The organism is Candidatus Deferrimicrobiaceae bacterium (genome assembly GCA_036504035.1).
Lineage (GTDB): Bacteria > Desulfobacterota > Deferrimicrobia > Deferrimicrobiales > Deferrimicrobiaceae > JANXPS01.
This window is the reverse complement of record DASXVV010000002.1, coordinates 57290-114233: the sequence shown is the minus strand read 5'-3', so window position 1 is coordinate 114233 and position 56944 is coordinate 57290. Positions and strand designations below refer to the sequence as shown.

General features: G+C 66.5%; 58 protein-coding genes and 1 pseudogene (2 of these 59 cut by a window edge). 47 read left to right on the top strand and 12 right to left on the bottom strand.

What is annotated here, in order from left to right; all coding sequences use genetic code 11:
* Positions 1 to 108 carry the end of an ABC transporter ATP-binding protein gene (locus VGK27_00580; protein ID HEY3488596.1) on the top strand. The gene continues 624 nt to the left of window position 1, outside the view, so only the last 108 of its 732 coding nucleotides appear in the window; its start codon lies beyond the left edge, outside the window; its stop codon occupies positions 106 to 108.
* A gap of 25 nt (positions 109 to 133) precedes the next feature.
* Positions 134 to 574 (top strand): CBS domain-containing protein, encoded by a 441-nt coding sequence (locus tag VGK27_00575; GenBank protein ID HEY3488595.1) that lies wholly within the window; start codon positions 134 to 136, stop codon positions 572 to 574.
* A gap of 22 nt (positions 575 to 596) precedes the next feature.
* On the opposite strand, the gene VGK27_00570 is transcribed toward VGK27_00575, so the two are convergent.
* Positions 597 to 1631, bottom strand: a complete 1035-nt coding sequence (locus VGK27_00570; protein HEY3488594.1) for an energy-coupling factor ABC transporter permease — start codon at positions 1629 to 1631, stop codon at positions 597 to 599.
* An 84-nt stretch (positions 1632 to 1715) separates the two neighbouring features.
* Between VGK27_00570 and cbiQ the strand changes: the two genes are divergently transcribed.
* The gene (gene cbiQ / locus VGK27_00565) at positions 1716 to 2528 is read left to right on the top strand and encodes a cobalt ECF transporter T component CbiQ (GenBank protein HEY3488593.1); all 813 of its coding nucleotides are present in this window, start codon (positions 1716 to 1718) and stop codon (positions 2526 to 2528) included.
* The gene (locus tag VGK27_00560; GenBank protein ID HEY3488592.1) at positions 2525 to 3286 is read left to right on the top strand and encodes an ABC transporter ATP-binding protein; all 762 of its coding nucleotides are present in this window, start codon (positions 2525 to 2527) and stop codon (positions 3284 to 3286) included. Before cbiQ ends, VGK27_00560 begins: the two co-directional genes overlap by 4 nt.
* An 11-nt stretch (positions 3287 to 3297) precedes the next feature.
* Here VGK27_00560 and nikR read toward each other — a convergent pair whose 3' ends face one another.
* Positions 3298 to 3723, bottom strand: coding sequence for a nickel-responsive transcriptional regulator NikR (nikR, locus tag VGK27_00555; protein ID HEY3488591.1), 426 nt, complete (start codon positions 3721 to 3723; stop codon positions 3298 to 3300).
* Complete coding sequence (locus tag VGK27_00550; GenBank protein ID HEY3488590.1) at positions 3720 to 4598, bottom strand: methylenetetrahydrofolate reductase; 879 nt, start codon at positions 4596 to 4598, stop codon at positions 3720 to 3722. The genes nikR and VGK27_00550 overlap by 4 nt, the downstream gene beginning before the upstream one ends.
* 99 nt (positions 4599 to 4697) lie before the next feature.
* Between VGK27_00550 and VGK27_00545 the strand changes: the two genes are divergently transcribed.
* The 32 genes from VGK27_00545 (at position 4698) to VGK27_00390 (ending at position 30108) form a co-directional block, all read left to right on the top strand.
* Positions 4698 to 4946: a DUF6364 family protein gene (locus tag VGK27_00545; protein HEY3488589.1), complete on the top strand. Its 249-nt coding sequence runs from the start codon at positions 4698 to 4700 to the stop codon at positions 4944 to 4946.
* Positions 4943 to 5353: a PIN domain-containing protein gene (locus tag VGK27_00540; GenBank protein ID HEY3488588.1), complete on the top strand. Its 411-nt coding sequence runs from the start codon at positions 4943 to 4945 to the stop codon at positions 5351 to 5353. Before VGK27_00545 ends, VGK27_00540 begins: the two co-directional genes overlap by 4 nt.
* Before the next feature lie 5 nt (positions 5354 to 5358).
* Positions 5359 to 6684 carry a type IIL restriction-modification enzyme MmeI gene (locus tag VGK27_00535; GenBank protein ID HEY3488587.1) on the top strand — a complete coding sequence of 442 codons (1326 nt, stop codon included), beginning with the start codon at positions 5359 to 5361 and terminating at the stop codon, positions 6682 to 6684.
* Positions 6603 to 6863, top strand: coding sequence for a type IIL restriction-modification enzyme MmeI (locus VGK27_00530; GenBank protein HEY3488586.1), 261 nt, complete (start codon positions 6603 to 6605; stop codon positions 6861 to 6863). The genes VGK27_00535 and VGK27_00530 overlap by 82 nt, the downstream gene beginning before the upstream one ends.
* Positions 6864 to 6868: 5 nt before the next feature.
* Positions 6869 to 7261, top strand: coding sequence for a HEPN domain-containing protein (locus VGK27_00525; protein ID HEY3488585.1), 393 nt, complete (start codon positions 6869 to 6871; stop codon positions 7259 to 7261).
* Complete coding sequence (locus VGK27_00520) at positions 7231 to 7581, top strand: nucleotidyltransferase domain-containing protein (GenBank protein ID HEY3488584.1); 351 nt, start codon at positions 7231 to 7233, stop codon at positions 7579 to 7581. The genes VGK27_00525 and VGK27_00520 overlap by 31 nt, the downstream gene beginning before the upstream one ends.
* Before the next feature lie 162 nt (positions 7582 to 7743).
* Positions 7744 to 8745: a hypothetical protein gene (locus VGK27_00515; protein HEY3488583.1), complete on the top strand. Its 1002-nt coding sequence runs from the start codon at positions 7744 to 7746 to the stop codon at positions 8743 to 8745.
* 83 nt (positions 8746 to 8828) lie between these two features.
* Entirely contained in the window at positions 8829 to 9275 is a 447-nt protein-coding gene (gene rplM / locus VGK27_00510) for a 50S ribosomal protein L13 (protein ID HEY3488582.1), read from the top strand.
* A 19-nt stretch (positions 9276 to 9294) separates the two neighbouring features.
* Positions 9295 to 9687: a 30S ribosomal protein S9 gene (gene rpsI, locus VGK27_00505; protein ID HEY3488581.1), complete on the top strand. Its 393-nt coding sequence runs from the start codon at positions 9295 to 9297 to the stop codon at positions 9685 to 9687.
* Positions 9688 to 9777: 90 nt separating this feature from the next.
* Positions 9778 to 10821 (top strand): N-acetyl-gamma-glutamyl-phosphate reductase, encoded by a 1044-nt coding sequence (gene argC, locus VGK27_00500; GenBank protein HEY3488580.1) that lies wholly within the window; start codon positions 9778 to 9780, stop codon positions 10819 to 10821.
* Positions 10818 to 11573 carry a 3-deoxy-manno-octulosonate cytidylyltransferase gene (gene kdsB, locus VGK27_00495; protein HEY3488579.1) on the top strand — a complete coding sequence of 252 codons (756 nt, stop codon included), beginning with the start codon at positions 10818 to 10820 and terminating at the stop codon, positions 11571 to 11573. The genes argC and kdsB overlap by 4 nt, the downstream gene beginning before the upstream one ends.
* Complete coding sequence (locus VGK27_00490) at positions 11552 to 13198, top strand: CTP synthase (GenBank protein HEY3488578.1); 1647 nt, start codon at positions 11552 to 11554, stop codon at positions 13196 to 13198. The genes kdsB and VGK27_00490 overlap by 22 nt, the downstream gene beginning before the upstream one ends.
* Entirely contained in the window at positions 13195 to 14034 is an 840-nt protein-coding gene (kdsA, locus tag VGK27_00485) for a 3-deoxy-8-phosphooctulonate synthase (GenBank protein ID HEY3488577.1), read from the top strand. Before VGK27_00490 ends, kdsA begins: the two co-directional genes overlap by 4 nt.
* An 11-nt stretch (positions 14035 to 14045) precedes the next feature.
* Positions 14046 to 15020 carry a KpsF/GutQ family sugar-phosphate isomerase gene (locus VGK27_00480; GenBank protein HEY3488576.1) on the top strand — a complete coding sequence of 325 codons (975 nt, stop codon included), beginning with the start codon at positions 14046 to 14048 and terminating at the stop codon, positions 15018 to 15020.
* A 2-nt stretch (positions 15021 to 15022) separates the two neighbouring features.
* On the top strand, positions 15023 to 15577 hold the full coding sequence (locus VGK27_00475) for an HAD hydrolase family protein (protein HEY3488575.1): 555 nt from the start codon (positions 15023 to 15025) through the stop codon (positions 15575 to 15577).
* Positions 15577 to 16137, top strand: coding sequence for an LPS export ABC transporter periplasmic protein LptC (lptC, locus tag VGK27_00470; GenBank protein ID HEY3488574.1), 561 nt, complete (start codon positions 15577 to 15579; stop codon positions 16135 to 16137). Before VGK27_00475 ends, lptC begins: the two co-directional genes overlap by 1 nt.
* Before the next feature lie 6 nt (positions 16138 to 16143).
* Positions 16144 to 16677 (top strand): lipopolysaccharide transport periplasmic protein LptA, encoded by a 534-nt coding sequence (gene lptA / locus VGK27_00465; GenBank protein ID HEY3488573.1) that lies wholly within the window; start codon positions 16144 to 16146, stop codon positions 16675 to 16677.
* Positions 16674 to 17396: an LPS export ABC transporter ATP-binding protein gene (lptB, locus tag VGK27_00460; protein ID HEY3488572.1), complete on the top strand. Its 723-nt coding sequence runs from the start codon at positions 16674 to 16676 to the stop codon at positions 17394 to 17396. The genes lptA and lptB overlap by 4 nt, the downstream gene beginning before the upstream one ends.
* A gap of 15 nt (positions 17397 to 17411) precedes the next feature.
* On the top strand, positions 17412 to 18914 hold the full coding sequence (gene rpoN, locus VGK27_00455) for an RNA polymerase factor sigma-54 (GenBank protein ID HEY3488571.1): 1503 nt from the start codon (positions 17412 to 17414) through the stop codon (positions 18912 to 18914).
* Between the two features lie 37 nt (positions 18915 to 18951).
* Positions 18952 to 19482, top strand: a complete 531-nt coding sequence (raiA, locus tag VGK27_00450) for a ribosome-associated translation inhibitor RaiA (protein ID HEY3488570.1) — start codon at positions 18952 to 18954, stop codon at positions 19480 to 19482.
* Positions 19479 to 19940, top strand: coding sequence for a PTS sugar transporter subunit IIA (locus VGK27_00445; protein HEY3488569.1), 462 nt, complete (start codon positions 19479 to 19481; stop codon positions 19938 to 19940). The genes raiA and VGK27_00445 overlap by 4 nt, the downstream gene beginning before the upstream one ends.
* Before the next feature lie 13 nt (positions 19941 to 19953).
* The gene (gene hprK / locus VGK27_00440) at positions 19954 to 20892 is read left to right on the top strand and encodes an HPr(Ser) kinase/phosphatase (protein HEY3488568.1); all 939 of its coding nucleotides are present in this window, start codon (positions 19954 to 19956) and stop codon (positions 20890 to 20892) included.
* On the top strand, positions 20889 to 21788 hold the full coding sequence (gene rapZ / locus VGK27_00435; GenBank protein HEY3488567.1) for an RNase adapter RapZ: 900 nt from the start codon (positions 20889 to 20891) through the stop codon (positions 21786 to 21788). Before hprK ends, rapZ begins: the two co-directional genes overlap by 4 nt.
* Complete coding sequence (locus VGK27_00430) at positions 21785 to 22198, top strand: PTS sugar transporter subunit IIA (GenBank protein ID HEY3488566.1); 414 nt, start codon at positions 21785 to 21787, stop codon at positions 22196 to 22198. Before rapZ ends, VGK27_00430 begins: the two co-directional genes overlap by 4 nt.
* 2 nt (positions 22199 to 22200) lie before the next feature.
* Positions 22201 to 22686, top strand: coding sequence for a PTS sugar transporter subunit IIB (locus tag VGK27_00425; protein HEY3488565.1), 486 nt, complete (start codon positions 22201 to 22203; stop codon positions 22684 to 22686).
* Positions 22686 to 23393: a PTS sugar transporter subunit IIC gene (locus VGK27_00420; protein ID HEY3488564.1), complete on the top strand. Its 708-nt coding sequence runs from the start codon at positions 22686 to 22688 to the stop codon at positions 23391 to 23393. Before VGK27_00425 ends, VGK27_00420 begins: the two co-directional genes overlap by 1 nt.
* Complete coding sequence (locus tag VGK27_00415) at positions 23390 to 24154, top strand: PTS system mannose/fructose/sorbose family transporter subunit IID (GenBank protein HEY3488563.1); 765 nt, start codon at positions 23390 to 23392, stop codon at positions 24152 to 24154. The genes VGK27_00420 and VGK27_00415 overlap by 4 nt, the downstream gene beginning before the upstream one ends.
* A 37-nt stretch (positions 24155 to 24191) precedes the next feature.
* Positions 24192 to 24476 (top strand): HPr family phosphocarrier protein, encoded by a 285-nt coding sequence (locus VGK27_00410; GenBank protein HEY3488562.1) that lies wholly within the window; start codon positions 24192 to 24194, stop codon positions 24474 to 24476.
* Between the two features lie 5 nt (positions 24477 to 24481).
* Positions 24482 to 26245, top strand: coding sequence for a phosphoenolpyruvate--protein phosphotransferase (gene ptsP, locus VGK27_00405; GenBank protein ID HEY3488561.1), 1764 nt, complete (start codon positions 24482 to 24484; stop codon positions 26243 to 26245).
* Between the two features lie 49 nt (positions 26246 to 26294).
* Positions 26295 to 27452 (top strand): methionine adenosyltransferase, encoded by a 1158-nt coding sequence (metK, locus tag VGK27_00400; GenBank protein ID HEY3488560.1) that lies wholly within the window; start codon positions 26295 to 26297, stop codon positions 27450 to 27452.
* Positions 27453 to 27471: 19 nt separating this feature from the next.
* Positions 27472 to 28740: an adenosylhomocysteinase gene (gene ahcY, locus VGK27_00395; protein HEY3488559.1), complete on the top strand. Its 1269-nt coding sequence runs from the start codon at positions 27472 to 27474 to the stop codon at positions 28738 to 28740.
* 387 nt (positions 28741 to 29127) lie between these two features.
* Positions 29128 to 30108, top strand: a complete 981-nt coding sequence (locus tag VGK27_00390) for a DUF362 domain-containing protein (GenBank protein ID HEY3488558.1) — start codon at positions 29128 to 29130, stop codon at positions 30106 to 30108.
* Here the strand turns inward: VGK27_00390 and VGK27_00385 are convergent.
* Complete coding sequence (locus VGK27_00385) at positions 30105 to 31490, bottom strand: FAD-binding oxidoreductase (protein ID HEY3488557.1); 1386 nt, start codon at positions 31488 to 31490, stop codon at positions 30105 to 30107. The genes VGK27_00390 and VGK27_00385 overlap by 4 nt on opposite strands.
* 105 nt (positions 31491 to 31595) lie before the next feature.
* Positions 31596 to 32129 (bottom strand): DJ-1/PfpI family protein, encoded by a 534-nt coding sequence (locus VGK27_00380; GenBank protein HEY3488556.1) that lies wholly within the window; start codon positions 32127 to 32129, stop codon positions 31596 to 31598.
* 129 nt (positions 32130 to 32258) lie between these two features.
* Between VGK27_00380 and VGK27_00375 the strand changes: the two genes are divergently transcribed.
* Entirely contained in the window at positions 32259 to 33209 is a 951-nt protein-coding gene (locus VGK27_00375) for an aldo/keto reductase (protein ID HEY3488555.1), read from the top strand.
* Between the two features lie 2 nt (positions 33210 to 33211).
* Here VGK27_00375 and lptG read toward each other — a convergent pair whose 3' ends face one another.
* Positions 33212 to 34288 carry an LPS export ABC transporter permease LptG gene (gene lptG / locus VGK27_00370; protein HEY3488554.1) on the bottom strand — a complete coding sequence of 359 codons (1077 nt, stop codon included), beginning with the start codon at positions 34286 to 34288 and terminating at the stop codon, positions 33212 to 33214.
* Positions 34285 to 35415 carry an LptF/LptG family permease gene (locus VGK27_00365; protein ID HEY3488553.1) on the bottom strand — a complete coding sequence of 377 codons (1131 nt, stop codon included), beginning with the start codon at positions 35413 to 35415 and terminating at the stop codon, positions 34285 to 34287. The genes lptG and VGK27_00365 overlap by 4 nt, the downstream gene beginning before the upstream one ends.
* A 38-nt stretch (positions 35416 to 35453) precedes the next feature.
* Here VGK27_00365 and VGK27_00360 point away from each other — a divergent pair, with 38 nt between their 5' ends.
* The 4 genes from VGK27_00360 to VGK27_00345 are packed head-to-tail and all read left to right on the top strand — an operon-like array spanning position 35454 to position 39133.
* Positions 35454 to 36422, top strand: coding sequence for a bifunctional riboflavin kinase/FAD synthetase (locus tag VGK27_00360; protein ID HEY3488552.1), 969 nt, complete (start codon positions 35454 to 35456; stop codon positions 36420 to 36422).
* Entirely contained in the window at positions 36419 to 37855 is a 1437-nt protein-coding gene (locus VGK27_00355; protein ID HEY3488551.1) for a Do family serine endopeptidase, read from the top strand. Before VGK27_00360 ends, VGK27_00355 begins: the two co-directional genes overlap by 4 nt.
* A gap of 43 nt (positions 37856 to 37898) precedes the next feature.
* Positions 37899 to 38165, top strand: coding sequence for a hypothetical protein (locus VGK27_00350; protein HEY3488550.1), 267 nt, complete (start codon positions 37899 to 37901; stop codon positions 38163 to 38165).
* An 11-nt stretch (positions 38166 to 38176) separates the two neighbouring features.
* A complete protein-coding gene (locus tag VGK27_00345) occupies positions 38177 to 39133 on the top strand; it encodes an RluA family pseudouridine synthase (GenBank protein ID HEY3488549.1) in 957 nt (318 codons plus the stop codon).
* Between the two features lie 34 nt (positions 39134 to 39167).
* Here the strand turns inward: VGK27_00345 and VGK27_00340 are convergent, their stop codons facing one another.
* Genes VGK27_00340 through VGK27_00325 form a run of 4 tightly spaced genes read right to left on the bottom strand, consistent with a single transcriptional unit; the run spans position 39168 to position 42814 of the window.
* Positions 39168 to 39617: a nitrous oxide reductase accessory protein NosL gene (locus tag VGK27_00340; GenBank protein HEY3488548.1), complete on the bottom strand. Its 450-nt coding sequence runs from the start codon at positions 39615 to 39617 to the stop codon at positions 39168 to 39170.
* Positions 39618 to 39646: 29 nt separating this feature from the next.
* The gene (locus tag VGK27_00335; GenBank protein HEY3488547.1) at positions 39647 to 40192 is read right to left on the bottom strand and encodes a redoxin domain-containing protein; all 546 of its coding nucleotides are present in this window, start codon (positions 40190 to 40192) and stop codon (positions 39647 to 39649) included.
* A 10-nt stretch (positions 40193 to 40202) separates the two neighbouring features.
* Positions 40203 to 41192, bottom strand: a complete 990-nt coding sequence (locus tag VGK27_00330) for a hypothetical protein (GenBank protein ID HEY3488546.1) — start codon at positions 41190 to 41192, stop codon at positions 40203 to 40205.
* A gap of 8 nt (positions 41193 to 41200) precedes the next feature.
* Entirely contained in the window at positions 41201 to 42814 is a 1614-nt protein-coding gene (locus tag VGK27_00325; GenBank protein HEY3488545.1) for a hypothetical protein, read from the bottom strand.
* Between the two features lie 269 nt (positions 42815 to 43083).
* On the opposite strand from VGK27_00325, the gene gluQRS reads away from it, so the two are divergent.
* The 6 genes and pseudogenes from gluQRS (at position 43084) to VGK27_00295 (ending at position 56462) form a co-directional block, all read left to right on the top strand.
* Entirely contained in the window at positions 43084 to 44040 is a 957-nt protein-coding gene (gene gluQRS, locus VGK27_00320; GenBank protein HEY3488544.1) for a tRNA glutamyl-Q(34) synthetase GluQRS, read from the top strand.
* Positions 44037 to 44759, top strand: coding sequence for a polyphenol oxidase family protein (locus VGK27_00315; GenBank protein ID HEY3488543.1), 723 nt, complete (start codon positions 44037 to 44039; stop codon positions 44757 to 44759). The genes gluQRS and VGK27_00315 overlap by 4 nt, the downstream gene beginning before the upstream one ends.
* Positions 44760 to 44772: 13 nt before the next feature.
* Positions 44773 to 45714, top strand: coding sequence for a glycosyltransferase family 39 protein (locus tag VGK27_00310; GenBank protein ID HEY3488542.1), 942 nt, complete (start codon positions 44773 to 44775; stop codon positions 45712 to 45714).
* 21 nt (positions 45715 to 45735) lie between these two features.
* On the top strand, positions 45736 to 46368 hold the full coding sequence (locus tag VGK27_00305) for a tetratricopeptide repeat protein (GenBank protein HEY3488541.1): 633 nt from the start codon (positions 45736 to 45738) through the stop codon (positions 46366 to 46368).
* A 177-nt stretch (positions 46369 to 46545) separates the two neighbouring features.
* A complete protein-coding gene (locus VGK27_00300; protein HEY3488540.1) occupies positions 46546 to 55821 on the top strand; it encodes a putative Ig domain-containing protein in 9276 nt (3091 codons plus the stop codon).
* A 185-nt stretch (positions 55822 to 56006) separates the two neighbouring features.
* Positions 56007 to 56462: pseudogene (locus VGK27_00295) on the top strand (DUF3047 domain-containing protein).
* A gap of 67 nt (positions 56463 to 56529) precedes the next feature.
* Here the strand turns inward: VGK27_00295 and VGK27_00290 are convergent.
* Positions 56530 to 56944, bottom strand: partial view of an IS4 family transposase gene (locus VGK27_00290; GenBank protein HEY3488539.1) — the 3' end only. It continues 479 nt past the right edge of the window; only the last 415 of its 894 coding nucleotides appear in the window; the start codon falls outside the window, past its right edge — the gene reads right to left on this strand; the stop codon is at positions 56530 to 56532.

Sequence of the window (56944 nt, the reverse complement as noted above, 5' to 3'; positions counted from 1 at the left end):
ATCGCGCACCGCGCGTACGTGCTCGAAACCGGCCGTGTCGTCCTCTCGGGGACCGGCGCCGAGCTGCTCGACGACGCCCACGTCAAGAAGGCGTTCCTCGGAATGTAGGAATGAGAGCCGGAGGAGATTTCCCATGATCAAGGTCGAACGTTGGATGAAGCGCGACCCCGTCACGATCGACGAAAATGCCTCGATCGTCGATGCGATCCACCTGATGAAGGAAAAGGTTGTCCGGCGGCTCCCGGTGATGCGGAAGGAGCGCCTGGTCGGCCTCGTCACCGACCGGATGATCAAGGAGTACGCCCCGGGCAAGGCGTCGCTGTCCGATACGTGGGAGGTGCACTACCTGCTGTCGAAGACGAAGGTGAAGGACGTGATGAACAAGGAGCCGCACACCGTCACGCCCGACACCGAGATGGTCGATGCCGCGCAGATCATCCACGACAACAAGCTGCACGGGCTTTGCGTGGTCGACAGCGCGGGCGCGCTCGTCGGCATCCTCACGACCACCGACATCATGGAGGCGCTGATCGCCCTGTGCCGGAGCCAGAACGGCAACACGCCCGCGAAGTGACGCCCCCTTTGCGGCGGGCGTGTCAGCGGGGCTTTTTCTTCCGGAGCAGGAACCCGGCCGCGACGGCGACCGCCAGCGTGATCGCTCCCCCCACGATGCCCGCGAGGCTTCGGCCCGCATCGACGACGGGACGGGCAGGCGCGGGAGGCGTGTCGCCCTTTCCTTGTGCCGGCGTCGCCCCCTTGTTGAACCCGTAGCCCGGCAGGATCGCGCTTCGTCGCTGGATTCCCGCCGCCGTTCCGTGCAGGCCGCCCGCCTCCCCCGGCAGTCTTCCCTTTCCCGTGATCTTCGCGATCGACCATTCGAGGCCGTCCGGATGGACCGACGCGAACCAGGACAGCGCGCCGCCGATGATCAGGGCGGCGAGGCCGAGGCCGACGACCAGCTTCCTGGAGGAGCGTCCGCCGGCCGCCGGGCCCGGCCCGGCCTGGCCCACGATCCCGGGCTGCGCCTTCCACACGAAGGTGACGACGGCCGCGGTCACGAGCCCCTCGACGATCCCGATGCCCAGGTGGATCGGCTGCATCAGCGCGACGAACGTGCCGAACGGAAGGGCGGAGATGCCCGAGAGGACGGTCTCGACGACGACGGCGAAGGCGCCCAGCTGGAGCGAGACCACGGCGGAGAAAAGCGACGCCGCGGCGATCCGGCCCGGAGTCGGGTTCCTGCCCGCGATCCTCCGGTAGAGGAGAGGGTAGGCGACGAAGGCGGGGAACGCTCCCATGTTGAAGATGTTGCAGCCGAGCGCCAGAAGCCCGCCGTCCGCGAAGAAAAGCGCCTGCACCGTGATCACGGAGGCGATGACGATGAAGGCGGCGTAGGGGCCGAGCAGGATCGAGAGGATCATCCCCCCGCCGAGATGGCCGCTCGAGCCCGTGCCGGGGATCGTGAAGTTGATCATCTGGGCGGCGAAGATGAACGCGCCGAGCACGCCCATCAGCGGCACCTTCCGGTCGTCGAGCTCCTCGCGCACCTTCTTCGCGCACCAGCCGATGGTCAAGCCGGTTGCGGCCCACATCGCGCCCCCGACGGCGGGCGATACGAGTGCGTCGGCCATGTGCATGGGATCCTCCTGGCGCAGGGGCGCCGCGATTTCCGGCAAAAGAATAGCACGTAAATATATTTCATGCTACGGTGGGGCATGGGCGGCATCGATCAGGGACTATTCGATCTCGACCGGCTCGACCGGCTGGCGGGGCAGGACAGCGCGATCCACCGGCTGGACCCGCGCGCCAAGCTGCTGACGACTGCCGTGTTCCTGCTCTGCGTCGTCTCGCACGGGAAGTACGAGATCTCAGGCCTGCTGCCGTTCGCCCTGTTCCCGATCGCCGTTGCCGCTACCGCGGGCCTTCCCGCCGGATACCTCGTCCGAAAGCTGCTGGCGTTCGCTCCGTTCGCGCTGGTCGTCGGCGCCTTCAACCCGCTCTTCGACCGTGAGGTGCTTCTCCGCGTCGGGTCGCTGCCGGTCTCCGGCGGCTGGGTCTCCTTCGCCTCGATCCTCCTGCGCTTCTGCCTGACGATCGGCGCCGCGCTCGTCCTCATCGGCACCACGAGCTTCCGGGGCGTCTGCATGGCGCTCGAGCGGCTCGGCGTCCCGTCCGTTTTTGCCACGCAACTGCTCTTCCTCCACCGCTATATCTTCGTCCTCGGCGACGAGGCCGTCCGGATGGCGCGCGCCCGGGCGCTGCGGTCGTTCGACGGCCGGGGCATGGGGCTGCGCGTCTATGCCAGTCTCGTCGGCCACCTGCTGCTGCGGACGCTCGATCGAGGGCAGCGGATCCACCTGGCGATGCGCTGCCGCGGGTTCGACGGGCGGATCCTCTCCCTTCGGAAGCTGTCGGCCGGCATGCCCGACATCGTCTACACCCTGGGCTGGTCCGCCGCCTTCGTCGGGATGCGCGTCGTCAATGTCCCGCAGCTGCTGGGCCGGCTCGTCACGGAGGTCATCAGGTGAGTCACCATATCGTCGAGGTCGAGGATCTCGGGTATGCCTATCCCGACGGTACGCAGGCGCTGAAGGGGCTGTCGTTCCGGATCACGCATGGGGAGTCCGTGGCGATCGTCGGCGCCAACGGCGCGGGGAAGTCGACGCTGCTCCTGCACCTGAACGGCTACCTGGAACCGGGGGCCGGCAAGGTCCGGATCGGCGATTTCCCGCTGACGCGCGAGACGGTTTCCGACATCCGCAAGACCGTGGGCATGGTGTTCCAGGACCCCGACGACCAGCTCTTCATGCCGACCGTCTTCGAGGACGTCGCCTTCGGCCCGCTCAACCTGGGGCTTCCGCCGGACGAGGTCGAGCGGCGCGCCGTCGAGTCCCTGACGCGGGTCGATGCGCTGCACCTCCGGGACCGACCGCCGTACCGGCTGTCCGGCGGCGAGAAGCGCGCCGTCGCCATCGCGACCGTCCTGGCCATGTCGCCCAGCATCCTCGTGATGGACGAGCCGACGTCGAATCTCGATCCCGCCGCCCGGCGGCATTTCATCGCGTTGCTTGCGACGTTCGCCCACACCAAGATCATCGCGACGCACGACCTCGACATGGTGGTCGACCTGTGCGAAAGAACGATCGTGATGAAGGAGGGGCGGGTGGCGGCCGACGGCCCGACGCGGGACGTCTTCGCCGACGAGGCGTTTCTGAAAGATTGCAGATTGGAAAAGCCGCTCCGGATGCAGGGATGCCCCGTGTGCGGCGGGAAAGGGCGCTCGTAGACGGATTTGCGTCAGGCCAGCGCGTGCCCTTCGGTCGTGGCCGAGAAGGTGCCGTGCTTGACCCCGCGCGTGCCGATCAACTGGTCGGCGATGGCCTTGAGGTGGGTCGCCTTCCCGCGCAGCACCAGCACTTCGAGGCAGTGGTGCGCGTCGAGATGGACGTGGAGCGTCGAGACGATCTCCTTGTAGTGGCTGTGCTGGAGGTCGGTCAGCCGGTCGGCCAGGTCGTGGGTGTCGTGACCGTAGACGAGCGTGATGGTCCCGACGGCTTCCCCCTTGCCGTGTTCCCACTGTTCCCGCACGAGGTTGTCGCGGATCAGGTCCCGGATCGCCTCGGAACGGTTGGTGTAGCCCTTGCGCTCGTTGACCCCGTCGAACTGCGCAAGCAGCTTCTCGTCGAGCGAGACGCCGAAGCGGGTAAGCTTTCCTGCGGTCATGGCTGTTCTTTCGGCGGGCGGGCGGCACAGACGTCGGTGAACGCCTGCAAGACGGTTCGGGGAATTTCGGAGCGGTTCATCGTGTAGATGTGCAGGTGATGCACGCCGTGGGCGGCGAGGTCTCGCACCTGTTCGAGCGTGTGGTCGATGCCGATCTTCCGGATCGCGTCGGCGTCGCCCGCGTGGCGGTCGAGCGCGTCCCGCAACGCGGGGGGGATCGTCACCCGGTGCGTGGCCGAAAACTCCTTGATCCACGAGCCGTCGGTGATCGTGAAGATGCCCGGCAGGATCGGCAACGTGATCCCGTGGCTGGCGCAGGCGTCGAGGTAATCGTAGAAAATCCGGTTGTCGAAGAACAGCTGCGTGACGGCGAACGCCATCCCCGCCTCTTCCTTCTCCTTCATGTAATGGAAATCGCGCTCCCGGCCCAGCGATTCCGGGTGCGGCTCGATATAGGCCGATCCTCCGACGCAGAAACCATCGCCGAAGTGCCGGCTCACCAGCCGGATAAGTTCGAGCGCGTGGAAGCCGGCGCCGGGCGGGCCGGGTGGGGAATCGGGCTTGCGGTCGCCCCGCAGCGCGAGAATGTTGCGGACCCCGATCGCGTGGTAGCCGCGCAGGATGGCGAGCAGGTCGTCCCCGGTCCGGCCCATGCAGGTCAGGTGCGGCATCACGGGCAGCCCGGTCGCGCCCATCACCGACCGGACGACGGACGTCGTCTCCTCTTCCCGGCCGCTGCCGCCCGCGCCGCTCGTGATCGACACGAAGCGGGGGGAAAGCGACGCCAGGTCGCCCATCGCTGCGAGCAACTTTTCCATTCCCTGGGGCGTCTTGGGAGGGAACAGCTCGAACGACACCCCCGGCCCCGACAGCATCCTGCAGATCCTCGGCATTCCCCAATATTATCAGGATTTGGATAGACTGCACGATACGTAGGGTGCAATAATGTTCTTACGTATTGCCGGAGGGGTTTCATGCAGACGAAACTGACCTTGAGTCTCGACGAAGAGGTGATCGCGAAAGCCAAGCTCTTTTCCCGGCGGCGGCGGAAAAGTCTGTCGAAGCTGGTCGAGGGTTACCTGCGGGAGATCACCACGCAACCGTCCGGCTCTTCCGATATCGCGCCGCCGGTCGCCGCATTGATCGGCGTCATCTCGTCGAAAGGGGCAGCCTCCGGCCCCAAGGGCGGGTACGCGGAATTCCTGTCGGATAAATACCGGTGAAGCCGGCCGTTTTCGTCGATACCGATGTCGTTCTCGATCTGCTCGCTCGCCGCGAGCCCTTCCACCTGCATGCGGCGCGGCTTTTCACACTCGCCGACCGGGGCGTCCTCAAGGTTTGCGTCTCTTCGCTGTCGTTCTCCAATCTGCACTACATTCTCCGGAAGGAAACGTCCGGCAAACGTGCGGTCGAGATTCTCAAGGCGTTCCGGAAACTGGTGACGATCCTGCCCGTCGACGACGCGATCGTGGCCGCCGCGCTCGATTCCGGTTTCCCCGATTTCGAGGACGCGATCCAGTACCACGCGGCAATGTCGGCCAGACTGACCGTTCTGCTGACCCGAAACTGCAGGGATTACCGCAAACCGGCAATCACGGTCTGCACTCCCGAAGAATACCTGGCGCGATAAGACCCATGCCGCTTTCCTGGAACGAGATCAAGTCGCGCGCCGTGGCGTTTTCCCGCGAGTGGGCGAAGGAGACTTCCGAGGACGCCGAGGCGAAGAGCTTTTGGGACGCCTTCTTCGACGTCTTCGGCGTGACGCGCCGCCGGGTCGCCTCCTTCGAGGCGCCGGTGAAAAAGTCCGACGGCCAGGGCGGCTTCATCGACCTGCTCTGGAAAGGGGTGCTGGTCGTCGAGCACAAGTCGCGGGGGCGGGATCTCGACCGCGCCTTCCGGCAGGCGCTCGACTATTTCCCCGGGCTCGCCGAGCGCGACCTGCCCCGCCATGTCCTCGTCTCCGACTTCGCCCGCTTCCGGTTGCACGACCTCGATGCGGGCACCGTGCACGAATTCCCGCTCGCCGACCTGTACAAGAACGTCCGCCACTTCGGTTTCGTCGCCGGCTACCAGACCCGTTCCTTCGGACAGGAAGACCCGGTCAACGTCAAGGCGGCCGAAAAGCTCGGAAAGCTGCATGATCTCCTCAAGGCCTCCGGCTACTCGGGCCACCCGCTTGAGATCTTCCTCGTCCGTATCCTGTTCTGTCTTTTCGCCGAGGACACCTCCATCTTCTGGCCGCGCCAGTTCGCCGACTGGCTGGCGGCGCGCACCGCACCCGACGGAAGCGATGCCGGCTCGCAGCTCGCCATGCTGTTCGAGACGCTGAACACACCGGACGAAAAACGCCAGTCCTCGCTCGACGCAAGTCTCGCCGAATTCCGATACGTCAACGGCCGCCTGTTCGAGGAGCGGCTGCCGATGGCCGCATTCGACCGGCCGATGCGTGAGACGCTGCTCGACTGCGCCGCGCTCGACTGGAGCCGGATCAGCCCCGCAATCTTCGGTTCCCTCTTCCAGTCGATCATGGACGAAAGAGCGCGCCGCAACCTGGGGGCGCACTACACGACCGAGACCAACATCCTCAAGTGCCTGCGTCCGCTTTTCCTCGACGCGCTGCAAGCCGAGTTCGAGCGGATTCGCAACGACCGGAAGCGGTTGCCCGAATTCCAGAAGAAGCTCGCGTCGCTGCGCCTCCTCGACCCGGCATGCGGCTGCGGCAACTTCCTCGTCGTCGCCTACCGCGAGTTGCGGCTCCTCGAGCTCGCGGTCGCCTCGAAAGCAGGTATCGGTACTCGAATACCCTTTTCTACAACAACTTTCCCTGGCCTTCGCCCACCGACGCTCAGCGCGCCGCGATCGAGGCGGCTGCGCAGGGGGTGCTCGACGCCCGCGCCGCGCATCCGGGGGCGACGCTCGCCGACCTCTACGACCCGCTTGCGATGCCGCCCGACCTCGTGAAAGCGCACGCCGCCCTCGACCGCGCCGTCGATGCGGCCTATGGGAAACGGTCGTTTCCATCCGAGGCCGACCGGGTCGCCTTCCTGTTCGAACGCTACCGTGAACTCGTCGGCGCGCTTCCCGCGCCCGCCCCGAAAAAGCCCGCCCGCCGCCGAAAACCCGGGCCTGTGGTACCCTGAGATCCATGATCAACGTCGGAAAACATGTCGCCTACTGGCGCGAAAGCGCGGAAGAAGATTGGGCGTCTGTCGCCGTTTTGATGGAGAAGGGGCGATTCCGCCATGCGCTGTTCTTCATGCACCTGGCGATCGAGAAGGCGCTCAAGGCGCATGTCTGCGCACGTACCGGAGATATACCCCCGAGGATCCACAATCTTGTCCGGCTTTCGGAATTGACGCCGTTTCCGGATTGCCCGGAAGGGTATCTGGATTTCCTGGCAGAAGCGAATGTCTACAATATCGAAGGCCGGTATCCGGATACATCGACTCCTCCTCCTTCGACGGAAGAAGCGAGGGTTTTATCCGAATGCGCGGGGGAGGTATTCCGGTGGTTGATGAATCGGTCGCCTCAAAAGTAAGAATCTATCTGGAAACATTGCAGGCGGCGGGTATCCCGGTCCGTTTCGGTGTCGTATTCGGATCGCAAGCGACCGGAAGGGCCAATCGGTGGAGCGACATCGACCTGGTCGTCGTGTCTCCCCGGTTTGACCTTGGGGCAGGGCGCGCGGTTGTCGCCGAGTTGTGGCGGCTTGCCGCGCGTGTCGACAGCCGGATCGAGCCGATCCCGTGCGGCGAACGCCGGTGGTCGGAAGACGATTCGAGCCCTGTCCTCGAGATGGCGAGGCGAGAAGGCCAAACTCTTTTCCCGGCCGCGCAGCCTCCCGCCAAATCCGCCTGAGCGCGGCGGGATCCTGTCCACGGTCTACGGGACCGGATGATCCTCCTTGGCGAGGGGCTGAAGCCGCTGCTTGCCCGCAATGGCCCGAAATCACCGATCCTATATTCAAGCCGGGGAGCCGCGTCGACCTCCCGCTTTCCCGTCTGGAGGCACGGAATGTGGGTGTGCAAGACCTGCAATAAAGTCAACGAGGACGATCGCCAGGACGCTTGCGGCGCGTGCCATACCGACCGGAACGTTGTCGTTGACGTGAAGGACGGCTGGCAGTGCATGAAGTGCGGCAAGCGGCACAGCGTGCGCCTTTCGAAATGCCCGATCTGCCACACGCCCAGGTTCATGGAATATCCGTCCGGGGGCCGTCAGGGCGGCCGGCCTTCTTCCGGCTTTACCGAAACCGCGAGCGCCTTCGCATCGACCCTGTCCGGCCTGTCGAACGGCTGGAAGGCGGCCGGCAGCCTGCTGCTCCTCGGCCTTCTGGCGATCGCCGCGGCGGTCTGGATGCATCGCTACCCGTCGGAAGCGGCCGTGAAACGCGCTTTCGAGACGACCGAGCTGGCCCGTATCAACGCGGGTTTCCTCGGCCGCAGTCTCGACAATTCGGCTGACGCGTCGAGCGGGGCACTCCAGGACCGGAAGACGGTGTCGGAGATGCTCCAGCGACTGGACGCGGATTGCAAGGGCGTCGCGCCGAGCGCCGTGCTGCTGGAAAAGACCCGCCTCAACGTCAGCCCGGACTATTTCATGAACGACCTGGCCAAGCTGTCGAATGCCGTCGATGCCTACCTGTCCGACAAGATCGGCCCGTTCGGCGACGGCTACTCCCTCAAGGGCCTCAAGCAGACCGGGAGGCGGATCGACCGGTCCGGCGGAGTCACCCGTTGCACGATCGACTACGAGGCTACCCTGCTCGCATCGAGCGACGTCATGATCTATCGTCCCCCGTACCTTGCCGGGCAGGATCAGACCCCGTTGGCGTCGAACGGAGCGATCGACTGGGCCAATTACGACCGCTTCTACACCGCCTACAAGGAACGGGATTCGGCAGCAATGCGCAGGGCGGCGGCGGAGTTCGACGCCCGCCGCGGGCAAAGGGCCTGCGCGAAGGGCGAGACCCAGATCGTCCGGGGAACGCTGGTCCTCGAGAAGTCGAAGGACGGGTGGTAGGGGCTGTTCCTTTTCCGCTTGACGGGTTCGGCAGAACGTCGCATAATACGTTTCTTTGATTTTGGAGGGGAAGGTTTATCGCCATGTTGAATATCCAGAAGACGACGATGGTTTCAAAAGAGACCGCTGACATCAAGTGGTTCGTGATCGATGCGGAAGACGCGATCCTCGGGCGGCTCGCCTCCACGGTGGCGGCTGTCCTGCGCGGAAAGCACAAGACGACCTACACGCCGCATGCCGACACGGGTGATTTCGTGATCGTGGTCAATGCCGAGAAGATCAAGCTGACCGGCAAGAAGATGACCGACAAGGTCTACTACCATCACACCGGCTACATGGGCGGCCTCAAGGCCACCACCCCCGAGAAGCTTCTCGAGAAGCATCCCGAGCGCATCATCGAGTTCGCGGTGCGCGGCATGCTCCCCAAGACGCGGCTGGGCGACCGGCTCTTCACCAAGCTCAAGGTCTACGCGGGTCCCGAGCATCCGCACAAGGCGCAGTGCCCCAAGGCGCTGGCCGTCAACGAATAGGAAGAGGGGACAGCGCATCATGATCCAGACCAAGATCTATGCCACGGGCAAGCGGAAGACCGCCATCGCCCGTGTTTACGTCAAGCCGGGCACCGGCCGCATCAGCGTCAACGGCCGCGCGTTCGAGGATTACTTCCCGGTGCTCGCCCTCCGCTCCACCGCGGTCAAGCCGCTGGTGCTCACCGGCAAGGCGCAGCAGGTCGATATCGAGGTCAACGTGGCCGGCGGCGGCATCTCGGCCCAGGCCGAGTCGATCATGTTCGGCATCGCCAAGGCGCTGCAGATCGAGTCGCCCGAGCTTCGCACCCCGCTCAAGCGCGCCGGCCTCCTCACCCGAGACGCCCGCGTGAAAGAGCGCAAGAAGTACGGCCAGCCCGGAGCCCGGAAACGGTTCCAGTTCTCCAAGCGCTAATCCGCGAGGGCGCGATCAGCCCCTGCGATCGAATCCCGAAGGGGAAGGCCGGTACACCTGCCTTCCCCTTCTTCGTTTGAAAGGCCGCCCATGACCAAGACCGCCATCTTCGGCGCCACCGGCTACACCGGCTTCGAGCTGCTCCGCCTCCTGCTCTCCCATTCCGGGGCGCGAATCGTTGCGCTCTCCTCCGAGCAGTATTCCGACCTGCCGCTCGACGAGGCGTTCCCGACGTTCAAGGGGATGCTGCCGAAGGGCCTGGCGTTCGGGAAGATGGAGACGCTCCTCGGGGGCGACTTCGAGGTCGCCTTCCTCGCGCTGCCGCACACGGTCTCCTCCTCCGTGGCCGGGCGGCTGCTGGCGCGCGGCGTCAAGGTGGTCGACCTGTCCGCCGATTTCCGCTTCCGCAACATCGACCTCTACGAAGACGTCTACAACGTGACCCACAAGAGCCCCGAGCTGGCGAAGTCGGCCGTCTACGGGCTTCCCGAGATCTACCGGGCGGCGCTGAAGAAGACGATGCTGGCGGCGGTCCCCGGCTGCTTCCCCACCTCGGTCATCCTCGCGCTGTACCCGCTTCTCAAAGAGGGGCTGATCGACTTCAAGGGCATCATCGCCGACTGCAAGACCGGGGTCTCCGGCGGGGGGCGCACGCCGTCGCCCGGGTTCCACTACCCCGAAACGGAAGGGGGCGTCCGCCCCTACGGGCTGCCGCGCCACCGCCACAATCCCGAGATGGACCAGGAGCTATCCTTGGCCGCCGGGAAAAGGCTGTCGGTCACCTTCGTCCCGCACCTGATGCCGATGGTGCGCGGGATGCTGGCCACCTGCTACGCGACGCTCAAGCCCGGCGTCAAGGCCGATGCGGTCGAGGCGGCCTATCGCAAGGCCTACGCGAAGGAGCCGTTCGTCCGGCTGTGCCAGGCGGGGCAGCTTCCGTCGACCAAGCATGTCGCCGGCAGCAACTTCTGCGACGTGGCGTACAACGTCGATGAGAAGGGACGCCGGGTCATCGCGATTTCCGCCATCGACAACCTGGTCAAGGGCGCTTCCGGCGGCGCGGTCCAGTGCTTCAACCTGATGAACGGATACGCCGAAAACGACGGGCTGCGCAGCGCCCCGATCTTCCCTTGACGGTTCCGGGCCTTCGCAGGGCGGCGGTCGTCATCCCGTCGCGGTACGGATCGACCCGATTCCCCGGCAAGCCGCTCGCGTCGATCGCCGGCAAACCGATGATCTGGTACGTGTGGGACGCGGCCCGGCGCGCCAAGCTGGCGTCGCGCGTGGTGGTCGCCACCGACGATGTCCGGATCGCCGATGCGGTGCGCGCGTTCGGCGGCGAGGTTGCGATGACGTCTCCGGATTGCGCATCGGGCACCGACCGCGTGGCCGAGGTCGCCCGCACGCTCGACGCCGAAATCCTGCTCAACCTGCAGGGGGACGAGCCGCTGATGGCGCCGTCGGTTATAGACGAAGTGCTGGCGCCGCTGGTCGCCGACCCGGCCGTGGCGATGACGACCGCGGCGCTGCCGATGTCCGACATGGCGCGGTTTTCCGACCCGATGGTCGTCAAGGTCGTCGTCGACGATCTCGGCGACGCGCTCTATTTCTCGCGCGCCCCGATCCCGCACGACCGGGATGGGGGACGTCCGGTGCAATGGCGCAAGCACCTGGGCATCTATGGCTATCGCAAAGACTTCCTGCTCGCTCTGGCGGCGATGCCGCCGTCGTCGCTCGAGGCAACCGAGATGCTCGAACAGTTACGCGTCCTGCAGGCAGGGCATAAAATCCGCGTGGTCGACGTCGCCCTCGATTCGGTCGGCGTCGACACGCCCGAAGACCTGAAAAACGTGGAGGAGCGGCTATGCGCTCGGAACGCACGGTAAAACCCAAATTCATCTTCGTCACGGGGGGCGTTGTCTCCTCGCTGGGCAAAGGACTGGCGGCCGCCTCGCTCGGGGCGCTGCTCGAGGCGCGCGGTCTCCGGATCACGATGCTCAAGCTCGACCCCTACATCAACGTCGACCCGGGCACTATGAACCCGTTCCAGCACGGCGAGGTGTTCGTCACCGACGACGGCGCCGAGACCGACCTCGACCTGGGGCACTACGAACGCTACATCTCGTCGCGCATGAGCAAGAAGAACAATTGCACGACGGGCAAGATCTACCACTCGGTCATCACGAAAGAGCGGCGCGGCGACTATCTCGGGGGCACCGTGCAGGTCATCCCGCACATCACCGACGAGATCAAGCGCACGATCTATGCGGCGGCGCAGGGCTACGATCTCCTCATCGTCGAGGTCGGCGGCACCGTGGGCGACATCGAGTCGCTGCCTTTCCTCGAGGCCATCCGCCAGGTGCGCGGCGACCGGGGCAAGGAAAACACGATCTACCTCCATCTGACGCTGGTGCCCTACATCAAGACGGCGGGGGAGCTCAAGACCAAGCCGACCCAGCACAGCGTGAAGGAGCTGCGCTCTATCGGCATCCAGCCCGACGTGCTGCTGTGCCGCACCGAGCAGCCGATCCCGAAGGACATGAAGGCGAAGATCGCCCTCTTCTGCAACGTCACCGAGGATGCGGTCATCACCGTGCCCGACGTCGAGCACATCTACGAGCTGCCGCTGGTGCTGCACCAGGAAGGCCTCGACGACAAGACCATGGAGCTGCTCAACATCTGGGCGGCCGAGCCCAAGCTCGACGCGTGGGTCAAGGCGGTCGACAAGTGGAAGAACCCGGTGGGCGAGGTCACGATCGCCATCGTGGGCAAGTACGTCAACCTGAAGGAGTCGTACAAGTCGCTCAACGAGGCGCTGACGCACGGTGGCATCGCTCACGCGGTCCGGGTGCTCCACCGCTACGTCGATTCCGAGGAGGTCGAGCGGCAGGGGCCCGAGGCGCTGCTCAAGGGGGTCGACGGCATCCTGGTGCCGGGCGGCTTCGGCGTGCGCGGCGTCGAGGGGAAAATCGCCGCGGTGAAATTCGCCCGCGAGAAGCGGATCCCCTTCTTCGGGATCTGCCTCGGCATGCAGGTCTCCGTCATCGAGTTCGCGCGAAACGTCTGCGGCCTTCCCGCCGCCACGAGCCGCGAGTTCAATGCCGAGAGCGAGTTCCCGGTCATCGACCTGATGCCCGACCAGCAGGGCGTCGAGGATATGGGCGCGACGATGCGGCTGGGCGCCTATCCCTGCAAGGTGGCCGACGGGTCGCTCGCGCGGAAGGCCTACGGCACGCCCGAGGTTGCCGAGCGGCATCGCCACCGGTACGAGTTCAACAACGAGTTCCGGGAGATGCTCGCTTCGAAGGGTCTGAAGATCACCGGCGTGTCGCCCGACGGGCGGCTGGTCGAGATCGTCGAGATCGCCGACCACCCCTGGTTCCTGGGCGTCCAGTTCCATCCCGAGTTCAAGTCCCGCCCCATGGCGGCGCACCCGCTGTTCCGCGACTTCATCGGGGCGGCCTGGGCCTTCTCGCGCAAGCCGGCCGAGGGCAAGGCGGAAGCGCCTTGATCGGCCAGGTCCGCATCGGCGATCTCCGCGTCGGGCGCGGCTTTCCGCTGCTGTTCATCGCGGGGCCGTGCGTGCTCGAGTCCGAGCCGCTCGCCTTCCGGGTCGCGGCCACGCTGGCGACGCTCTCCGAGAAGACCGGCGTGCCGTTCGTCTTCAAGGGCTCCTACGACAAGGCCAACCGGTCGTCCGCCGAGTCTTACCGCGGGCCGGGCGAGGCCGAGGGGCTGCGCATCCTCGCCGCGGTCAAGAAAGAGTTCGGGCTGCCGGTCACGACCGACGTGCACGACGCCGAGCAGGCCGTGCGGGTGGCGGGCGTCGTCGACCTCCTCCAGATCCCCGCCTTCCTGTGCCGCCAGACCGACCTGCTGCTCACCGCCGGCAAGACCGGGCGGCCGATCAACATCAAGAAGGGGCAGTTCATGGCGCCCGGCGACATGGGCAACGCCGTCGACAAGGTTGCGTCGACCGGAAACGCCAACGTGCTCGTCACCGAGCGCGGAACCACCTTCGGCTACAACAACCTCGTGGTCGACTTCCGCGGGATGCCCGCCATCCGCGACACGGTTTGCCCGGTGATCTTCGATGCGACCCACAGCGTCCAGCTTCCGGGCGGGGCGGGCAAGTCGTCGTCGGGAGACCGCCGGTTCGTGCCGCCGCTTGCCCGGGCAGCCGTCGCCGCCGGCGTCGACGGGCTCTTCCTCGAAGTCCACCCTGATCCGGATCATGCGCTCTCCGACGGGCCCAACAGCCTTCCGCTGGCCGACCTCGAGGGGCTCGTGCGCACGCTGCTGGCGATCCGCGCGGCAGTCGAACCGCATGGCCATCATGCGGGTTGAGGGGAAACTTCATGGCTGACGAACAACGTCTTCTGGCGCGCGCGATCCGGGTCCTGTCGGTCGAGGCGCGGGCGGTCGAGGAGCTGAAAGAAAAGGTCGACGCCAATTTCGCGAAGGCGGTCGAGTTGCTGATGGCCGCCACCGGGAAGGTCGTCGTGACGGGCATGGGCAAGTCGGGGCTCATCGGGCGGAAGATCTCCGCGACGATGGCGTCCACCGGCACGCCCTCCTTCTTCCTCCATCCCGCCGAGGGAATCCACGGAGACGTGGGCATGGTTTGCGCCGGCGACGTGATCATCGCGCTGTCCAACTCGGGGGAGACCGAGGAGGTCGTCCGGTTGCTTCCGGTGTTCAAGCGGATGGGGCTTCCGGTCATCGCGATGACCGGAAGGCCGGGGTCGACGCTGGCGCTGCACGCCGACGCCGCGCTCGACGTGAGCGTGCGCGAGGAGGCTTGCCCGCTGGGGCTTGCGCCCACCGCGTCGACGACCGCCACGCTGGCCATGGGAGACGCGCTCGCCGTGGCGCTCTTCGAGGAAAAAGGTTTTTCGGCCGACGATTTCGCGATGCTCCACCCCGGCGGGGCGCTCGGCCGGCGGCTCCTGACCGTCGGTGAGCTCATGCACACGGGCGACGAAGTTCCGCTGGTCCGGCTCGACACGCCGCTCAAGGACGCGCTCTACACGATCAGCGCCAAGCGGCTGGGCGTCACGGGCGTACTCGACCCCGACGGCGCGCTTGCGGGCGTCATCACCGACGGCGACGTCCGGCGCGCCATGGCGCGCGGCGTCGACGTCTACGCGGCGAAGGCGGCCGACGTGATGACCGCCGGGCCCAAGCGGCTCCTTTCCAGCGAGCTCGCCGCCGGCGCCCTGCGAAAGATGGAGACGTTCTCGATCACCACGCTCTTTGTCTTCGACGCCCAGGCGCCGCAACGACTGGCGGGCATCGTCCACGTCCACGACCTGCTCAAGGCGGGGTTCTAGACGTGGGGGCGCCGACGATCCGCCCCGGGGCCGAGGGAAAGGCCGCGGGAATCCGTCTCTTCCTCGTCGACGTCGACGGGGTGCTGACCGATGGCGGCATCGTCTACGACGCGAACGGCCTCGAGCTCAAGCGGTTCAACGTCCGAGACGGCCACGGATTCGTGATGATGCGGCGCGCCGGCATCCGGGCCGGCATCATCACCGGGCGCACTTCGGCCGTCACGGCGATCCGGGCGAAAGAGCTGGGAATCGATCTCGTCGTCCAGGGCGCGACCGACAAGGCCGCAGCGCTCGACCGGGTGCTCGCCGACACGGGCATTCCGCCGGAGGCGGTCTCGTACGTCGGCGACGACATCGTCGACCTTCCGGTCTTCCGCCGGGTCGGATTCACGGCGGCGCCCGCCGACGCCGAGGATTGCGTCCTCGCCGCGGCCGACTTCGTTTCCTCCCGGCCCGGCGGGCACGGCGCGGTCCGCGAGATCATCGAATTCGTCCTGCGCGCGACCGGGTCGTGGGACAAGGTGGCTTCGCGCTATCTCGGCCCCGAGGCGGGTTGATGCGGCGCGGCGCCCTCCCCTTCCTGCTGCCGCTCCTGGCGGCGCTGGCCACGGGCTGCGGCGGAAACGAAAACGGAAACGGAAACCATGCGGCGAACGGCAACGGGTCTTCCGGCCCCGAGCTGGCGATGACCGGCATGGCGATGACCGAGGTCCAGCCTTCGGGCGTCCACTACCGGCTCGACGCCGACCGCGCAACCTACGCGTTCGCCGGAAAGATCGTGACCGCGACCGGCGTGACGTTCGGCTTGCGCGAGCATGCCGGAGAGGTCCGCGTGACGGCGCCGACCGCGACATGGGACGTCGCGGGGCAGAGCGCGGTGTTCCCGGAAGGCTGTGTCGCCGAATATCCGGGGGGCTATTCGGCGCAGGTCCCTTCCGCCGAGGTCGACCTGAAGCAGCGTGTATTGACGGCGCCCGGGCCGGCGACCTTCACCGGGCCCGGATTCACGATGACCGGCGTCGATTTCGTCTGGCGCTGGCGCGACGGCAAGGCCGACCTGCGGCAGCCGAAGACCGTCATCGTCCCGGCCGGCATGCCGGCCATGAAGAGGGGGTAACGCATCGTGCGAAAAGCATTCGTGCTGGCGCCGGCGATCCTGCTGGCGGTCCTGGTCGCCTCGGGCCTCGCCGCCGACGGCAAGGGAAAGCTTCCCCGATCCTCCGACCAGGGGGCGCTGCCCATCGAGATCACGGCCGACCGGCTCTCGGCCGACAACGCCAAGAACTCAGTGACGTTCGAGGGCACCGTCCACGCGAAGCAGGGCGACGTCACCCTCCACGCCGACAAGATCTATGCCGAATATTCGAAGAGCGTTGGGGCGATCGAGAAGATCGTCGCCGACGGCAACGTCCGCGTCACCCAGCCGGGGCGTTCCGCCACGTCGGCGCGGGCCGTCTTCTACAACCTCGAGCAGCGCATCGTCCTGTCGGGCAACACGGTGCTGACGCAGGGCGAGAACACGCTCAAGGGAGAGACCGTCACCATTTTCCTCCGCGAGAACCGCTCGGTCGTCAGCGGAGGCGAGGGAGGCGGGCGCGTCTCGGGTGTGATCTATCCCAAGGGGCTGGTCGACGTGAAGGAGAACCCCGGCAAGTGAAACCGCTCGCCGTCGAAGGCCTGAAAAAAAGCTACAAGCGGCGCGAAGTCGTGCGCGGCGTCTCGCTCGGCATCGAGCCCGGCGAGGTCGTAGGGCTGCTTGGGCCGAACGGGGCGGGCAAGACCACGATCTTCTACATGATGGTCGGCCTGGTCTCGCCCGACCAGGGGACCGTCCACCTCGACGGGCAGGACGTCACCCGCCTTCCCGTCCACCGCAGGGCCCGGATGGGGCTCGGCTACCTGCCGCAGGAGCCCTCGATCTTCCGGAAGCTGACCGTTCGGGACAACATCCTCGCCTTCCTCGAGGAGACCGACCTGCCGCCAGGCGAGCGGATCGAGCACCTCCAGCAGGTCCTGGCCGACATGCGCATCGGCCACGTGGCCGAGACGCGCGGCTACGCGCTGTCGGGCGGCGAACGCCGCCGCGTCGAGATCGCGCGGGCGCTCGTGCTTTCCCCTTCGTTCCTGCTGCTCGACGAGCCGTTCGCGGGGATCGACCCGATTTCCGTGGCCGACCTCCAGCAGATCATCCTCGGCTTAAAAGCGCGCGGAATCGGCGTTATAATTACGGATCATAACGTGCGCGACACCCTCAAGGTGTGCGATCGCGCCTATATCATCTCCGAGGGGGCCATTCTCGAGGAGGGCGTTCCCGAGGCCATTGCCGCCTCGGCGCGCGTCCGCGAGACCTACCTCGGAGACGGATTCAAACTGTAATCGAATCGGAGCCCGATGGCCCTAGACCTCAGACTGACCCTCAGCCAGCGGCTGGTCATGACGCCGCAACTCCAGCAGGCCATCAAGCTGCTGCAGTTGTCGCGCATGGAGCTCGAACAGGCCGTCCGGGAAGAGCTTGAGGTCAATCCGGTGCTCGAGGAGCTTCCGGAAGGGGCCCCGGGCGAGGGCATTCCCGACGAGGGCGGCGCTGACGACCCGGTCGGCGAGCAACTCTTCGATGAAGCGCCCGCTGCCCCCGTCACCGAGCGGGGCGACGCGTCGACCGAGACCGCAGCCGATCCCAAGGACGAAAATTCTCTGATCGACCGGGTCGACTGGGATTACTTCTTCGGCGAAGGCGCCAACTTCGAGGGGGGCGGGACGCGCGACCGCGAGGACGAGGACGGCCGCCCCTACTACGAGAACACGCTGACGCGCAGCGAAACCCTGGTCGACTACCTCGAAGAGCAGGTCAATCTGTCCGACTTCGATCCCGCGTTGCGCGAGACGGCGTGCTACCTGATCGGCAACATCGACGAGAACGGCTACTTGCAGGTCTCCTCCGAGGAGACGGCCGCCGCGCTCGAAACTACCGTCGAGGTGGTCGACCGGGTTGTCGCGTTCATCCAGACGCTCGACCCGCCCGGCATCGGGGGGCGCGACCTGCGGGAGTGCCTGATGATCCAGGCGCGGCTCAAGGGCGATGAGTTCGCGCTGCCGCTGCGCATCCTGTCCGACCATTTCGACCTGTTCTCCAAGGGCGACGTCGCTGGCCTTGCCCGGAAGCTCAAGCTCGACAAGGAAGCGGTCAAGGGGGCGTTCCAGAAGATCGTCATGCTCTGGCCCAAGCCGGGGCGCGCCTTTTCGGGCGAGGAAGCCCAGCAGATCATCCCCGACGCTTACGTCACCAAGATCGGCAACGACTGGGTGATCACGCTCAACGACGACGGGCAGCCCCGGCTGCGCCTGTCGGGCTACTATCGGCGCCTGCTCCAGGACAGCGCGGCGCTCGGCAAGGAGGACCGCGAGTTCCTCAAGCAGAAGATCAACTCGGCGCTCTGGTTCATCAAGAGCATCGACCAGCGCCAGCGCACCATCTATAAGGTCGTGGAGAGCATCATGAAGCTGCAGCGCGACTTCCTCGACCGCGGGCCGAAATACCTCAAGCCGCTGACGCTGCGCGACGTCGCCGAAGAGATCGAGATGCACGAATCGACCGTTTCCCGGGTGACCAGCGGGAAATACGTCTACACGCCGCACGGCATCTTCGAGCTGAAGTACTTCTTCAACTCGGGGCTCAACCGGGACGGGGGCGAGGAGAACATCGCCTCCAAGTCGGTGAAGGAGAAGATCCGCGAGATCATCGCCGCCGAGAGCGGCAGCGGGAAGCGGCTTTCCGACCAGGAGCTCATGCGGCTCCTGCGCAACCAGGGGATCCACATCGCCAGGCGCACGGTGACCAAGTATCGCGGGCAGCTTGGGCTGCTTGCAGCCGCGAGACGCAAGAAGATTTTCTGACTGCAAGCCATCTTCGGGAACGACAAGGGGGAAACCAGTGAACAGCATCCATGTGACGTTTCGGCATGTCGATTCGAGCGAGGCGCTCAAGAAGTACGTGACCGAAAAGATCGGGAAGGTCTCCAAGGTGGTCGACAAGACGTTCGACGCCAATGTGACGCTGTCCGTCGAAAAGTTCCGGCACATCGCCGAGGTATTTCTCACGGGCAAGGGGATCACGATCAAGGCGTTCGAGTCGACCGACGACCTCTACTCCGCCATCGACCTCGTCTGTGACAAGGTCGAGCGGCAGCTCAAGAAGTACCGCGAGCGGACGAAGGACCGGCTCCAGGAGGCCCCTGCGGTCTCCGGTTCCTCTCTGACCATTCGCGACGATGCGGGCAAGGCGCAGATCGTCCACGCCGACAACTTCCTGCCCAAGCCGATGAGCGTCGAAGACGCGGCGCGTCACCTCGACATCCTCAAGCTCGACGTGGTGATGTTCGTCAACCAGGAAACCAACAAGGCCGGCGTCGTCTTCCGCCAGAACGACGGGAACATCGGGTTCACCGAGCCGTCCGCGCAATGAAGCTGTTCGATCCCGTCTCCCCCGCGGCGGTCCTGACGGACCTCCGCGGGGAGACGAAGGACGAGGCGCTGCGCGAGCTGTCCGAGGCGGCGGCCCGGCTGGTCCCGACCGTTTCCGCCGACGACGTCATGGCCATCCTGCAAGACCGCGAGCGCCTGGGCAGCACCGGCATCGGCGAAGGGGCGGCCATCCCGCACGGCAAGGTGGCGGGGCTCGACCGGCTCGTGACCGTCTTCGCCCGCTCGAAGGCCGGGGTCCAGTTCCAGTCGCTCGACGGGAAGCCGACGCACCTGTTTTTCCTCGTCCTGGCGCCCGAGCATTCCGCGGGGCTGCACCTCAAGGCGCTCGCCCGCATCTCCCGTCTCCTCAAGGACGCCCGGTTCCGGGCGTCGCTGTCCGAAGCCCCCGACGCCGTCGCCTTGATCGAGCTGCTGTCGGAGGCCGACGAGCACGAGTGAGCCCCCCGTGCCCATGAATGTCGGCAAGTTCCTCGAACTCTGCGGCGAGTCGCTGAGGCTCGAGCCGCTGGCCGGCGCGGGCGGCTACGCGCGCGAGATCCTCGAGCCGCGCGTCCAGAAGAGCGGGCTGGCCATCACGGGCGAAGTCGCGTCGACGCACGACGGCCGCATCCAGGTGCTGGGCGAGACCGAGTTGACCTGGTTCTCGGTCCAGCGCCTCGACCGCGCGCCCGCGATCGCCGACCGTTTCTTTGCGTTTCCGATGTCCTGCGCCCTCGTCGGCGGCGGGTTGCCGATTCCGGCCACGTTCGTCGAGGCCGCCGACCGCCACGACGTCCCCCTCTTCCGTTCCCCCCTCGCCACCTCCGACCTGATCAACGAGGCGGTCCGCTTCCTCGAACAGCAGTTCGCCGAGACCACTTCGATCCACGGCGTGCTCCTCGACGTTCTCGGCGTCGGCCTGGCGCTGATGGGCCGGAGCGGCATCGGCAAGAGCGAGTGCGCGCTCGACCTCATCCAGCGCGGTTACCGCTTCGTGGCGGACGACGTCATCCACGTCGAGAAGCGCGGCGCCGGCACGCTCCTGGGCCGCGGGGGCGACCTGACTCGGCACCATATGGAGATCCGCGGGCTGGGCATCATCAATATCCGCGACCTGTTCGGCCCCTCCGCGATCACGGCGTGCAAAAAGGTCGAGCTGCTGGTCCACATCGAGGAGTGGGACCCGGCCAAGGAATACGACCGGCTCGGGCTCGAAGACCGCCAGACCGTCATCCTCGGCGTCCCGGTCCCGTCGCTCCTGATCCCCGTGTCGCCCGGCCGGAACCTGGCGACGATCGTCGAGGTCGCGGTGCGCAACCACCTGCTCAAGGGGCAGGGAATCCATTCGGCCCGCGAGCTGGTCGAGATGCAGTCGCGCAAGTTGGCCGGCGACGACGGGGCGTCGTCGTGACGACCGCCACCCGGAAGCCGGCCCGCGTGGTCATCGTCACGGGGCTGTCGGGGTCCGGCAAGAGCACGGCCACCAAGGTCTTCGAGGATCTGGGCTGGTTTTGCGTCGACAACCTCCCGCCGGTCCTATTGCCCCGGATCGTCGACCTCGTCTCCGAGGCGCGCGGGGGAGGCGCCCGGATCGCGCTGGGGGCCGATGTCCGAGGTAAGGAGTTCCTGCCCGACCTGGCGCGGGTGATCGCCGACCTGCGCGAGGGACGCCACGGGATCCAGTTCCTCTTCCTCGACGCTTCCGACGACGTGCTCGTCCGGCGCTTCAGCGAGACGCGCCGCCGGCATCCGCTCGCGGGCCGTGGCGGCACCAAGGACGCGATCCGGCGCGAGCGCGAGTTGCTGCAGCCGCTGCGCGAGATGGCCGACCAGGTGCTCGACACCTCCGGCTACAACGTCCACGAGCTTCGCGGGGCGCTGCTGCATCGATTCCGGGGGGAGGCGGAGGGGAAGCTTCAGGTCGGCGTCATGTCGTTCGGCTACAAGCACGGCATCCCGGCCGAGGCCGACATGGTGGTCGACGTCCGCTTCCTCCCGAATCCCTACTTCGTTCCCGAGCTCAAGAATCTCACCGGACTCGACCGGCGGGTCTCCGATTACGTCGTCAAGAATCCCGCCGCCCGCACGTTCATCCGCAAGCTGACCTCGTTCTTGCAATTCCTCCTCCCCCTCTATAGAAAAGAGGGAAAGGCCTATTTCACGCTTGGCGTCGGCTGCACGGGCGGCCAGCACCGGTCCGTCGCGATCGCCGAGGCGATCGCGCGCCGGCTGACCCCTGACGACGCGGTCGAGGTTGTCCACCGCGACGTGGACAACACGACCAAACCGGACAGGAGCGCATCATGATCGGAATCGTCCTGGTTTCGCACGGCCGCTTCGCCTCCGAGCTGCTCGCCGCGGGCGAGATCATCGTCGGAAAGATCGAAAACTCGATGGCGGTCGACATCGACCCCAAGATGGGCATGGATGAGATCAGCGGCGAGGTCGAGGCGGCCATCCGCACGGTCGACCTCGGCAAGGGCGTTCTCCTCCTGACCGACATGTTCGGGGGCACGCCGTCCAATATCGGGCTTTCCTACCTCGGCACGGGGCGAGTCGAGGTGGTGACCGGCGTCAACCTGCCGATGATCGTCAAGTTCCCGATGGCGCGGCAGACGATGCCGCTTCCCGAGCTTGCGCACCACCTGGCCGAATGCGGGCAGCGCGGCATCACCATCCCCGGGGAGATGCTGCGCAAGAAGGCGGAGAAGAAGTAGCGATGCCGCTCGTCCTCGTCCGCGTCGATTCGCGCCTCGTTCACGGCCAGGTCGTGGAGGGGTGGGTTCCGCACGTCAAAGCGAGCTGCCTCCTGGTGGTCAACGACGACCTGGCGGCCAACCCGTTCCTCCGCTCGGTCATGGAGCTGGCCGGCACCCCGTCGCTCCGCATCGTGTTCTGCACGCTCGACGAGGTGGCGCAGGCGGCGGCCGAGATCGCCGGTCGCGGGGAAAAGGCCATCCTGCTCTGCTCGACGCCGGCGGACGCGGCCCGGATCTACGCGAAGGGGGTCCATTTCACGGACCTCAACATCGGCAACCTCCATTTCGGGACCGGGCGCGTCGAGATCACGCCGTCGGTCTTTTTCGCCCCCGAGGACTACGAAGCGGTCGAGGCGCTCCAGCGGCAGGGGGTTGCGGTCGAGGTGCGCGGCACGCCGTTCGAGCCCGGGAAGCCGATCCGCGGCGGCGGGGGATGGGAATTCTGATGGCCTTGCGATTCCTCCTTGCCGCCCTCCTGGGCGGAATCTGCTATCTCGACCGGACGGCGGGGCCCCAGGTCATGCTGCACCGGCCGCTCATCGCCGGCAGCATCGCGGGCGCGATCTTCGGCGATTTTTTCGCGGGCGCCACCGCGGGCGCCATCCTCGAGCTGCTCTACATCGCCCGTCTTCCCGTGGGGGCGTCGATCCCGCCCGACGACACGGGGGCGGCCATCTTCGCCGGCGCGGGGGCCGCGACGGCCGCGACCGCGGTCGGCTCCGAGATCCATTACGCGGTATTGGCCGCGCTGCTGCTGCTGTCGGTCCCCTGCGCCGAAACGGGCAAGGTCGCCGACCGCTTCGTCCGCCGCATCAACGGCCGGATCGCCCATCTGACGATCGACGCCGTCGACCGGGGTGACGTCGCCGCGGTCGACCACGGTTTGGTCGCAGGCTTCACCCTGTTTGCCGCCGTCGGCGTCGGAATGTCCCTCCTTTTCGCCGGGCTCGGGGTGGCCGCCGGGCACTGGATTCCCGCCGTCCTCTCTCCCGGGGAAGGGGCGGGTTTTGCCCGGATGTTTCCGCTGCTCCCGCTGCTGGGGGCCGCCTCCGTCCTTTCCTGCACGCGAAGCGAGCGGAGCGCGGTGGCGTTCTACGTGTCGATGGCGGCCGCCTTCGCAGTCGTCCTCGCCTGGCGCTGGTGGATGCGGTGAGCGGCAGCACGCTTCCGGCATCGGTCCGCAGGGCGGTCTGGCGGCGGCAATTCCTCGTCCAGGGCTGCTGGAACTACGAAGGGATGCAGAACGTCGGCTTCGCCTACAGCATCCTGCCCGCGTTGAAGCATATATACGCCGACAGGCCCGAAGATCTCACCCGGGCGATCAAGCGGCATCTTGAATTTTTCAACACCCAGCCGGCGATGGGCAGCGTCATCCTCGGGGCGGCGGTCTCCCTCGAGCAGCGTGTCGCCGCGCAGGAGGAAGATCCGCGGTCGATCGGAACCTTCAAGGTCGGCCTCATGGGGACGCTCGGCGCGATCGGCGACGCCTATTTCTGGGGCGCGCTGAAGCCGCTGGCCTCCGTGGCCGGGGCGATCCTGGCGTTTATCCACCCGCTCCTCGGTATTGCGGCGCTGCTGGCGATCTACAACTTTTCCCACCTGATCGTCCGCTCGCGGGGGTTCGCGGCCGGGATCGCAGGCCAGGAAAAAGCGGTCGAATTCCTCAAGGGGGCGGGGTTCAAGCTGCGGACCGAGGACCGCAAGACGGCCGCCGCGGTGCTCGGGGGGATCTACGGCGCCTTGGGCGTCGCGGGCGCCATCGGCGCGGGCGTCTCGTGGCTTGCGACCGTCCTCTGCTTCGCGGGCGCCGTCCTTCTGGTGAATCTGTTCACGCTCATGTTCCGCAAGGCGGTTTCGCCTTCCGAATTGCTGTTGCTGCTGCTGCTCGTCGGCTTGCTGCTGGTCCGGCGCTGATGCCGGGGCGAGCCTGAAAGAATCCGGGGAGAAATTAATGGAGACGGGAACCGAACCGATGGAGCGCAGCTTCGGCATCACCAACAAGCTGGGGTTGCACGCACGCGCGGCCGCCCAGCTGGTCCGTATCGCCAACCGGTTCACGAGCGAGATCAAGATCGGCCGCGACGAGATGGAGGTCAACGCCAAGAGCATCATGGGCGTCCTGATGCTCGCGGCCCCCAAAGATACGACGGTCGTCATCCGGGCCGAGGGGGATGACGCCGCTGCGGCCATCGACGCGATCGGCGAACTGATCCAGGCGAAATTCGGGGAGGAGTGACTGAGATGGCCGAAGTCCCGCGTCCGAAGATGAAGACCCTGCACGGCATTCCCGCCTCCGGCGGGATCGCCATCGGGAGCGGCTTCTTCCTGAACCGGGCGCTGCCCCGCTCCGTCCACTCCACCGTCTCGCGCGAGAAGCTCGACGAGGAGGTGGCCTCGTTCCAGCGGGCGCTGGCGCGCTCCAAGGAGCAGCTCAACGCCATCCGTGACAGCGTGAGCGACCCCGAGTCCGATCATTACCAGATCCTCACGGTCCACCTGGCGCTTCTCGACGACTCGATGCTCGTCGACCAGACTGTTCGCCTCATCCGCGAGAACCAGTACAAGGCCGACTGGGCGTTCAACAAGGTGCTCCAGAACCTGCTCGAGACGTTCCACCGGATCGAGGACCCCTACCTGCGCGAGCGCGCCAACGACGTTCGCCAGATTGGGCACCGGGTGCTCGAGAACCTGGCGGGCAACCCGGTCGACTCGATCTCCTCCATCAAGGACGCGGTGGTGGTGGTTGCGCACGACCTGTCGCCGGCCGACACGGCGCAGATCCTCAACAGCTCCGTTCTGGGCTTCGCCACCGACGTCGGCAGCAAGACGTCGCACACGGCCATCACGGCAAGGTCCCTCGGCATTCCCGCCGTGGTCGGGCTCGAGAAGATGACCGAGGAATACATCCCCGGAGACGAGCTCATCGTCGACGGCGAGGCGGGCATCGTCATCCTGCGCCCCACCCCCGAGAAGGTGCGCGAGTACGCCGACAAGCGGAAGGTCTACAGCCACAGGATCAAGGACCTCGCGAAGATCGCCCGCCTCCCCGCGGTCAGCCGCGACGGCAAGACGCTGAAGCTGCATGCCAACATCGAGTTCCCAGAGGAGACCGACCTCGCCCTGCGCAGCGGCGCCGACGGCATCGGCCTCTATCGCACCGAGTTCCTCTTCCTCAACCGGAAGGATCTTCCCTCCGAAGAGGAGCACTTCCTGACCTACAAGCTGGTCGCCGAACGGTTCGGGCAGAATCCGGTGACGATCCGCACGTTCGACCTGGGCGGCGACAAGTTCGCCTCCCAGATCGAGCTGGCCGACGAGATGAACCCGGCGATGGGGCTTCGCGCCATCCGATTCTGCCTCAAGGAGCGCGACATCTTCAAGGCGCAGCTCCGGGCCATCCTGCGCGCCTCGGCCTTCGGCAAGGTCCGGATGATGTTCCCCATGATCTCCGGCATCTCCGAGCTGCGCGCCGCGCTGGCGGTCGTCGAGGAGACCAAGGCCGAGCTCAAGAAGCGGCGGCAGGCGTTCGACAAGGAAATGCCGATCGGCATCATGGTCGAGATCCCCTCCGCCGCCGTCGTGGCCGACCTGCTCGCGCGCGAAGTCAAGTTCTTCAGCATCGGCACCAACGATCTCATCCAGTACGCGCTGGCGATCGACCGGATCAACGAGCACGTCTCTTACCTCTACGAGCCGCTCCACCCGGCAATCCTCCGTCTCATCCGGCGCATTGTCGAGGCGGGGCACGATGCGGGGATCCCCGTCTCCATGTGCGGCGAGATGGCGGGCGAGCCGCTCTACTCCTATCTCCTGCTGGGGCTGGGGCTCGACGAGCTCAGCATGAACGCCACCGCCATTCCGTGGGTCAAGCGGATCATCCGGAAGTCCAACGCCTACGAGGCGCGGGAGTTCGCCGGCGGCATGCTGCTGCACGGCACGGCGACCGATATCGAGCGGGGACTTCGCAAAAAAATGGAAGATTTGTTTCCAGACGAGCAGTTTTGACATACAATTACACGTTTAAGTCAATCCATACGACAGGAGCGATATCAGCATGAGCGATTTCGTGTTCACATCCGAATCGGTGACCGGAGGCCATCCCGACAAGGTCGCCGACCAGATCTCCGACGCGGTTCTCGACGAAATTATCCGGCAGGACCCGAGGGCCCGGGTCGCCTGCGAGACGATGGTCACCACGGGGCTCGTGGTTGTCGCCGGCGAAATCTCCACCAAGGCGCAGCTCGACATCTCGACCCTTGTCCGCAACGCGATCACCGAGATCGGTTACGTCGGCACCTCGAAGGGCTTCGACGCCCACAATTGCGCCGTGATCACCGCGATCGACCGCCAGTCGCCCGACATCGCGCAGGGCGTCGACCGGGGGCACGAAGACAAGCAGGGCGCCGGCGACCAGGGGATGATGTTCGGCTTCGCGTGCGACGAGACGCCCGAGCTGATGCCGATGCCCATCTCCTTCGCCCACAAGATCTGCGGCCGGCTCACCCAGGCCCGCGACAAGAAGCAGCTCCCCTGGCTTCGCCCCGACGGCAAGAGCCAGGTCACGGTCCGCTACGTCGACGGCAGGCCGGTCGAGGTGACCGCGGTCGTCTGCTCCACGCAGCACGCCGAAGAGGTCAAGCAGTCCACCATCAAGGAAGCGATCATCGAGGAAGTCGTCAAGAAGGTGATCCCGGCCCATCTGCTCTCGAAGAAGATCAAGTACTACATCAACCCGACCGGCCGCTTCGTGGTCGGCGGTCCCCACGGCGACACGGGCCTCACCGGCCGCAAGATCATCGTCGACACCTACGGCGGCTACAGCCGGCACGGCGGCGGCGCCTTCTCGGGCAAGGACCCCTCCAAGGTCGACCGCAGCGCGGCGTACATGGCGCGTTACGTGGCCAAGAACGTCGTGGCGGCGGGCCTTGCCGGCAAGTGCGAGGTCGAGCTGGCCTACGCGATCGGCGTGGCCGAGCCGGTCTCGGTCATGGTCGAGACGTTCGGCACCGCCAAGGCGCCCGAGGCGAAGATCGCCAAGGCGATCCGCGAGACGTTCGACCTGCGCCCCGCGATGATCAGCAAGACGCTCGACCTGCTCCGCCCGATCTACCGCAAGACCGCGGCGCTCGGCCACTTCGGGCGCGAACTGCCCGAATTCACCTGGGAAAAGACCGACAAGGCCAAGGCGCTGCGTGCCCTGGTCCTGAAATAAGAAAGAGGAGACGCAACACATGGCAAAAGATAAATCGTTCGACATCAAGGATATCAAGCTCGCGAAAGACGGATACGACCGGATCGAGTGGGCCAAGAAAGACATGCCCGTGCTCCGTTCGATCGGGGTGCGCTTCGCGAAAGAAAAGCCGCTCAAGGGCGTGAAGATCGCCGCGTGCCTCCACGTCACCACCGAGACGTCGGCGCTGATGCAGGTGCTGTCGATGGGCGGGGCGAAGCTCACGCTGTGCGCCTCGAACCCGCTCTCCACGCAGGACGCCGCCGCGGCGTCGCTGGTCAAGAACGACGGTATCTCCGTTTTCGCGATCAAGGGCGAGGACCGCAAGACCTATTACCGCCACATCCTGTCCGCGCTGGCGATCGGCCCCCAGATCACGATGGACGACGGCGCCGACCTGGTGGGGGTCATCCACACCGAGAAGAAGGAATACCTCAAGACCATCATCGGCGGCACCGAAGAAACGACCACGGGCGTCATCCGTCTGGCCGCGATGGCCGAGAAGGGCGTCCTGCGCTACCCGATCGTCGCGGTCAACGAGGCCAAGACCAAACACTTCTTCGACAACCGCTACGGCACCGGCCAGTCCACCCTCGACGGCATCGTCCGGGCGACCAACCGGCTGCTCGCGGGCCGCGTCTTCGTCGTGTCCGGCTACGGCTGGTGCGGCAAGGGGTTGGCGATGCGGGCCCGCGGCATGGGCTCGCGCGTCGTCGTCACCGAGATCGATCCGCTGCCGGCGCTCGAGGCGATCATGGACGGGTTCGACGTCATGCCCATGTCCGAAGCGGCGAAGATCGGCGACATCTTCTGCACGGTCACGGGCAACCTCAACGTGATCCGGGGCGAGCACTTCGCGAAGATGGGCGACGGCGCCATCGTCTGCAACTCGGGCCACTTCAACGCCGAGATCGACATCCCGGCGCTCGAGAAGCTGGCGAAGACCAAGCGCACGATCCGCCCCTTCGTCGAGGAATACAAGATGAAGGACGGCCGCTGCATCCACCTGCTGGGCGAAGGGCGCCTCATCAACCTGGCGGCCGCCGAAGGCCACCCGTCCAACGTGATGGACATGAGCTTCGCCAACCAGGCGCTCTCCGCCGAGTACATGGTGAAGAACGCGTCGAAGCTCGAGAAAAAGGTTTACCCGGTGCCCGACGTGATCGACCGCGAGATCGCGCGGCTCAAGCTGGCGGCAGGTGGCACGAGCATCGACAAGCTCACCGCCGAGCAGAAGAAGTACCTGTCGTCCTGGGAAATGGGGACCTGATTCGGCGAACCGCGCCGACCACGGTTCCATAGCAGTGAACGAAAACGCCGGGCGGCCCGAAAGGGCCACCCGGCGTTATTGTTCGGACCCGATTGCCTCCCGCCTTTTCGCGTTTCCTAAGAAGCCTCAATTATCCGGCTGCGTACGCGTCGGCTTCGCCCCTATGGAATCGTCCTGATGACAAGTTGACAATAGCGAAAGAGAAAAATCAGGATCTGGTGGAATGACTCCTCGACGAGGTTGAACGTTTGCATCCAGATGCAGGTCTACGATACGGATAAAGGGCCGGATCCGTACGATCAGGCAAGAAACAGGCAGGATCGGTCTACCCGTTTCCCTAAGGGCGGAAGGACAATTGAACCAATCCCTTGCGAAAGGACGAAGGCCATGGAAAGACAAAGTTCGCGCCGCACGTTCCTGAAGACCAGCGCCGTCGTGCTGGGCGCGGGCGCCCTGTGCGGATTCCGCGGCATGGGGGACGCGCTCGGTGCCGGGTCGGACAGTTCCCGAGTGTACTTTTCACGGGACATCGGCCCGGACGCGCTGCTGAAGATCTATTCGAGGATCGATCGCGAGATTACGGGCAGGACCGGCATCAAGGTGCATACCGGCGAGCCGAACGGTCCCAACATCCTCCCGCGGGACATGGTGAAGGCGCTGCAGGCGCGGATTCCCGGCAGTTGCCTGGTCGAGACCAACACCTTGTACAAGGGAAAGAGATCCACCACGGCGGATCACCGCGAGACCATCAAGGTCAACGGTTGGGATTTCTGTCCGGTGGACATCCTCGACGAGGACGGGGCGGTGATGATTCCCGTCAAGGGAGGGAAACGTTTCAAGGAGATGTCCGTGGGCAGGAACCTCCTGAAGTACGACTCGCTGGTGGTGCTGACCCATTTCAAGGGTCACGCCATGGGCGGTTTCGGCGGATCGCTGAAGAACATCGCCATCGGCCTCGCGGACGGGCCCATCGGTAAGAAGATGATCCATGCCGCCCCCGACAACGAAAACTATGCGTCGTGGCTCAAGGGCGAGCCTTTCCAGGAAAACATGGTGGAGTCGGCCAAGGCCTCCATCGATCATTTCGGCAACCGGATCGTCTACATCAACGTGCTGCGGAACATGTCCGTGGATTGCGACTGTGCAGGCGTCACGGCTGCTCCGGTCAAGGCCCGCAATCTGGGGATCCTCGCCTCCACCGACCTTTTGGCCGTCGACAAGGCGTCAATCGACCTGGTGTACGGGCTTCCCGAGGCGGAGCTCCACGACCTCCGGGAGCGCATCGAATCCCGCAAGGGGCTGCGCCAGCTTTCGTACATGAAGGAAATGAAAATGGGCAACGACCGGTACGAGCTGGTCACGCTCTAGCCCGGCGGGATGTTCTGGTTCACCCGGAAGAGGTTGGCCGGATCGTACTTGCGCTTCACCTGGACGAGGCGGTCGTAGTTCGGGCCGTAGGCGGAGCGGATGCGGTCGCCTTCATCGGCGGTGAGGAAATTGACATAGACGCCGCCGCTGGCGAAGGGGGCCGAAGCCTTGAAGAAATCGCGCGCCCAGCCGATGCAGCGCTGGTCGTCGGCTGCGTCGTCCCAACGGCCGTGGACGTTCATCACGAAGCGGGTTTCGCGGTGGGCGTAGGCGGTGGCGTCCGGGGCCGGGCGGGTGGTGGCGCCCCCGATCGATCCGAAGAAGATCTCGCACTGCGGGGAAGGCTGCTTCCCGATGGCGTCGATCACGGTATCGAAGAGGCCGTCCTCAAGCTTCGTGAAATTGTGGGATTTCCAGTAGTTGCGGGCGCCGGGGGCGAGGAGGGGGTCGAAAACCTTCTGCCAGGCCACGTAGGGCTGGACGCCGACGTGCTCGCCCAGGAGCGTGCCGAACCGGCGCAGCGGCTCGACCCGTTGTTCGCCCGCCTTCGGGTCTCCCGCGTAGATCAGCGCCAGCGCGACGATTCCCTTGCCGTGGACCGCCTCTGGCAGGAACGGCAGCGGTGGCGCCAGGCGCAGGACGGGCCACACCGAGAGCTCGTCAGGCGCCTTGTCGATGAATTCCCGATACTGCTGGAGCACCGCCTTTGCCTCCGAAAGGGGGTACACGATGAGGCCGCTCAGGAGGTCGGGGCCGACGGGGTGAAGCCGGAACTCGAAGCGGGTGACCACGCCGAAATTGCCGCTGCCTCCCCGGAGCGCCCAGAAGAGGTCGGGGTGTTCGGTCGCGCTGGCGCGCACCACTTCGCCGGCCGCGGTCACCACCTCGGCGGACTCGAGGTTGTCGACCGTCATGCCGTACTTGCGGCTGAGCCAGCCGAAGCCTCCGCCGAGCGTGAGCCCGGCAATGCCGGTGGTGGAATTGATGCCGGTCGGCGTGGCGAGGCCGTGGGCCTGGGTGGCGGCGTCGAGGTCCCCGAGCGTGGCGCCCCCTTCGATGGTGGCGCGGCGTCCGGCGACGTCGACTCGTGCGGCCTTCATCAGCGAAAGGTCGATCACGAAACCGTCGTCGCACACCGCGTTGCCGGCGATGTTGTGCCCCCCGCCGCGCACGGCGAGCAGGAGGGCGTTGTCCCTCGCGAAGTTGACGCACCGGACGACGCCCGGCGTGTCGGTGCAACGGGCGATGACCGCGGGGTGCCTGTCGATCATCGCGTTCCAGATCCCGCGTGCGGATTCGTAGGCGCCGTTTCCCGGAAGCAGGATCTCGCCCTTGAAGCCGCTTTTCAACGCTTCGATCTTGCCCTTATCGAAAGTCGTCATGTCGCCCTCCTGCCCTTCCCGTGGTTGCCGATTGCATTTTGACGCAACAATCGGTACAGAAGGTTCGGACGGCTTCACGGAAGCGATCGTCGAGATTCGGTTCGGCTATCGCGAGAGCGCCGCGATCAGCGCTTTTCCGAATTCGTGGGCTGCGGGCGGCCCATTGGCCGTGATGATCTTCCCCGAAACGACGACCGGGCGGTCGACATAAGAGGCTCCGCCGCTGCGCATGGCCTTCAGGGAGTCGTCGGTGGGCCAACAGGTGGCTTCGACCCCCTTCAGCACGCCGGCGATCGCCAACGTCGCGCCCGACAGGCAGATGCCTGCGACCAGCTTCCCCGCCGCCTTCGAATCTCGCAGCAGTGCGTGGGCGGCATCGTCCTGCCAGAGCCAGTCGGGCGTGCCGCGGCCGCCGACGGCGACGACGGCATCGTAGTCCGCCGCCATCGCGTCGCGGATCGCGAGATCCGGTTCGACCACGGCGCCGAGCATGCCCTTCGCGGTGGCCTTGTCCCTGGCTGCGATGAAAACGACTGCGCCGGCAGCCGTCAATTCCTCTTTCGGTTGGAGCATCTCTTCATCCCGGAAGTCGACCTGGTTGACGAGGAAGAGCACCTTTTTCCCTGACAATGGTTTCATCGCGTCCTCCTTTTCCTTTACCCTTGTTGGATGCCGTACGCCCTGCCTGTGGTTTCCCCCCCCCGGTCAAGGGAGTGCCGATCTGCTCAGGTATACTGGGAATCACACGGAAAACGCAACGGAGGAATGATGAAGACGGTACGACTCGGCAAGACAGGCCTGGAGATCTTCCCGCTCGTGTTCGGCACGCTCCCGATGGGACCTCTGCAGGCGAACCTTTTACCGGCGGAGGGCGGGAAACTGATCCGCCGGGCGCTCGATCGCGGGGTGACGACGATCGACACCGCCGAACTGTACGGCACCTATGGCCACGTCCGGGAAGGGCTGGGCGGATGGGACGGCCCGGTCGTGGTCCTCTCGAAGACGCACGCGGCCGATCCGGCGACGGCGCGCGCGCACGTCGAGCGGGCGCTGCGGGAGATGGGGCGCGAGCGGATCGAGGTGGTCCACATGCACGGGGCGAAGGTGGAGCGGCCGTTTTCCGACCGCACGGAGGTCTTCGCGGAGCTGTTGAAGATGAAAGAAGAGGGGAAGATCGCGCACGTCGGCCTGTCGTCCCACTACGTGCCCGCGATTCGCGAGGCGGCGCGTCATCCCGAGGTGGAGGTGATCCACCCGCTGCTCAATCGGGTCGGCATGGGGATTCTCGGCGGGACGGTCGACGAAATGTTGGAGGCGATCTCCGCATGCGCGGAGGCCGGCAAGGGGATCTACGCGATGAAGGCGCTTGCCGGCGGCAACTTCATCCGCGACGCGCGGGCCAGTCTGGCATGGGTGCGGTCGTTCCCGTTCGTCCATGCGGTGGCGATCGGGATGCTCTCGGCGGAGGAGGTCGACGCGAACGTCCGCTTCTTCGCGGAGGGAGTGGCGGAAGAAGACGTCTGGAAACCGCTCGAGGCGCGTCGGCGTCGGCTGCGCATCATGACTCAGTTCTGCAAGGGGTGCGGCGCCTGCGTGCCGGCCTGCGCCTCGCGGGCGCTCTCGATCGTGGACGGGAAGGCCGAGGTGGACGCGTCGATTTGCGTGCTGTGCGGATACTGCGCGGAGGCCTGCCCGGAGTTCGTCATTCGGGTCGTCTGAAATCAGCGCCTGGCATGCCGGAACAGCAGCAGGCCGGCCGAGGCGAACAGGAATCCCGGGGCCCAGGCGGCGACGAACGGGGGCAAAAGCCCTTTGCGCCCGACGGAGAGCGACAGCGAGAGGGTGATCCAGCAGAAAAAGCCGACGAGCAGCCCGATGCCGATGCTGCGCCAGACCCCGCCGGAGCGCGGGGCCGACAGCGCGAACGGGATGGCGATCAGGCTGACGATGATGTTGAGCAGCGGGTAGGCCAGCTTCGCGTTCAGGTCGACGGCATACTGGTGGACGTCATACCCCTTGGCGCGGAGGTCGGCGACGTAGGCGGACAACTGCGACCAGGTCATCTCGGCGGGCGGCGTCTCTCCGTCGACGAAGCCCTGGATCGTGTCGGGGAACGAGAACGTTTCCCGGGCGAACGGAACGGGAACGAAGCCGCCCGTTTCCGTCCGCTCGATCCCGTTGTCGAGATGCCACCGGCCGTCCTTCCCGAAAGTGGCCGTCGTGGCCTCGATGCGCCGGATCAGCCGGAAGTCGGGGGTGATTCCGAGATACTGGAAGCCCGAAAGCGTCCGGGCCCGCGAATCGACCAGCTGTGCCGACAGGATGGCGCCTTCCCCCCGGATCCAGTAGCGGTTCATCGAGAATTGCGCGGCGACCTTTCCGGGCTGGACTCGTGCGCGGGAGACTTCCCGCGCGGCACGCGACGCGCGCGGAATGAGCAGCTCGGAAAAGCCGAACGACAGGAGCGAGACGAGCGTGCAGCCGATCAGGATCGGGGCGCACACCCTCGGCAGGCTTAATCCCCCCGCGAACATGGCGGTCAGCTCGTTGCTGCGCGCCCGGAGCGAGATGGTGACGAGCACGGCGACGAGGACCGCGACCGGGGAGATCTGGACGAAGACGCTCGGGGCGGTGGCCAGGTAGTAGAGGGCGATCTCGCGCGCCGCTGCGCCGTGCTTCAGGAAGTCGTCGGCCTTGTCGACGAAGTCGATGACGAGGAAGAGCATGACGAACCCGAACGAGCAAAGGAGGATCGTCTTGGCCAGCTCGCGGAAGAGGTAGCGCTGGAGGATCGTCATCGGCGGGCCGAGAGGATCGTCAGGATGCGGGGCGGGGCGGGAATCCCCGTTTCGGACATCCGGAATATGACGACCGCGCCGCCGAAAACCAGCAGGTTGGGGAGCCACATCAGGAGGATCATCCCGATGCGGGAGCTCGACTCGACGGCGCCTGCCGCGGCAAGGAACATGTAGTAGAAGAGGATGACGGCGACGGTGATCGCCAGCGCCGGCGACTTGCCGCGGGCCCGCTGGAACAGGCCGAGCGGGACGGCGGCGAGCCCGAACGCGAGGCACGAAGCCGCCAGCGAAAGCCGGCGGTGGAAGTGGTAGATGAAAGTCGCCCCTTCCTTGCCCGTTCCCTTCTCGCGGATCTTCCGGAAAAGCTGGGGCACCGTCAGGTTGCGCGGGTCATCGGGGTTGATCGCGTCGGAGAGCGCCAGCGGCAGCCGGAATTCGAGCGAGCGGAAACTTGCGAACCGGTAGGCGTTGTCCTCGGGCGCATCGGTGTGGACGGCGCCGTCGAGCAGCGTCAGGCCGACCGCGTTCGTGGTGCCGGAAGCGAACTCCCCGCGCCGGGCGAAGACCAGCGCGGGCTCGCGGCGGCCGAGGTTGTGGACGAGCAGAAGGCCGTCCATCCGCCGGCCGTCGGTCGACATCCGGTCGGGAAAAAGGAGGACGTCGGGCGTGATCTCCTGGAAGACGTGCTCGGAGGCGCCGGCGCCCGCGCGGATCGACAGGATGCGGGCGAGGGTGGCTTTCATCTCGCGGTTTCCCCAGGCGACCCCTGCCCAACCGATGTAGAGGCTGGCGGAAAAGGCGAGGATGCTGACCAGCATGACGGGCCCGGCGAAGCTGCGCATTCCCATCCCCGCGGTCTGCATGGCCGTGATCTCGGAATCGGCGCCGAAACGGCCCAGGGCGAGCAGGACCGCCAGCAGCAGCGCGGCGGGCAGGGTGATCTCGAGGAACATGGGGACGAAGGCGAGCAGCAGTCGCCCGCCAAGCTCGGGCGGCACGCCCTTGGACACGACGAGGTCGGAGAGCAGCGAGAAGCGATGGAGAAGGACAACCAGCGTGAAGGTGAGCAGACCGATGAAAAAAGGGCCCGCCACCTCGGCGAGGATATATTTGTGGAGCCGTTTCACCGGCGTATAATATCATTTTCACACGGGGGTTTTTCGCTTTGACAAGACGCATGACCGTGCTGTCCGGGCCGTCCTCCGGTCTTCCCGCGAGCGGCGCGGCGGTCACCATCGGCAATTTCGACGGGGTCCACCGGGGACACCGCGAATTGCTCCGCCGAACAGTCGAATACGCAGCCTCCGCCGGAATCCCGTCCGTCGCGGTCACTTTTTCGCCCCACCCGGTCCGCCACTTCTCCCCGTCGGCCCGTTTCTACGAGATCTCGTCGCACGCCGAGCGCGCCGCGCTGATCGCCGAGGCCGGCATCGACTACCTGCTGGTCGAACCGTTCGACGAGAAGCTCGGGAGCATGACGCCGGACGCCTTCGCGCACGATTTTCTCGTCGGCCGACTGCACACGCGGCACCTCGTGGTCGGCTACGACTTCAACTTCGGGGCCGGCCGTGCCGGCTCCCCTTCGACGCTCATCGGGCTGGGCGCGGCGCTCGGATTCACGGTCGAGATCGTTCCCGCGCTCTATCGGGGCGGCGCGATCGTCAGTTCCAGCCGCATCCGCGAGTTGTTGCTCGGCGGCCGGGTCCGCGAGGCCGAGGATCTGCTCTGCCGTCCCTACCGGCTTTCGGGCCCCGTCGTCACCGGCATGCAACGAGGCCACAAGCTGGGGTTTCCGACGGCCAACATCCGGTTCACGCAGGAGCTCGCCCCCCTTCCCGGCGTCTATATCGTCGATGCCGAGGTCGAGGGGCGTCGATGCCGGGGCGTCGCCAACATCGGATTCAACCCCACGTTCGGCGACAATTCGCTCGGGCTCGAGGTGCACCTGCTCGAGCCGACCGGCGACCTCTACGGCAAGGAGATGGCGGTCGACTTCCGGGAGCGGATCCGCGACGAGCGGAAATTCGAGAACATCGAGGCGCTCGTCCGCCAGATCGCCGATGATGTCCGCTTCGCTCAGACGTCATCGGTGAGGCCGCCGTCGGGAAGCCGAACCGGGGAGTCGGGCGAATGACCGGGCGCGCGCACATCCGACCGGCTGCCTGTTGCGCCGCAGGCGCCGCGCTCATCGTGCTGCTCGCCTCCGGATGCACCCGGAAACCGGCGAGCGAGGGCACGTCGGCGGGGACGGTCGCCGCGCCGGTGGCCGCGATCCAGCAGGCCTTCACGTCGGTCGTCGAGGGCGCCGTGCCGTCGGTCGTCAACATCAGCACCGTGATGCGGTTCGCGAAGGGCTCCGTACCGCCCCCCCGCGACGACAACGGCAACCCGCTGCCGCCCGACTACCTCGACGTGCTCGAGCAGAACGGCGGCTACCGGGACGATTCGCTCGGGACCGGCCTCATCCTCGCCGAAGACGGCCTGATCGTGACCAACGAGCACGTCATCCGCGACGCGGACGAGATCGTCGTCCGCCTCTCCGACCGCACCGAATACCCGGGGCAGGTGATCGGCGCCGATCCCCGCACCGACATCGCGCTGGTCCGCATCAAGCCGGGGCGCAAGCTCAAGCCGGCGCGGTTGGGCGATTCCTCGCATCTCAAGCCCGGCGAGTTCGCGATCGCGGTCGGCAGCCCGTTCGGGCTCGAGAGCACCGTCACGCAAGGCGTGATCAGCGCGACGGGGCGCACCGATTTCGTCGACGACGCGGGCGAAGACCTGATCCAGACCGATGCCTCGATCAACCCGGGCAACTCGGGCGGCCCGCTGCTCAACATCCGGGGCGAGGTCATCGGCATCACCTCCTCCATCATGAGCAGCGCGCAGGGGATCGGCTTCGCCATCCCGATCAACACCGTGAAGGCGGTGGCGCAAGAGCTGTCGGCGCACGGCACGGTCCGCCGCGGGTGGCTCGGCGTCGAGATCCAGCCGCTGACGACCGAGCTTGCCGAATCGTTCGGCGTCCGGGGAGAGCAGGGCGTCCTGATCAACCGGGTGACCCCCAAGAGCCCTGCCGAGAAGGCCGGCTTGCGGGCGGGCGACATCCTGACCGTGTTCCAGGGGAAGCGGGTGACCGGCCAGAAGGAACTGCAGCGCCAGATCGCAGGCACGGCGCCGGGCAGCGCGGTCGGACTCGAGATCCTGCGCGAAGGCAAGCGGGCGTCGGTGACGGCCCAGCTCTCCGAGATGGAAGGGAAGGGGCCGACCCAGACCCCTCGCCGGGAGACGGCCGACGCGTTGGGATTGGCGGTGACGCCGATTCCGGGCACAATAGCGAAGGAACTGTCGATCGAGGGCGGCGTGGCGGTCAACTACGTCGAGCCCACCGGCGTGGCTTGGCAGGGCGGCATCCGGGAGGGCGATATCCTGCTGCGGATCAATCACGCCCCCGTCGCCGGTGTCGAGGGCTATCGCCGGATCATCTCGGCGCTGCCGTCCCGGCGGATGGTATCGGTTCTGGTCTACCGCAACGGCGGGCAGACCTACATGGCGTTTCGCACCCGGTGAGCGTCGTGAGCCGGGACACGGATTCTCGAAGGAGGCAGGGACGATGAGTGTGGTCAGGGATCCGGATGTCGCCAGGCGCATCGCAAGGGCGGTCGTCTCCGACATCGCCCTCTACAACGCCCGAAAGGTCGAGGAGGGGATCGGGAACGACAACCTGTTCGACCTCCTGAAAGACGAGATCGAGGAGGGGCGCAACTACTACGCCAGCCGCGTCGACCCCGACATTCTCAAGGGCACCAATTTTTTCAACCAGGCGCTGGTCGACGTGCTCGTGAAGCCGTCCGGGCGCATCCCGTCCAAGGCCTGGTAACGGGCAAGCCGTTGCCCGTCACGCACCGGCTGACCGTTCCCCCGGGAGACGCGGGGGAGCGGCTCGACCGGTTTCTCGCCGCATCGCTTCCCGACCTGTCGCGTTCCCGCCTGCAACGGCTCATCGAGGACGGGCAGGTGACGCTGGCCTCCGGCGACGCCCGCCCCTCGGGTCGGCTCAAGGCCGGCGACGCGATCGTTGTCACGATTCCCCCCCCACGCCCGCTCGAGCTCATCCCCGAGGATCGGCCTCTGCGCATCCTGTATCAGGACGCCTACCTGCTCGTGGTCGAGAAGCCGGCGGGGATGGTCGTCCACCCCGCGCCCGGCCACGCCGAGGGCACGCTCGTCCATGTTCTGCTCGCGCACGCCGAGGGGCTTTCGGGCATCGGCGGCGTCGAGCGTCCCGGCATCGTCCACCGGCTCGACCGAGACACGTCGGGCATCCTCGTTGTCGCGAAGACCGACGCGGCGCATGCGGGGCTCTCTGCGCGCTTCGCGACCCACGACCTCGTCCGCCGTTACCACGGCATCGTCTGGGGAAGCCCCGCGAAGGCGAGCGGCACGGTCGTCACGCGCATCGGCCGCCATCCGGTCAATCGCAAGAAGATGGCGGTGCTGGAGCGGGGCGGCCGCGAGGCGATCACGCGCTATCGGCTGCTCGAGACGTTCGGCCCGTTCAGCCGGGTCGAGTTCGAGCTCGAGACGGGGCGCACCCACCAGGTGCGCGTCCACTGCGCCCACCTTGGCTGCCCGATCGTGGGCGACGACGTCTACGGAAAATCGCGAAAAGTAGTCCTGGGCAAGGGAGCGGGGTCGCAAACGGTCGTCCTCGACCGGTATTTTCTCCACGCGTTCCACCTGGCGTTCGAGCATCCCGTGACCGGCGAAAAGCTGTCGTTCACGGTCGACGATCCGCCCGAGTTCGGCATCTTCCGGGACGAGGTGCTGGCCGCCGGCGGCAAATGAAGGGCTCGACCGGGCGGCCGGGCCCTGTGCGTCGCTAGCGCGGTTCTTTCCGCGCCGCCTCCAGCGCCTCGGCCCAGGAGGCGATCTTTCCCCCGTGGGCATTGACGAATGCCTCCGCCGCTTCGGGCGCGGCGAAGGCCCACTTCGGCACCGCGGTCATCACGCCCCGCTTCTTCCCCCCTATGACCCAAGTCGCCTTTTCCGCATCGACCAGTGCCGTGCGGTCGCGGTCGGCCGCGAGGATCGACTTCACCGTCCTGCCCGCCCCCTTGTCGAGGGCGGCCGCGGCGCAATGCAGGCTGCAGGCGCCGACTTCGGCGCCGTCCTCGTAGACGATCAGCATCCGGCTGAAGCCGTAGGCCTTCCGGTCCATCCCGCATTCGGCGCAAAACCGGTGACGGGAGATGTCGTCCTGAGCGAAGGCGGCTGCGGATATCAGGAGCAGAACGACGGCGATGCCGATGCGTCCCCTCGGTATGTTCATGGCGATGACCTCCCGTATCCTGGTTCCGTTCATGGCAGCCCCCCGAGCACGGAGAGCAACCGGGTGCCGTTCCCGTAGTCCTCGTTCATCCGGATGACGCCCGTGTTGTCGACGACCACGGTCGTGCCCATCGTCGCGGCGTAGGCGTGAAGCACCGGGTTGCCGGTATCGACGAGCACCGTGAATCCCGACCCGAGATAGCCGTTTTCGGTCTCGGACCGGAGGGCGTCGGCGACGCTGCCCGACACGTAGTCGATCACGAGGAACGCCACGTCGGGATAGGCGGGAATGACGGCGCTTCGCATGTGGCTCATGTGGGCGTCGCAGATCGGGCACCACATCGTGAAGTAGAGGACGATCGCCCTTCGCCCCGCGAGGCTCGCGGAGAGGGTGACGCTTTCCCCGAGCGTGCCCGGGAGCGTGAAGTCGGGGGCGTTCTGCCCGACTGCGGGACCGGTCGTGCCGGATACGACGGGCGGGCGCCGGTCGGTGGCGGAGGGCGACAGGTCTTCCCCCACGCCGTTGCATCCGGCCGCCAGCGCGAGGATCGGGAGCAGGGTCATGACCCGGCGCATTCGCCCCTTCTTAACGGAACCCATAGCGGACTCCCATGCTGTAGATGTCGGTGGTCGGGAAGTTTTCTCCCCACCCTTCGGCCTGGATCGCGTGGTTCCAGGACGCCTTGACGCTCCAGTCGTGATCGGTGCTCGCGTAGAGGAGCGCGCCGCCGACCGAGGTTTTCTTGAAGGCGGTCGTCGGGTCGGTCTCGCCGTTCCGCTTTCCGTTGTCTTCCTCCACGTAGGCCAGGGTGGCCGTGCCCGTCAGCGTGTCGCCCCCCGTCCCCAGGACGGCGATGTAGCCGAGCGAGCCGGAAACCGAGAAGCGGTTGCCGAGACGCTTGTGGTAGGGCTCGACGAAGCGGCCGTACTCCTTGTCGACGGGGCGCTCGAAATAGCGCCCGTAGCCCAGCGCGAGCGAGGCCGTGAAAGGGCGAAGCGTCTTGTCGACCTGCAGATTGCCGTCGAGCCGGTAGAATCCGCGCCCGGTGACGTCGAAGCTGCTCTCCTTGTCGTCGTACGGGGAGATGCCGGTGGGGATCAGGAGGGACGGCCCGATCACGACCGACGGGATGAGGTCCTTCGCGGATGAAAGTTTCCAGGTCGAGACGTCGTCGAGCGCCTCGTACCAGACCGACAGCGTCGAGTCGCCCAGGCCGTCGGAGCTGGTGACGCTGCCGGAGTAGCGGTTCCGGTTCCAGACATAAGGGAGGGACACGCTCGCCTGCCAGCGCGAGGAGAGCCGTTGCGCGGCGCCCAGCGTCAGCCGGTACTGCCGCAGGTCGGAACCGGGCGGATCCTGGATGTGCCGGCCGGCCTGGTTCCAGAAGCCGTCGTATTTCTCCATCTCGAGCCCCAGGTCGAGCAGGGCCTTGTTGCCTTTCGGCAGGATCAGCGCCGCGCCGCTGCCGCCGCCGCAGCAGGAGCCGGCGTTGGCCGGGGTGGGATGCAGGCCGGCGGCCCCCCAGAGGAGGGCCGCCAGGCACAGGAGCGGAAGGGGCCGGATCGAGCGAACCATGCCGCTCGTCAAGGCGCCAGGATCGTGAACGTGGCGAATCCGTTGGTCCCGTTGTCGGGGGCGCCGCTGGTCGTCTTCCGCTCGCCGTTCACCGTCAGCCGGACGTAGACGTTTCCCGTCTGGCCGCTGATGAGCCCCGAAAGGCCGGGGAACGACCAATGGGCCGTTCCTGCGACGGGCGTTCCGGTGACGACGCTCGAGTTGAACGTGTTGTCCGTGGAGGCGTCGACCAGGATGGCGTCGACCGTGAAGGGCGCGCCGGCCGGCGTATGGAGCACGGTCCCGACCTGGAGCTGCGGGAAGGTCGACTGGTTGTCGTTCGCCGCCAGGTAGACCTTGAAAGTATGGGCGCCCGTGGCGCCGGTCATCGGGCCGTCCTTGAAGAGGAAGTAGTTGCGCTGCGCGACGGGCACGCTGGCCGCGTTGTCCGTTCCCTTCAGCGTCGCGCGCGCCGTGTCGGCGCCCGGGTTGTTTACGAAGGGATGGAAGGTGGCGGTTTCGCCGTCGACGACGACCCGCAGCTCCCAGAACCCCATGCCGGCCGAGCCCATGACGTAGTAGACGGTGCAGGTATAGGTGCCGTCGGTGTTGTCGCCGATCGCGTTGTCGATCGGCGACGAGTGGTCCTTTGTGGCCATGTACATCCAGGGAACGATCCGGAGCGTCCGTCCCGGCATCGCGACCCCGTCGCTGCGCCGGTTGACCTTGATCCCGAAGTCGGTGCGGCCCTGCGCGGGAGCGGCCGATCCGGGGAGATACTCGACCCGCCAGGTGGGTGTCAGGGCAACCGTCGCCATGGGAGGCGCGCCGATCTGGGTTGCCGTGAGACCGGTCTTGTTGACGGCGGGATCGAGGAAGCACGTCGCCAGCGCGTTGGCGAACCGGTTCTGGATGTCTTCCGGCAACGGCTTCCCGGGATAGATGTCGACGTTGTCGACGCCGAAGCGCCCGTCGAGGACGCCGTCGCGCAGGTCCGAGCCCAGGGCGGCGATCAGCTTGAACTGGTTGTCGGGGGAGACGCCGAGATCCCTGGCCATCTGGCTGAACGCGACGGCGCGAAGCCCCGCCAGTCGCCGGGCGACGTTGTCCACGCCCATTCCCATGACCGCGTTGTCGTTTCGGGGTCCCACGCTCGCGTTGTCGGTGAAGCCGAACGCTGCGACGCAGTTGTCGCGGGCCTGCGCCGAGGTTCGATTGGCCAATCGCAGGTCGTGGACGATGGTGGAGATCGGCGTCAGGTGGATCGCGGAACCGGTCCGGAGCGTGCCGGCCTCGGCATACGCCGAAAGCGGCCCGCCTGGGGTCGACGCCGTGCCGGTCGCCTCGTCCGTAAACGTGCCGCCGCTGCTTTCGAACCGGAGGGCGCCGGCCAGGGCGCCGTTCGGGATCGGGATGCTGTAGCTGCCGTCGGGCGCCGTCGCCACGGGGCCTGCTACGATATTCCCTGCCGCGTTCCGGACGCTGACCGACGCGCCGTTCATCGGGGCCGCGAAGACCGATCCGGTGATCGTGGTGGTCGTGGAAGCGCTGTCGGAACCTCCGCCGCCACAAGCGGCAAGAAGGGCGAAGAGGCAGGCAACGGCCAGGACGACGGCGTATTTTCCGGGGGGGAAAGGGCTCATGTCGGTCTCCATAAGTTTTGATTTGCCCGGACTTTCCGGGATCGTGCCTGCGGCGATGGGATCACGCGCTTCGTTAAAGCGAGCAAGCAGGACTCGTACCCGCGGATCGTCAAAGCTAAAAGCCATTGGTTTACGGAAAGTTGCAGCGCAGGCATCGGGCAGTCGGCCGGCGTCGAGTAGAGGAATTGCGAAGCCGGGCTCTCATTTGTTCCATGCGATGGGTGAAAATGGAGAATAATCTCCCGAACGGCAGGTTTTCCGGAGGAAACATGGGCGGACAGGCAGGGTCGGTCACGGCGGAGGGGCGCATCTCTCCGCCCGTCGGACGGTTCGCCCCCTCGCCGACCGGGCCGCTCCACTTCGGATCCCTCGTGGCCGCGCTCGGGAGCTGGCTGTTCGCGCGAAGCGCCGGCGGCCGCTGGCTCGTGCGGATGGAGGACCTGGACGCCCCGCGGGTCGTGCCCGGTTGCGCCGACGACATCCTCCGGACGCTCGAGACGCTCGGCTTCGCGTGGGACGGCGGCGTCGTTTTCCAGAGCAGCCGGACGGAAGCCTACAGCGCCGCGCTGGACCGGTTGAAGGCGGCGGGTGCCGCGTACCCCTGCGGCTGCTCGCGCGCGGAGGTTTCCCGGGCGGCGACGGCGCCGCATTCCGGGGAGGATGAGGTTGCCTATCCCGGCACGTGCCGCTACGGGTTGCCGCCGGGGAAGGCGGCGCGCGCCTGGCGGGTCCTCGCCGGAGAGGAGACGGTTTCTTTCCGCGACCGCGTTCTCGGGGGACAGTCGTCCGACCTCGCATCGACGTGCGGCGATTTCGTGGTGAGGCGGGCCGACGGGTTGTTCGCATACCAGCTCGCGGTCGTGGTCGACGACGCCTGGCAGGGGGTGACCCAGGTGGTCCGTGGGGCCGACCTCCTCACCTCGACGGCGCGCCAGATCCGCCTTCAGCGATTGCTCGGGTTTCCCGTTCCCGAATACGCTCACTTGCCTCTGGTCGGCACGGCCGGCGGGGGCAAGCTGTCCAAGCGGGACAGCGCGGTCTCCCTGGCGGCGGGCCGAGACCTCGCGCGCGACGGCGGCCGGCTGCTCGCATCCGCACTCGTCTTCCTGGGGCAGCGGGTGCCCCAGGACGCGGCGGCACTTCCCGCCCCGGAGCTGCTGGCCGCGGCGTCGGCCGCGTTCGACCCCGCCCGCATCCCAATCACCGGAGGTCCGTTCCCTTCATGAGATTGCCGAATTTCATCCAGTCGCCGCTGCTCCTCGGGGAGACCGGGACTTATCATGCCTTCTGCGGCGTCGATCCCGTGCCGGGGCGCGACGGGCGCACCCGGCTGCGCGAGGCGTTCGGGGTCCCGCCGGATGCGATGGGCACGCTGGTGCAGATCCACTCCGGCCTCGTCCTCGAGATGGAGGACGCCGACGGGGGCAACCCCGACGGAGGCGCCCGGGATGGCGACGGGCTCTGGACCGGTCGACCCGGTCGCGGCGTCGGGGTGCGGACCGCCGATTGCGTCCCCGTGCTGATCGCGCACCGGGAACTCCCGCTGGCCGCCGCTGTGCACGCCGGCTGGCGCGGGCTGGCCGAGGGCGTCATCCCGGCGACGGTCGCGGCGCTCGCCGGGCGGTTCGGCGCGGGGGTCGTCGACGGCCTGGTCGCCGCCGTCGGCCCGTGCGCCCGCGGGTGCTGCTACGAGGTCGGCGCCGATGTGGCCGACGCGCTGGCGCCGCTTCCCGGCGTCGCCGGGGCGTTGCGTCCCGGCAGAGCGCCGGGCAAGTGGATGGCCGACCTTCTGCCCGCGGCGGTGGCGCAACTCCGGGCGGCGGGCATCGCCGAGGGGCGTTGCGATGCGCCCGGCGTCTGCACGATCTGCGACGCCCGCTTCAACTCGTACCGCCGCGAGCGCTCCGTGTCGCTGCGCCAGCTCTCGTTCCTGTTCATTCCCTGACCGCGGAGGTCGCATGAACCCCGTTTTCGCCAAAGAACGCGCTCTCTGGCTGATCGCGCTGGCCCTGGCCGCCGTGACCGCAGCGGCTTATTCTCCCGTTCTCGGGAACGGGTTCATCCTGTTCGACGATCCCGAGTACCTGACCCGGAACGCCCACGTCCTGGGAGGGATCACCGCCGATTCCCTCCGCTGGGCGTTCACCGGGTTCGACGCTTCCAACTGGCATCCGCTGACCTGGCTGTCCCACATGCTCGATGTCCGCCTTTTCGGGCTCGACCCGTCGATGCACCATGCGGTCAACCTGTTGTTCCACATCGCGAACGTGGTACTGGTCTTCCTCGTTTTCCGCAAGATGACGGGGCGGGACCGGGAAAGCGCGGCCGCTTCGGTGCTCTTCGCCCTCCACCCGCTGCACGTCGAGTCGGTCGCCTGGGTTTCCGAGCGGAAGGACGTCCTCAGCACCTTCTTCCTTCTCGCGACGCTGGGCGCGTACGCCCGATACACCGAGCGGCCCGGCGCGGGGAGGTACCTGCTCGCGCTGGGGTTCCTCGCCCTGGGGCTCCTTGTCAAGCCGATGTTGGTCACGCTTCCCTTCCTCCTGCTGCTGGCGGACGCCTGGCCGCTCGGACGGCCCTTGACGCCTCGCGTCTTCCTCGAGAAGATCCCGTCCTTCGCGCTCTCGGCGGGTTCCTGCGTCATGAAATACCTCGCCCAGGCGCACCCCAGAACCTACGCCGCGCTGGTGTTTCCCGCCGGCATGCGGCTCGCCAACGCCGTCGTCGCCTATGCCCGCTATCTCGGGAAGACGCTCTACCCGGGCACCATGTCCATCCTTTACCCTTATCCGGCGTCCATCCCCGCGTGGGAATTCGCCGCGTCGCTCGGACTCCTGTCGGTCCTGACCTTCGCGGTCCTGCGCGCGCGGCACCGCTTCCCGTACCTCGCGTTCGGCTAGCTCTGGTTCCTCGGGACGCTGGTGCCCGTCATCGGGATCGTGCAGTTCGGGGTACAGTCGATCGCCGACCGGTACACCTATGTCCCGCACGTCGGGCTGTTCGTGCTGGCGGCGTGGGGCGCGGCGGATCTGATGCGCCGGCTCCCGAAGCATCGGCATGTGTTTTCGGACGTGGCCGGCGCCTGGGTCGTGTTCCTGTCCGCAACCACGTGGGGGCAGGCCGGCGTCTGGCGGGACAGCCTCACCCTGTTCCGCCATTCGGCCGATGCGACTGGGTCTCCCGCCCGGCTCAACCAGGGCCTCGGCTTTGCGTATCGCGAGCGGGGCGCCGGGCGGATCCAGGGGGGAAACCTGGACGGGGCGATCGAGGACCTGCGGGAATCGGACCGCTACAAGCCGTACGACCCGGAGACGCTGTGGCTTCTCGGGGGAGCCCTCATGGACGCGGGGAGGCCCGGGGAGGCGGAGGCCGTCGTCAGCCGGCTGGTCGACATCGATCCCGATGCCGAGCGGGGGCATGTCGGGCTGGGGCTGATCTACGAGTCGCAGGGAAGGCGGACCTCGCCCGGCAGCAGTTCCGGAGGGCGCTCGAGATCAACCCTTCGAGCCGGGCGGCGCAGGCCAGGATCGCTCCGTCCCGCTGATTTCCGCTGAATAACATTTACAGTTGACCCCTCCGAACGCTTCTGGTAGTCCTTAGTCTTCTTTCAATAACCGATCCACCTGTTCCACCCTGCGTCGGCTCCCGCCGTATGCCGTTCGCCGTTTCCCAGCCGCATCGCCGTATGCCTCACAGCCGTAGAACACTCATCAACCTTTCCAGGGGAAGTCATGAGAACTGTGGGAACAAGCCGCCGCTCCGCATTTCCGATCACGCTGATCGCCATCCTTCTTTCTGCGCTCTTCTGCATCGGAGCCGGGGGCCGTGCCCACGCCCAGGGCGCTCCGGCGGGAGACAACATCGCCGGGAAACCGGTTCCCGCATATGTGGATGGGGAACTGTTGGTGAAATTCAGGGCGGATGCCTCCGACGATCACCGCAGGAAACTGCACGCGCGGCAAGGGGCCACGCTTCTCCAGGAATTTCCGTCCCAACGCCTTCACCATGTGAGAAGCCGAAAGGGACAGACGGTCGACGACGCGATCCGAGCGTACGAGGCGGATCCCTCCGTCGAATCCGCCCAGCCGAACTACATATACAAGGCCAACGCCATTCCCAACGACACCTACATCTACCAGCAGTGGGGAATGTCCACGATTCACGCTCCCGAGGCATGGGACTACTCGACGGGCTCCGACAACGTTGTAATCGCGGTCATCGATTCGGGCGTCGACTACAACCATCCGGACCTGGCGGCCAACATCCTGCGGAATCCCGACGGCAGTGTCGTCGGATACAACTCCGTCAACATGTACGACAGCGGAAATCCGATGGACGACTACGGCCACGGCACCCACGTGGCCGGGATCATCGGGGCGGCCGGGAACAACGGCAAAGGCGTCGCCGGCGTCGCGTGGAACGTCAAGATCCTGCCTGTCAAGTTTCTCGACAGCGCGGGGAACGGGACGTCCGCCAGGGCCATCAATTGCGTCAATTACGTCACGAACATGAAGGCTGCCGGGGTGAACATCGTCGCGGTCAACGCGAGCTGGGGCGGGGACAGCAACGATTCTGCCCTCCTGTTCGCGATCACGCAGCTTGGGGACACCCTCTTCATCGCGGGCGCCGGCAACAACTATTATTCCAGCCGCTGGGCGCAATACCCGGCCGCATTCGACCTCCCGAACATCATCGGGGTACCTGCGACCAATGCCACCGACACGATCTTCGTCTATTCCGACTATTGGTCCGGCGGGAAAACGGGTGCCTACAACACCCAGGTGGCTGCTCCAGGCGAAGATATCCTCAGTACTCTGCCTGGCGGGAGCTACGGTTACGATTCGGGTACTTCGATGGCAGCCCCCCACGTCGCCGGGCTGGCCGCCTTGCTGAAGGCCCAGGACTCATCCCGGGACGGCTACCGGATTCGCAACCTCATCCTGGCGGGCGCCGACTCCGTTCCGGCGCTGACCGACAAACTCAGGGACGGGCTGCGCATCAACGCCCTCGGCTCGCTTACCTGCAACGACCGGCGCTACTTCGCAGTCAAGAGCGCTCCCTTCAGATGGGGCAGCGGTAGTTATATCATTTCCTACACATTGTCCGTCATCAGCGTGAACTGCGGCGAACCCGCCGGGCCGGTCACTGTCACGACGCCCGAGGGTTCCACGTTCGAACTGACCGACGTCGGCGGCGGGGTCTTCGCCGCCACTTGGGACAACAACATGACGGCCCCGCCCGGAAGATTCTATTTCTCTTCGCCGGCCGGCTCCGGGGTGGCCCGCTATCCCGCATTGGCTATCGCCACGTCGGGGCTTTCGCCCGCATCCCTGCACCAGTCCTATGCGGACCAGCTTGCAGCCGTAAACGGCCCCGGTCCCTACGCCTGGTCGATCGTCGGCGGTGCGCTTCCCCCCGGCCTTTCGCTTGACGGCCAGACGGGGCTCGTCACCGGGTTCCCGACCGTAGCCGGAACGTACACCGTCACGGTTCAGGTCGTCGACGGCGAAAGCTCGAAGACGTCGAAAAACGTCAGCCTGTTGGTGGCGGACCGGTCCTACGTCCGGGAATGGGCTCGTTCCTATTCCGAGTTGACGCCGGGTGTGGCGCCCGATGTCGCCATCGGCGCCACCGACATCGCCGTCGATGCGTCCGGGAACAGCTATGCGGCGGGTTTCGCCAACCACATCACCAAAGACGATAATGGCAACCCGTATGTCTACGCCCAGGACTTCCGCCTGATCAAGACCGGCCCTTCCGGAGCTCCCGGCTGGGCGGTTTCCATGGCCGATCCGGCCAACGCGGTGGCCGTCGACGGGGCAGGATCCGTCTACGTGGCAGGCTCCGTCGCCAACGTCGCGGGAAACAGCGACCTCCGGCTCTCGAAATATTCCCCCGACAACGGTGCGCTCGTCTGGAACGCCATTCCGGTCGATTATCAGGGCGGCAACGATGTTTTCCGTTCCGTCGCGGTGGACGGCTCGGGAAACGTTTACGCCACCGGCCACGGACAGACGGCGGCGGGACAGGATCTGCTGCTGTTCAAGTTCGACGCCACCGGCCGCGAGTTGTGGCGACGCACTTACACGGGCACGGGAGTCGAGACCGGCGTCCGTGTCGTCGCTACCGCGAGCGGCCACGTCTATCTCGTCAGCCCCAGTCTGGAAGGCCGATACCTGGTTTTCAAGTACGACGGCGCCGGCAATCTCGTATGGCAGGCGCTTCTTGGATCGGGAAGCACCGCCGGTGCGGGCACGGGTCCCTCCGGCCTGACGGTGGATGCCGCCGGAAATCTCTACGTCACCGGCTACCAGACGTCGGCCGGCAACGGGTGGCTTGAGACCGTCAAGTTCGATGCCAATGGAAATGCGGCCTGGACGCAGACTTCGAACTCGGATACCTACGCCACGGTCGCGGCCGCACCCGGCGGAGGAGTGATCATTTCCGGCGACAGGATCGGTCCCGCTCCGAACTACACGTCCGGCCTGTATCCCCTGACCGAGTACGATGCCGACGGCAACCGGATCTGGCAGGGAAAATTCGGCGACGGCGCGGTGGGAAGCGTGCACCCGATCGCCACGCTCGGAAACCGGATCTACGCGACCGGCGAGACCGTCAACGGATACGACCTGCTGTCGACCGGGTTCCTGCTCCACGTTTCCGTCGACAACGTCGTTCCTGTCGACGGATTCGCGACGCTTCCCTACCGGCAGCAGTTGACGGCCACTGGCGGGACGCTCCCGCAGACATGGTCCGTCATCGACGGCGCCCTCCCCCCGGGCCTCGCCTTGAACGCCTCCACGGGGGCGATCACGGGAGTTCCGTCCGCTACGGGCGTTTACTCTTTCACCCCCATGGTGACCGACAACACCGGCTGGATGGCATACCGGCCGGCAATTTCGCTCTCCGTCTATAACCCGCTGGACGTCCTGCCTTACACCGTCCCGCCGGCGATGGCGGGCGTTCCGTACCGCATTCCCCTGGTGAATCGGGGCGGGTCGGGCCCCTTCGCATGGTCCATCACGGACGGCGTCCTTCCCGCAGGCCTTTCCCTCAACCCGGCCACGGGAGAGATTTCGGGAACGCCGGCCACGGCCGGCACCTCCTCCTTCACGGTGGGAATCCGCGATTCCGGTTCCCTGACGGGGAGCCGCAGCTACACGTTGAACGTCACCGAGCGGCTCACGATCGCGCAGACGCTGCCATTGCCCACCTGGACGATGGTCAACTCGCCCTTCGCGGCCGAGGCGCTCGCGAGCGGCGGGACGCCCCCCTACGCCTGGTCGCTCTCCACCGGCGCGCTTCCCCCGGGGATCATCTTGAATTCCAACGGCGCCACTGGATACGTCAACGGCGCGGCGGCCGCTTCCGGCCAGTACATGTTCACCCTCCAGGCGACCGATGCGAACGGGTTCACGGCGCCGCTTCCGGGTTCGGTCACGGTCTACGACATCCTCCGGATCTCCTCCCCCCCCGTTCTTCCCGCCGGCATGCCCGGCGGGTCGTACAACACGACGATTTCCCCGTCGGGAGGGTTGCCGCCCTACGGCTGGACGCTGGCGTCCGGAACGCTCCCGGCCGGGCTGACCTTCGCCAACGGCGTCGTATCGGGCCTCCCCGAGGCGACCGGATCCTCCAGCTTCACGGTCCAGGTCACCGATTCGTTGGGCAACGTCGCGACGACGGCTTTCTCCCTTTCGATCGTTCCGGTCACCGCAGACCAGGGACCAGTGATCGAAACCCCGGACTCTGTCATCAAGAATCCGCGCGGCATGGTGCTGGACGCCGCGGGAAACCTATACGTGACCGGGGCATACGACGATAGCTACACGGCTTTCGGGCTGGTCAAGTACGATCCGGCCGGCAACCTGCTCTGGCAGAAAACGCTCAGTATCGGCAACTACTTTTCCAGCTCGGCGATCACTCTCGACGAAAGCGGCGCCATCATCGTCGGCGGGATGTCCCAGCAGCCGGGCAACGGAATCACGACCGCCAAGTTCGATGCCGACGGGAACCTGATTTGGTCCCGCTATTCTGTTGCGCTGAACGGCTCGGTGAGCTCCGTGGCCGCCGGTCCCGGAGGCGTCGTCGCCACCACCGGGACGAACTGGAACGGGTCGGGCACCGACGTCCTGACGGTCCGGTATGACGCTTCAGGCAATTCCCTCGGGGTCCTGAAGTACAACGGTGGCGGGGGCGGAGGCAACTCCCCTTATGTTTCCTTCGACGCTTTCGGCAACCTGTATTCGGCCTCCTACCAGTCGGCCAGCCGCAGCTTGACCACGGTCAAGTACGATCCTTCGGGCGGCCAGAGCTGGCTGCAGAACTACAAATACGGGGGGGGGGCCGTCATCCCCGCAGTCATCGCGGCAGACGCCGCCGGGAACGTCATCGTTTCGGGCTACCCGGGTACCGCATTTGCTTTTACCACCGTAAAATATGACTCCGCGGGCACGCTGCTGTGGGCCGACAACTTCCAGGCGCCCGGCCCCCCCGGCGCCATTGCGACGGACGCCGCCGGAAACGTCTTCGTCACCGGGTATGCGCAGTACGACACCCAGGACATGGTGACGGCTGCCTACGACGCGGCCGGCAACCGGCTCTGGAGCGCGGCGTTCGACGCCGGGTCGGGACGGAACGAATTCGGCCGGGCGATCCGGGCGATGGCGAACGGCGCCATCACGGTGGCCGGCTCCTCGACCCGGAGCGGGGCGCAGACGCAATATTTCACGTTGTCCTACAGCTCCCACGTCGTCGTATCCACGACATCGCTTCCCGACGGCGCGGCCGGACAGTCGTATACAGCGACGCTGGCCGCGACCGGGGGGGGGGCGCCGTACGCCTGGTCGCTTGCCTCCGGCAGCCTCCCGGCCGGCATTTCGCTCGACCCCGTGTCCGGCATCCTTTCCGGCGTGCCGCTCCAGGCGGGCGGTTTCGCGATCACCGTCAAGGTGACCGACGCTCGTTCCGCGACCCACCAGCGGGCGCTCTCGCTGACCATCGCGCCTCCGCCGCCCGTGACGCTCTCCGTCTCCGCGAATCCGGCCGGCCCGACCATGGCGGGCGCGAGGATCGACTTTGCGGCGTCGGGCACGGGAGGGATTGCGCCGCTCGAGTATCGCTTCCGCATCCGGAACGGATCCGGCGTGGAAGTGGCGTCCCGAAGCTACGGGACGGACAACGCTTACACGTGGGACAGCGCGGGGCTGGTCCCGGGGAACTTCACCGTTGAGGTCAGCGTGCGCAGCGCCGGCAGCGCGCTCGACAACGAATCGTCAACGACGTTGTCCTGCCCGCTCCGGACGCCGGTATCCGGAGGGTACGACTTCTCGTTCGCCATCCAGCAGGACGGCTCCCTGTGGGGATGGGGATACAACGGGGTCGGCACGCTCGGCGACGGGACCACCTTGGATCAGCTCGTGCCGGAACGGATCGGTCCCGACTTCGACTGGTCGATCGTGGAGGCCGGCATGCAGCACACGCTGGCGATCCGGAATGACGGCACCCTCTGGGCGTGGGGCAAGAACGCCAACGGCCAGCTGGGAGACGGGACGCTCACCAACCGGAACGCGCCCGTCCTCGTGAGCGCAGAGCCGGTCTGGGCTTCCGTCGCCGCGGGCTACGCCCACTCCGTCGCAGTGCGGAAGGACGGCACCCTCTGGAGCTGGGGTGCGAACGCGAACGGCCAGCTGGGCGACGGGTCACGAGCGGACCATCCCCTCCCGGTCCGGGTCGGGACGGATTCAGACTGGGCCGCCGTCGCGACCGGGGAATCGCATACGCTGGCGATCAAGACGGACGGCTCCCTGTGGGGCTGGGGATACAACGTCGTCGGGCAATTGGGCGACGGGACGCAGACGCTTCGGACCTCCCCGGTCCGGATCGGCACGGATTCAGACTGGGTGACCATCACTGCGATCGAGAGCCACACGTTCGGCATCCGGGCTAACGGGACGCTCTGGGCCTGGGGCTCGAACGGATACGGTGACCTTGGAACCGGTGCGACGACGCCCAGCTACCCAACCCCAACCCGGATCGGTACCGATAACGACTGGCTTTCCATTTCGCCCGGCTACGTTCACACGCTGGCGCTCAAGAAAGACGGCTCCCTTTGGGCCTGGGGCTTCAACGGCGACGGCGAGCTGGGCGACGGAACCTTTTTCTACAAGACCGCGCTCACGAAGATCGGCACGGATACCGACTGGGCGTACATTTCCGCCGGGAACTGGTTCTCTCTCGGCGTCAAGCGGGACGGCTCCCTCTATTCCTGGGGATTCAACGCATTCGGGGAACTGGGCGACGGAACGAAGATCAACCGGACGCTCCCGACCCGGATCGGCTCGGTCGGAGGCGCCGGCGTTCCCGTGACCTCGGTCACGCTGTCGGCTGCTCCGGCAGGCACTCACGTGTCGGGAACGGCCGTCACCTTCTCGGCGGTCGCCACCGGCGGTGCGGCGCCGCTCGATTACGGCTTCGCGGTCCGGGACGGTGCCGGCACCGTGGTTGCGGTCCAGCCGTTCGGAACCGCAGCATCCTTCGTCTGGAACTCGACGGGCATGCCCGCCGGCACCTATACGGCAGAGGTGCGTGCCAAGAGCGGCATGTCCAGCCTCGACAACGGGGTGACGAACACGACGACGTACACGCTGCAGGCGCCGATCTCGGGCATCGTGCTGTCGCCGTCCGTTCCGAGCCCGCAGCAGGCGGGAACGTCCGTCACCTTCACGGCTACCGCCTCCGGCGGAATCTCCCCGTACCAGTACCGTTTCATCATCCGGGACAGCACAGGCATCATCTATGTTTCAACCAGCTACTCCGCCTCGAACAGCTATGTCTGGACCAACGGGATGCAGGTCGGCGGCTATACCGTCGAAGTCCGCGCCCGCAGCAACGGGTCCGTCCTGGACAACGAGGCGAGCATCACGACGGGCTACCAGATGGCACCGCCGCCGGTCACGGGTGTAACGATCTCGGCGTCTCCGGCCGGTCCGCAGGTCGCCGGCACTCCGGTGACGTTCACCGCCGTCGCGATCGGCGGCGTGGCGCCGTATCAATACCGCTTCCGCGTAAGAAACAGCACAGGCGCGCAGGTCGCTTTTGCGGACTACCCCGGCGGCGATACCTTCGTCTGGGCCACGACGGGGCTTCCGGCGGGAACGTACACGGCAGAAGTGTCCGCGCGCAGCAACGGTTCCGTCCAGGACAACGAGGCCGTGAAAACCGCCTCGTACGCTCTGAATGCGTCCGTCGGGGCGCTTTCGCTGTCGGCGTCTCCTGTCGGTTCGGGGGCGCCCGGGGCGACGGTGACGTTCACAGCGGCGGCTTCCGGGGGGATCTCGCCGTATCAGTACCGATTCAAGGTGACCAATGGCGCCGGCACGGTCGTCGCGACCCGCAGCTACTCCGCGACCGCCACCTTCGCCTGGAGCACCACCGGCCAGCCGTCGGGTCCGTACACGGCCGAGGTCTGCGCGAAAAGCAATGGATCAATCCTGGACAACGAAGCCGTGCAGACGCTCTCCTATGCGCTGGCGGCGCCGGTGACCGGAGTGACGATCACGGCAACTCCGGCCAGCTCCCAGTATGCGGGGACGATCGTCACCTTCACCGGGACAGCCTCCGGGGGCGTCACGCCCTGTCAGTACCGTTTCAAGGTGAAGAACAGCGGCGGCACACTGATCGCCACCCAGGCATACGGGTCGGCGAACACGTTCGCGTGGACCACGACCGGCGTCGCGGCCGGAACGTACACGGCCGAAGTGTGCGCGAGGAGCAACGGTTCCGCGCTCGACAACGAGGCGGTCCGGACGATGTCCTACACGATCAAGGCTGCGGTGAGTTCCGTGACGCTGACGGCCTCTCCGTCCAGTCCGCAGATCGCGGGCGCGACGGTGACGTTCACCGGGGCCGCCGCGGGGGGCACTTCGCCGTACCAGTACCGGTTCCGCATCCGGAACAGCGGGGGAACGGTCGTGGCGAACGGAAGCTACGGTTCCACCGCCACGTACGCGTGGGCCACGACCGGCCTGCCTGCCGGGATCTACACGGCCGAGGTATGCGCGCGAAGCAGAGGTTCCCTGGCCGACAACGAGGCGGTCAGGACGCTCCCGTACACGCTCAACGCCGGGGTGAGTTCGGTCTCGCTGTCGGCGTCTCCGGCCTCTCCGCAGATCGTCGGGACGACGGTGACGTTCACCGGGGCCGCGACGGGCGGCACTTCCCCGTACCAGTACCGGTTCCGCATCCGCAACAGCGGGGGGACGATCGTATCCTCCGCCAACTACGGCACTTCCGCCACGTTCGCCTGGAGCACGTCCTCCCTGGCGGCTGGAAGCTATACGGCCGAAGTGTGCGCGAGGAGCAACGGTTCCGCCCTCGACAACGAGGCGGTCGCGACCGCCCCGTATACGCTGACCGGGAAGGTGAGCTCGGTTTCGCTGGCCGCCAGCCCGGCCGGCTCGCAGGCGCCGGGAACCCTGGTCACTTATACCGCCACCGCCATCGGCGGGACCGGGCCGATCCAGTACCGGTTCCGTATCAAGAACAGCGGGGGCACGGTGCTCTCCACCCAGGCTTACGGGAGCGCCAACACGTATCCGTGGGCCACTTCCGGCCTCTCCTCCGGAACGTACACGGCGGAGGTCAGCGCAAGGAGCAACGGGTCCGCTCTGGATAACGAGGCGGTGGGCACGATGTCGTACGTGCTGGTCGTGCCGGTGAGTTCGGTGACGCTCACGGCGTCCCCGTCCAGTCCGCAGAACAAGGGCACGAAGATCACCTTCACCGCGACTGCGACGGGAGGGGTGTCGCCGTACCAGTACCAGTTCACGATCAAGAACAGCAAGGGCACGGTCGTGGCGACCCGGAGCTATTCCACGACGAACACGTATTCGTGGACGACGTCATCGCTTTCCGCCGGGACCTACACGGTCGAGGCGGATGCCCGCAGCGCCGGTTCGACGTCGCCGGTGGAGGCGCTGAAGACGATGTCCTTCACGCTGAAATAGCCATCGGCGCGGACGGCAACATCGGCCGCGCCCGCTGCGGCGCTCGCGTGCCCGCCATTGCGATCCTCGCGAAGCTGATCTCGTTCACGCCTGTCCACGGTTCTTTTGCCGGTCCGCTCCTCGTCGACGATTTCGCGGCGGGGTTGCGGCCCGGCTGGACCGAATAGGTTTTCAAGGGGAGCACCCGCTACACATCGGTGCGGGAAGACGGGCGCCCGGCGCTCAAGACCGAGAGCCGGGGCGCCGCCTCCGGCCTCTATTTCCCTATCTCGTTCGACCCGAAGAGCTACCCGCGCATCGCCTGGTCTTGGAAGGTCGCCCGCTCGCTCGCACCCGGCGACGAGCGGACGAAGGGGGGCGACGACTATGCCGCCCGGGTCTACGTCATCTTCCCGTCGAAGCTGTTCTGGCGAACGCGCGCCATCAATTATGTATGGGCAGGCCGGCAACCGGCGGGTGCCGTCTGGCCCAACGCATTCACCTCCAACGCAATGATGTTCGCGGTCGAGAGCGGCGACGCGAGGGCAGGGCGGTGGGTCGACGAGATGCGCGACTTGCGCTCCGACTATATCCAGGCCTTCGGCATTGAAACATGTCCCAGCATTAATGCCCGAAAGTCACTGCTGTCCAAGATAACCTGAGGTCAGCGAATCCCCCCGCGTAAAACAAGGGGTTTTGGACGGAGAATGGCCGATACCGAGTTCAGGTTTACAGCGTTTCGTCCGATGCTGTCCAAATCTGCGCCCCAACAACACCAGTTGCTCCTCGCGGCGGGGTTTCGAACGGATCGTCCAGCCAGGCCCACAAAACCCTGTAGGTGAACAGGTTATACCGAAGCAACGCCACGAGATTGGAGAGCGACCAGGCGATCCGCGACCGGAACTGCAGGTACTTCAGCAGCAGGATCGCGATCAATGCTGTCCAAATCTGGATCTTGAGAGCGTTCGCGCTTGTCCCCACGAACGTCTTGACCTTCAGGTTCTGCTTGATCGTCTTGAAGAAGATCTCGATCTGCCATCGATCCTTGCAGATCGCGGCGATCGTCACCGAGGCGAGTTTCATATTGTTGGGAAGCAAGGCGATCGTCCGCTTGTTTTCGGCATCCCACACCTTGACCCGGCGC

Coding starts and splice junctions, on each gene's coding strand:
- gluQRS (HEY3488544.1), top strand. CDS start 43,084: ATGGGCGGACAGGCAGGGTCGGTCACGGCGGAGGGGCGCATCTCTCCG.
- VGK27_00575 (HEY3488595.1), top strand. CDS start 134: ATGATCAAGGTCGAACGTTGGATGAAGCGCGACCCCGTCACGATCGAC.
- lptC (HEY3488574.1), top strand. CDS start 15,577: ATGCGGCGCGGCGCCCTCCCCTTCCTGCTGCCGCTCCTGGCGGCGCTG.
- VGK27_00420 (HEY3488564.1), top strand. CDS start 22,686: ATGGCCTTGCGATTCCTCCTTGCCGCCCTCCTGGGCGGAATCTGCTAT.
- VGK27_00430 (HEY3488566.1), top strand. CDS start 21,785: ATGATCGGAATCGTCCTGGTTTCGCACGGCCGCTTCGCCTCCGAGCTG.
- hprK (HEY3488568.1), top strand. CDS start 19,954: ATGAATGTCGGCAAGTTCCTCGAACTCTGCGGCGAGTCGCTGAGGCTC.
- VGK27_00535 (HEY3488587.1), top strand. CDS start 5,359: ATGCCGCTTTCCTGGAACGAGATCAAGTCGCGCGCCGTGGCGTTTTCC.
- nikR (HEY3488591.1), bottom strand. CDS start 3,723: ATGACCGCAGGAAAGCTTACCCGCTTCGGCGTCTCGCTCGACGAGAAG.
- VGK27_00410 (HEY3488562.1), top strand. CDS start 24,192: ATGGAGACGGGAACCGAACCGATGGAGCGCAGCTTCGGCATCACCAAC.
- VGK27_00490 (HEY3488578.1), top strand. CDS start 11,552: ATGCGCTCGGAACGCACGGTAAAACCCAAATTCATCTTCGTCACGGGG.
- VGK27_00350 (HEY3488550.1), top strand. CDS start 37,899: ATGAGTGTGGTCAGGGATCCGGATGTCGCCAGGCGCATCGCAAGGGCG.
- VGK27_00385 (HEY3488557.1), bottom strand. CDS start 31,490: ATGACGACTTTCGATAAGGGCAAGATCGAAGCGTTGAAAAGCGGCTTC.
- VGK27_00315 (HEY3488543.1), top strand. CDS start 44,037: ATGAGATTGCCGAATTTCATCCAGTCGCCGCTGCTCCTCGGGGAGACC.
- VGK27_00375 (HEY3488555.1), top strand. CDS start 32,259: ATGAAGACGGTACGACTCGGCAAGACAGGCCTGGAGATCTTCCCGCTC.
- rpsI (HEY3488581.1), top strand. CDS start 9,295: ATGATCCAGACCAAGATCTATGCCACGGGCAAGCGGAAGACCGCCATC.
- VGK27_00325 (HEY3488545.1), bottom strand. CDS start 42,814: ATGAGCCCTTTCCCCCCCGGAAAATACGCCGTCGTCCTGGCCGTTGCC.
- VGK27_00525 (HEY3488585.1), top strand. CDS start 6,869: ATGATCAACGTCGGAAAACATGTCGCCTACTGGCGCGAAAGCGCGGAA.
- ahcY (HEY3488559.1), top strand. CDS start 27,472: ATGGCAAAAGATAAATCGTTCGACATCAAGGATATCAAGCTCGCGAAA.
- VGK27_00355 (HEY3488551.1), top strand. CDS start 36,419: ATGACCGGGCGCGCGCACATCCGACCGGCTGCCTGTTGCGCCGCAGGC.
- VGK27_00340 (HEY3488548.1), bottom strand. CDS start 39,617: ATGAACATACCGAGGGGACGCATCGGCATCGCCGTCGTTCTGCTCCTG.
- cbiQ (HEY3488593.1), top strand. CDS start 1,716: ATGGGCGGCATCGATCAGGGACTATTCGATCTCGACCGGCTCGACCGG.
- VGK27_00550 (HEY3488590.1), bottom strand. CDS start 4,598: ATGCTGTCGGGGCCGGGGGTGTCGTTCGAGCTGTTCCCTCCCAAGACG.
- VGK27_00425 (HEY3488565.1), top strand. CDS start 22,201: ATGCCGCTCGTCCTCGTCCGCGTCGATTCGCGCCTCGTTCACGGCCAG.
- argC (HEY3488580.1), top strand. CDS start 9,778: ATGACCAAGACCGCCATCTTCGGCGCCACCGGCTACACCGGCTTCGAG.
- VGK27_00445 (HEY3488569.1), top strand. CDS start 19,479: ATGAAGCTGTTCGATCCCGTCTCCCCCGCGGCGGTCCTGACGGACCTC.
- VGK27_00480 (HEY3488576.1), top strand. CDS start 14,046: ATGGCTGACGAACAACGTCTTCTGGCGCGCGCGATCCGGGTCCTGTCG.
- rpoN (HEY3488571.1), top strand. CDS start 17,412: ATGGCCCTAGACCTCAGACTGACCCTCAGCCAGCGGCTGGTCATGACG.
- VGK27_00545 (HEY3488589.1), top strand. CDS start 4,698: ATGCAGACGAAACTGACCTTGAGTCTCGACGAAGAGGTGATCGCGAAA.
- VGK27_00380 (HEY3488556.1), bottom strand. CDS start 32,129: ATGAAACCATTGTCAGGGAAAAAGGTGCTCTTCCTCGTCAACCAGGTC.
- ptsP (HEY3488561.1), top strand. CDS start 24,482: ATGGCCGAAGTCCCGCGTCCGAAGATGAAGACCCTGCACGGCATTCCC.
- VGK27_00335 (HEY3488547.1), bottom strand. CDS start 40,192: ATGCGCCGGGTCATGACCCTGCTCCCGATCCTCGCGCTGGCGGCCGGA.
- rplM (HEY3488582.1), top strand. CDS start 8,829: ATGTTGAATATCCAGAAGACGACGATGGTTTCAAAAGAGACCGCTGAC.
- VGK27_00300 (HEY3488540.1), top strand. CDS start 46,546: ATGAGAACTGTGGGAACAAGCCGCCGCTCCGCATTTCCGATCACGCTG.
- VGK27_00570 (HEY3488594.1), bottom strand. CDS start 1,631: ATGGCCGACGCACTCGTATCGCCCGCCGTCGGGGGCGCGATGTGGGCC.
- VGK27_00330 (HEY3488546.1), bottom strand. CDS start 41,192: ATGGTTCGCTCGATCCGGCCCCTTCCGCTCCTGTGCCTGGCGGCCCTC.
- VGK27_00390 (HEY3488558.1), top strand. CDS start 29,128: ATGGAAAGACAAAGTTCGCGCCGCACGTTCCTGAAGACCAGCGCCGTC.
- lptG (HEY3488554.1), bottom strand. CDS start 34,288: ATGACGATCCTCCAGCGCTACCTCTTCCGCGAGCTGGCCAAGACGATC.
- VGK27_00310 (HEY3488542.1), top strand. CDS start 44,773: ATGAACCCCGTTTTCGCCAAAGAACGCGCTCTCTGGCTGATCGCGCTG.
- metK (HEY3488560.1), top strand. CDS start 26,295: ATGAGCGATTTCGTGTTCACATCCGAATCGGTGACCGGAGGCCATCCC.